Genomic DNA, 43000 nt, shown 5'->3' with positions numbered 1-43000 from the left:
GCCTCGATCGCCACGTCCACCTCCTCAGGCCACCCGGAGTCGTCGGGATCATCGGCCCGCACGACCGTGCCGGCCCCGGCGATCCGCGCGTACTCCAGCGCCTCGGGCAGCAGATCCGTGACAGTCACCCGCACCGCCCCCGCCGCCTTCGCCGCCGAGACCACGAGACACCCGATGGGCCCGGCCCCGGTCACCAGGACGTGACGCCCGGCCACCTCCCCGGCCCGCCGCACCGCGTGCAGAGCGACGGACAACGGCTCGGCGAGCGCGGCCCGCTGCAGCTCCAGACCCTCCGGCAACGCCCGCAACTGCTCGCAGGGCACCACCACTTGCGCCGCGAATCCCCCCTGCACATGCGGAAAGCGCGCGGCGCTTCCCAGATACCGCGTGTCCCGGCAGACGTTCCGCCGACCGCCCGAGCACTCCGGACACACCCCGCACGGCGTCGCCGGATGCACCGCGACAGCGGCACCCGGTGCCGGCCCCGACGCGCCGGCACCGTACCCGACCACCGTCCCGACGACCTCGTGCCCGAGCACCATCGGCTCCCGGAGCCGGAAGTCCCCCACCCCGCCGTGCCGCCAGTAGTGCAGATCGGACCCGCACACCCCGCCGTACCGCACGGCGACCAGCGCCTGCCCCGGCCCGGGCTCGGGAACCGGCAACTCCGCCACGCGCAGGTCACCCTGACCGTGGATCACACAACCCAGCATCACAGCCTCCCGGCAGGTGGTCACAACACGCTCGTCATACCGCCGTCGACATACAGCACCTGCCCGCTGACGAAGTCGGCCGCGGGAGAGGCGAGGAACAGCACCCCGCCCACCAGATCCTGGGTGCGGCCCCAGCGGCCGGCCGGGGTGCGCCGCCGCACCCAGGCACTGAACTCCTCGTCCTCGACCAGCGGCCGCGTCAGCTCCGTCTCGATGTAGCCCGGGCCGAGCCCGTTGACCTGCACCCCGCTCGGACCCCAGTCCGCGCACATGCCCTTGGTGAGCATCTTCAGCGCGCCCTTGGTGGCGGCGTACGGCGCGATCCCGGGCCGTACCACCTCGCTCTGCAACGAGCAGATGTTGATGATCTTGCCGTGGCCGCGTTCCGTCATCCGGCGCGCGGCCTCCCGGCCGACCAGGAAGGCACTGGTCAGGTTGGTGTTCAGGATCCGGTGCCAGTCGGAGTCGGTGAACTCCAGCAGCGGCGCGCGCAGTTGCATGCCCGCGTTGTTGACGAGGATGTCGAGCGGGCCCACCCGCTCCTCGACGTCCGCGATCCCGTCCGCCACGGACGATCCGTCGGTCACATCGAACGCCGCCGTGTGCACCCGGTCGCCGGGCAGCCCGGCCGCGGCCTCGGCGAGCCGGTCCTTGTCGCGCCCGTTCAGGACGACCGCGCAGCCGGCCTCCGCCAGACCACGGGCGAGCGCGAGTCCGATGCCCCGGCTGGAACCGGTCACCAGGGCCGCGCGGCCGCTGATGTCGAAGAGGGGGTGAGCCGTCATGGCCGTGGCACTCCTAGATCACGAGGGACAACAGCAGGACGATGCCGCCGGCGACCACCGAGATGATCGTCTCCATGACCGACCAGGTCTTGATGTTCTGGCCGACACTCAGCCCGAAGTACTCCTTCACCATCCAGAACCCGGCGTCGTTGACATGGCTGAAGAACAGCGAGCCGGCGCCGATGGCGAGGACCAGCAGGGCCGCGTGCGTGGTCGACATGTCGGCCGCGAGCGGGGCGACCAGACCGGCCGCCGAGACCGTCGCCACCGTCGCCGAACCGGTCGCCAGCCGGATCGCCACCGCGATCAGCCAGGCCAGCAGCAGCGCGGGAATCGACCAGTCCTTGGAGATGTCCAGGACCATCTGGCCCACCCCGGTGTCGATCAGCGTCTGCTTGAAGCCTCCGCCCGCGCCGACGATCAGCAGGATGCCCGCGATCGGGCCGAGGCTCTTCTCGACGAGCGGCGAGATCCGCTCCTTGGAGAACCCGGCGGGCCGCAGCAGCGTGAAGATGCCGACCAGCACCGAGGCGAGCAGGGCGATCATCGGGGCGCCGATGACGTCGAAGACGCGCTGGACCAGGTTCTCCGGGTCGTCGATGACGATGTCCACCAGCGCCTTGGCCAGCATCAGGATCACCGGCAGCAGCACCGTGAACAGCGTGGCGCCAAAACCGGGACGCTTCTCCAGGTCCTCCGAAGCACGCTGCGGAATCATGCGGTCCGGGGCGGGGACGTCCACCCAGCGGGCCGCGTACCGCGAGAACAGCGGGCCGGCGATGATCACCGTGGGTATGGCGACGAGGACACCGAGGGCCAGCGTCACGCCGAGGTCGGCCTTGACCGCGTCGATCGCGACCAGCGGACCGGGGTGCGGCGGCACGAGGCCGTGCATCACGGACAGGCCCGCGAGCGCCGGGATGCCGATCCGCATCAGCGAGTAGTTGCCGCGCTTGGCGACCATCAGCACCACCGGGATCAGCAGCACGATGCCGACCTCGAAGAACAGCGGCAGCCCGATCACCGAGGCGATGAGCACCATCGCCCACGGCATCGACCGCCCGCCGGCCTTCGCGAGGATGGTGTCGACGATCTGGTCGGCGCCCCCGGAGTCGGCGAGCATCTTGCCGAGGATCGCACCGAGGGCGATCAGCACGCCGACGCCGGCGACCGTGGTGCCGAGGCCGGTGCTGAAGCTGGTGAGGACCTTGTCCAGTGGTGCCCCGGCGATCGCGCCGAGCGCCAGCGACCCGATGGTCAGCGCCAGGAACGCGTGCAGCTTGGACTTGGTGATGAGCAGGACGATGACGGCGATGCCCGCCAGGACGGCGATGCCCAGCTGAGCGTGGCCGGCCGAGGTGATCGGCTCGGGTGCGTCCGCTGCCAGCATCTCGACGCTGAGTCTGGTCACGGGTGGGTTCCCTTGCGTTGGAGGGGACTGGGGGAGGGGGACCAGCAGGAGTTACCGGACGGGCTCGGGGAGGTCTTCCAGGGCGAGCGCCGCCCGCTCGGTGATCTCCTCCGGGCTGCCCGAGACGTTCACGTCGACCCCGGCCTCGTCCGCTTGGAGCGGCTGGAGTGTGGCGAACTGGGAGTCGAGCAGCGCCGTGGGCATGAAGTGCCCCTGCCGGTGCGACATCCGGTCCTCGATGAGCGCGCGGTCACCCGTGAGGTGCACGAAGACCACGCCGGGCGCGGCGGCCCGCAGCCGGTCGCGGTACGACCGCTTCAGCGCGGAGCAGCTGACCACTCCGCCGAGCCCGGCCCGCCCGTGCGCCCACGCGCCGATGGCGTCCAGCCAGGGCCGGCGGTCCTCGTCGGTGAGCGGGGTACCGGCCGACATCTTGGCGATGTTGGCCTGCGGGTGGAAGTCGTCGCCCTCGGCGTACGGAACGCCGAGCCGGGCCGCGAGCAGGGGACCGATGGTGGTCTTGCCGGTGCCGGCGACGCCCATGACCACGACGACATGGGGGGTGTTCATCGCTGCCTCACTGTCTGCTGTCTCCGTCGACACGTGATGTCGACGCAACTGAAACCCATTAGGTACGACGAATTCAAGGGTCCGTGACGAATAAGTCTGACTTTTTGTCTCCGTGATCTACCCCGTACGCTGAGTGCATGAGCACACCGGGCCGGGGGCTGCACGGCCACGTACTGGACACCCTCGGCCCCGAGATCACGGCCGGCGAGTACCCGCCGGGCAGTGTCCTGCGGACCGACGAGCTCGCCCAGCGCTTCGACGTGTCACGCTCGGTGATGCGCGAGGCGGTCCGCGTCCTGGAGTCCATGCACCTGGTCGAGTCCCGCCGCCGCGTGGGCGTGACCGTGCGCCCGATGTCGGAGTGGAACGTCTACGACCCGCAGGTCATCCGCTGGCGCCTGGCCGGCAAGGACCGCGCCCGGCAGCTGCGCTCCCTCACGGTCCTGCGCTCGGCGATCGAACCGGTCGCCGCGGGCCTCGCGGCCCGGCACGCCACGTCCCAGCAGTGCGCCGAACTCACCGAGTGCGCCCTCGGCATGGTCGCCAACTCACGCGGTCACAAGCTGGAGGAGTACCTCGTCCACGACATGGCCTTCCACCGCGTCATCCTGGACGCCTCCGGCAACGAGATGTTCGCCCGCCTCGGCGACGTCGTCGCCGAGGTCCTGGCCGGCCGCACGCACCACGACGTGATGTTCGAGGACCCCGACCCGGCCGCCGTCACCCTGCACGTCCAGGTCGCCGAGGCGGTCCGCGCGGGCGACGCGGTCCGCGCGGAGGAACTGACCCGCGAGATCACCGTCGGCGCCCTCCAGGAACTCGACATCCTGGCGCCGTAGCGGCGGCTACGGCAGAAACTCACCGTCGACGTACACCCAGGCCCCGTCGACCCGCTCGAACCGGCTCCGCTCGTGCAGCGAGCCGCCCCGGTACGACGCCCGGAACTCCACGGTCCCGCCGGAGTGGAACGCCGACCCGTCACTCGTGTCCAGGATCTCCAGCCCGGTCCACCGCGTCCGCGGATCCAGCTCCAGCGTCCCGGGCCGCGTCCGCGGATGCCACGTCCGCAGCAGATACCCGGCGTCCCCCTTCACGAAGGCGCAGTACCGCGACCGCATCAGCGCCTCGGCGGTCGGCGCGGCGGCGGAGCCGGAGTGGTAACGCCCACAGCAGTCGCCGTAGGCCACCAGGAGGCCGCACGGGCAGGAACGCGTACTCATACCGGTCATTGTCCTAGACAGCCGCACCCGTCCCGGACGAGGGCAGTGGCGGCAGTGCCGTCCCGTACACCCACGCGTCGAACAGCTCGTCCAGCGACTCGTCCGCGAACCGCGCCACGTGCGCGGTGAAGGCCGCCGTCGTCACCGCCCCGCCCCGGTGCAGCCCGGCCCACCCGCGCAGCATGCGGAAGAAGGCGTCGTCGCCCAGGGCGCACCGCACCGCGTGCAGGGTGAGCCCGCCGCGCTGGTAGAGGCGGTCGTCGAACATCGACTTCCGCCCCGGATCGGCGAGCCGGAGGTCCTGCGGCAGCGCGGACAGCGACCGGTGTGCGGCGGCGGCCAGTTGCCGGGCGCCGCGGCCTCCCGAGCGCTCCGACCACAGCCACTCGGCGTACTTCGCGAAACCCTCGTTCAGCCAGATCTGCCGCCAGTCGGCGATGGACACGCTGTTGCCGAACCACTGGTGCGCCAGCTCGTGCGCGACCAGCCGCTCCGAACCCCGCGCCCCGTCCACATGGTTGGACCCGAACAGCGACAACCCCTGCGCCTCGACGGGGACGTCGAGTTCCTCCTCGGTCACGACGACCGCGTACTCGTCGAACGGGTACGGCCCGAACAATTCCTGGAACAGCTCCATCATCGCGGGCTGCCGCGCGAAGTCCCGTGAGAACCGGGGGAGCAGGTGCGCCGGAATGTGCCCGTGCTGAGGCACCCCGCCCGGGCCCGGGTCGCCCAGCAGTACGGTCTGGTACTTCCCGATCGACAGCCCCACCAGGTAGCTGGAGGTCGGCGCCGCCTGCTCGTACACCCAGGTGGTCGTCGAGGCCTTCGTCGTGCGGGTGAGCAGGCGTCCCCCGGCCACCACCGCGTAGGCCGACGGCGTCGTGACCGAGATCTGGTACGAGGCCTTGTCGGCGGGCCGGTCGTTGCACGGGTACCACGACGGCGCCCCGACCGGCTGGCTCGCCACCAGCGCCCCGTCCTCCAACTCCTCCCAGCCGAGGCCGCCCCAGGGGCTGCTCACCGGCCGGGGGTTCCCCGACCACTGCACCTCGACGGTGAACGCGGCACCGGCGCGCAGCGGCTTCGCGGGGCGGACGCGCAACTTGCCGCCCCGGTGCGTGTAGTGCGCCGCACGGCCGTCGACCCTCACCCGGCCCACCCGGAAATCCGCGAGATTCAGCTGGAACTCGGTGAGCTGGCCACGGCCCGCGATGGCGTTGATCCGCGCCGTTCCCGACAGCCGGTTCGGCGCGGGGCGGTAGTCCAGCGTGAGCTCGTACCGATGCACCCGGTACCGGAAGTCACCGTTGCCCGGGAAGTACGGGTCCTGACCCACTGACTGCTGAACCGCCACTGTTGCGTCCGCTCCCTGCACTGCGCTCGTATGACGTCCATCGGCCCCCGGCCCCGCGGAGGTCCCGCCTAGCGACGCCATGCCTCGATCGGGTTGCCCAGCCAGCGCGTGTCGTCGGGCACGGACTCCGCGGCCATCACCAAAGACGCCGGACCCAACGTGGTGCGGGCCCCCACGGTGCTGCCGGGCAGGACGATTCCGCCCGGGCCCAGAGTGGCGCCCTCACGGAGGACCACAGTATCCGTCCGCAAGATCCGGTCGTGGAAGAGGTGGGTCTGGAGCACACAGCCCCGGTTCACGGTCGCCGCGTCCCCGAGCGTCACCAGGTCCGTCTCCGGCAGCCAGTAGCTGTCGACCCACACACCCCGGCCGATGTGCGCACCGAGCCCGCGCAGCCACGCCGACATCAGCGGTGTGCCCCGCACCGCACCGGCCAGCCACGGCACGGCCAGCACCTCGACGAAGGTGTCCGCCAGCTCGTTGCGCCAYACGAAGGAGCTCCACAAGGGGTGCTCACCGGCGCGATGCCGTCCCACGAGCAGCCACTTCGCCGCGATCGAGACGAGCCCCGCCGCGCAGCCCGCGCCGAGCAGCACCAGACCGGACAGCAGGGGGGCCCACCCGCCCAGCGCGCACAGCGCCGCCGCCGTCCCCACCGCCAGCGCCGCCGAGCAGAACACCGGCAGGATCCGGCAGAGTTCCACCAGCCCGCGCGCCCACAGCAGCCGCGCCGGCGGGTCGTAGGTCCGGCTCTGGTCGCCGCCCGACGCGGCACGCGGCAGCCGCACCGGCGGCAGTCCCAGATACGAGCTGCCCTTCTTGGCCTTCTTCGGCGTCGCCGACAGCACACCCACCAGTCCACCGTCCGGCACGCTCCGCCCCGGCGCGGTCATCCCCGAGTTGCCGAGAAAGGCCCGCCGGCCGATCTCCGCGCGCCCGACCCGCAGCCAGCCACCGCCGAGCTCGTACGGCGCGGTCAGCGTGTCGTCCGCCAGGAACGCGCCCTCGCCGACCGTGGTCAGGCTGGGCAGGGCCAGCACGGTGGACACCTCGGCCCGCCGCCCGATCCGCATCCCGAGCAGCCGCAGCCACACCGGCGTGACCAGCCCCGCGTACAGCGGGAACAGCATGTCCCGCGACCGGTCCATCAGCTGTGTCACGGTCCAGGCCTGCCAGCCCACTCGGCTGTGCGTGGCGTGCGTGCCCTCCCGCAGCCCCAGGCTCAGCAGCCGTACGGCGGCCACGAGCAGCAGCGCGTACGCCAGCCCGAACGCGAGCGTCGCCGGCACCAGCGCGACGACGGCACTGCGCAGGGCCGCACCGAACCCGGCGTGCGGACCGACGAACAGCCCCGCCACCAGCAGCGCGGCAGCAGCCGAGACCACCGGCAACGCGGTCAGCGCGAAACCCGTCACGCCGTACATCACCCGCCAGTACGCGCCCCGCCCGGGCAGCTCCTTGGGCCAGTTGCGCTTGGCCCGGCCCAGCTTGACCGCGGGCGCGCCCGCCCACCGCTGCCCGGTGGGAATCTGCCCGGTGACCGCCGAACCGGGTGCCACCTCGGCCCGCTTGCCCACCCGCGCGCCCGGGAAGAGCATGCTGCGCGTGCCGACGACGGCGTGCGCGCCCACCTTCACCGGCCCGATCTCCAGCCGGTCGCCGTCCAGCCAGTATCCGGACAGGTCCACCTCGGACTCGACGGCCGCGCCCCGGCCCAGCTTGAGCATGCCGGTGACCGGCGGCAGCGAGTGCAGGTCCACGTCCTGCCCCACCTTGGCGCCCAGCGCTCGCGCGTACCGTTCGAGCCAGGACCCGGTCAGCGAGGTCGCCCCGCTGAACTCGGCCAGCCGCTCGGCCGTCCACAGCCGCAGATGGACGTTCCCGCCGCGCGGGTACCGGCCCGGCCGCACCCCCCGCAGCAGCCAGCGTGCCCCGCCCGCGGCGAGCGCGAGGCGCCCGGGCGGGCTGAACAGCAGCACGGCACCGGCCGCGACGAGCCACCAGGGCGCCGTCGGCAGCCAGGAGTAGGCGGGCAGCACGTTCCCGAGCGCGGCGAGCACCACGGTCCAGCGCAGCCCGAGCAGCGTGAAAAGTGGAACCAGCACCAGGAGCTGGACGAGCTGGGCACGCCTGGGCACCGGCGCCACGACCCGCCGGACCCCGTCGTCCTGCGCCGACTCCTCCAGATGCCGGGCCAGTTTCCGCAGGACGGGCCGCTGGTAGACGTCGAGGACGGCGGCGCTCGGATAGCGCGTGCGCAGCCTCGTCGTCAGCTGGGCGGCGGCCAGACTGCCCCCACCGATCACGAAGAAGTCGTCGGAGGCCGACGTGACCGGAATGCCGAGGACGTCCGTCCACTGCTCGGCGAGCCAGGCCTCGGTGCCGTACAGGCGCTCGGCCGGGCCGCCCGTCTCCAGTCCGTCCAGCGGCCAGGGCAGCGCGTCCCGGTCCACCTTGCCCGACGTACGGGTCGGCAGCTCGTCGACCGGCGCGAGCAACGGCACCAGAGCCGCGGGCAGTTCGGCGCGCAGCCGCTCGACGGCCGCCGCGTGGTCCCAGCCGTCCTGGGTGACGACGTAGCCGACGAGGAGCTGGTTGCCGCTGCGGGCCGTCCGCACCGCGGCGGCGGCGCCGGCCGTCCCGGGCAGCGCCTGAAGCGCCGCGTCCACCTCACCGAGCTCGATACGGCGCCCACCGAGCTTGATCTGCTCGTCGGCCCGCCCGAGGAAGACCAGCCCCTCCGGCTCGGCCCGCACCAGGTCACCGCTGCGGTACGCCCGCTCCCAGCCCAGCGACCGAAGCGGCGCGTACTTCTCCGCGTCCTTCTCGGCGTCGAGATACCGGGCGAGTCCGACCCCGCCGATCACCAGCTGTCCACTGCCGCCCATCGGCACGGGCTCCCCGGCCTCGTCCACGACGGCCAGGTCCCAGCCGTCCAGCGGCAGTCCGATCCGGATCGGCTCCTCGCCGCTCATCAGCGACGCGCACGCCACGACGGTCGCCTCGGTCGGCCCGTAGGTGTTCCACACCTCGCGGCCCTCGGTCACCAGACGCTGCGCCAGCTCGGGAGGGCACGCCTCCCCGCCGAAGATCAGCAGGCGTACGTCGTTGAGCGTCTCCGGCTCCCACAACGCCGCCAGCGTCGGCACGGTGGACACGACGGTGATCTCCTGCTCGACCAGCCAGAGCCCGAGGTCGGCACCGCTCCTGACCTGCGAGCGCGGCACCGGCACCAGACAGGCGCCGTACCGCCACGCCAGCCACATCTCCTCACAGGACGCGTCGAACGCGACGGACAACCCCGCCATGACCCGGTCACCGGGCCCGATCGGCTCGTCGGTCAGGAACAGGGCGGCCTCCGCGTCCACGAAGGCCGCGGCGCTGCGGTGGCTGACGGCCACGCCCTTGGGCTTCCCGGTGGAACCGGAGGTGAAGATGATCCACGCGTCGTGCCCGGCACCGGGCCGGGCGGCGGCATGACCGGCGGCACCGCCGGCAGTCAGCTCGTGACCGGCCCCGATGACCACCCGCACCCCGGCCTCGCCGAACACCAGATCGGCCCGCTCGTCGGGGTCCTCGGCGTCCACGGGCACGTACGCGGCACCGGCGGCCAGCACCGCGAGGATCGCCACGTACAGGTCGTTGGTGCCCGACGGGACCCGGACACCGACGCGATCCCCGAGCCCGACGTCCGCGGCGGCCAACCGCTGCCGCAGGTGCTCCACCTCGACCGCCAGCGCGCGGTAGGTGAGCAGCCGGTGGCCGTCGTCGAGCGCGGGCTCGTCGGGGTACGAACGTACGGACGCCTCGAAGATGTCGACCAGGGTGCGGGGGGAGGCCGCGGGACCGGCGGAGAAACGGGCCACGTCGCTCGGAGCTGTGCTCAACTCCCGGTCCAGCACGGTGAGGTCAGGGCTTTCGTGCAGGGCGGCCATCGGATCCTCGAGTCTCGAACCCGGTCATCCGGGGCGCCGGTGGGCCCGCAGGTCTGCCTGGGGATGTTCCGTTCCGGTGCGAACAAGCCCAATACTCTAGTGGTCGGGTGACTTCGCCCTGTCATGTCCGCCACTGGGAGGCAAACGGGAGACGCCCCGGAGCCCGGCGCCCCGGCTCCCACCTGTGCTTCTCCCGGCCTGGCGAGATGTCGCCCACATTTCCCCCGGCCGCCCCCGAAGAGCGTCGAAGGCACCGGACTTGAGGGGAGACCTCCCTCCCCGGTAACGACGAAAAGCCCCTCGACGAGAGGGGCTTTTCGATCTGTGTCCGAGGGGGGACTTGAACCCCCACGCCCGATAAAGGGCACTAGCACCTCAAGCTAGCGCGTCTGCCATTCCGCCACCCGGACAAGGTGTCTGTCGCGCGGGTTCTCCCCGTGGCGACGACGTAAACATTACCAGGCTCTCCGGGGTGACCGATCACCCCCCGCCCGCACCCCGCCGGGCGTGAACGGCGTGTGACGGGCCGGGACCGGTCTTGGGGTGCGGGCCGGGGAGAGGGAGGATGAGGGGGACCCACCAGCAGTGACACCGGGAGGAAGCACGTGAGCGAGACGGACACGGCCAGGAACGTCACCGGCGAGGACGAGGTCGTGGACCTCTGCCGCGAGCTGATCCAGATCGACACCAGCAACTACGGCGACCACTCGGGTCCGGGCGAGCGCAAGGCGGCGGAGTACGTCGCCGAGAAGCTCGCCGAGGTGGGGCTCGAACCGCAGATCTTCGAGTCGCACCCGGGCCGCGCCTCCACGGTGGCCCGGATCGAGGGCGAGGACCGCTCCCGGCCCGCGCTCCTCATCCACGGCCACACCGACGTCGTACCCGCCAACGCGGACGACTGGACCCACCACCCCTTCGCCGGCGAGATCGCCGACGGCTGCGTGTGGGGCCGCGGTGCCGTCGACATGAAGGACATGGACGCGATGACCCTCGCGGTCGTCCGGGACCGGATGCGCAGCGGGCGCAAGCCCCCGCGCGACATCGTCCTCGCGTTCCTCGCGGACGAGGAGGCGGGCGGCACGTACGGGGCCCGCTACCTCGTCGACCACCACCGGGACCTCTTCGAGGGCGTCACCGAGGCGATCAGTGAGGTGGGCGGATTCTCGTTCACCGTGAGCGAGGAGCGGCGGCTGTACCTGATCCAGACGGCCGAGAAGGGCATGCACTGGATGAAGCTCACCGTGGCCGGCACGGCCGGGCACGGGTCGATGATCCACCGGGACAACGCGATCACCGAGCTGTCGGAGGCCGTCGCGCGGCTGGGGCGGCACAAGTTCCCCGTGCGGGTCACCAAGACCACCCGCGCCTTCCTCGACGAGCTCGGTGACGCGTTCGGCACCGAACTCGACCCGGAGGATATGGAGTCGACCCTCGCGAAGCTGGGTGGCATCGCCAAGCTCATCGGCGCGACCCTGAGCAACACGGCCAATCCCACGCAGCTCGGTGCCGGCTACAAGGTCAACGTCATCCCGGGCGAGGCGACCGCCCACGTCGACGGCCGCTTCCTGCCCGGGTTCGAGGAGGAGTTCCTCGCCGACCTCGACCGCATCCTCGGCCCCAAGGTGCGGCGCGAGGACGTCCACGCCGACAAGGCCGTCGAGACCACCTTCGACGGGGCGCTCGTGGAGGCGATGCAGTCCTCGCTGCTGGCCGAGGACCCGACCGCCAAGGCGATCCCCTACATGCTCTCCGGCGGGACGGACGCGAAGTCCTTCGACGACCTGGGCATCCGGGGCTTCGGCTTCGCGCCGCTGAAGCTGCCGCCCGAGCTGGACTTCGCCGGCATGTTCCACGGCGTGGACGAGCGGGTGCCGGTGGAGGGGCTGCAGTTCGGCGTGCGGGTGCTCGACCGTTTCATCGACGCGTCCTGAAACCGCCGCTGCGAAACACCGCTATTCGGCCGGGTGTGCGAGATCGACTGGGAAGGGTGAATGCGACCATAAGCTCGTAGCCTCATTACTCCCTCTTCGTTACAGGTAATGCGATCGCAAGATAGGTCGCTTTGCCAACTAGGAGGAATAATGATCAAGAAGGTCGTCGCTGCTGCGGCTGCCACCGGTGGGCTGGTTCTCGCGGGCGCGGGCCTCGCCGTCGCCGACTCGGGTGCGCAGGGTGCCGCCGTGCACTCCCCGGGTGTCGTGTCCGGCAACGTCATTCAGGTGCCCGTTCACGTCCCGGTGAACGTCTGCGGCAACACGGTCTCCGTGATCGGGCTGCTGAACCCCGCCTTCGGCAACACCTGCGTCAACAAGTGACGCTTCCCCTTTGCTGAGGGGAGTCCAAAGCCATCGGTCCCGGAGCGCGTGCCATGCGCTCCGGGACCGAACGCTTCTTTCGAGGAATTCGAGAAGAATTCGAGCCAGGTCGAAGGCAGGTATTCAGGAATGCGACAGGTCACCCGCAAGGGTCTGATGACCGTGGCGGCCGCGACCGGCGTGATCGCCGCCGCGGGCGGCTCCGCTCACGCCGACTCGGGCGCACAGGGCTCCAGTTCCGGCTCTCCCGGCGTGCTGTCCGGGAACTCGGTGCAGGCGCCGGTGCACGCGCCGGTCAACGTGTGCGGGAACACGGTCAACGTGATCGGTGTCCTCAACCCGTCGGTGGGCAACTCGTGCGCCAACCAGGGCGGTGGATCGTCGTCGGGGGGATACGGCGATTCAGGCGGCAACGGCGGTTCGCACGCCGGCGGCCATGCCAGTGACTCGCCCGGCGTCGGCTCGGGCAACCACGTCCAGGCGCCGATCCACGCGCCGGTGAACGTCTGCGGCAACACCGTCGACGTCGTCGGCGTGGGCAACTCCAGCACGGGCAATGACTGCGCGAACGGCGGCTCCGGCGGGCACCACGGCAACCCGCCCGGAGGCGGCAACGAGAACCCGGGACAGCCGGGTGATCCCGGCAACCCTGGCAACCCGGGTAATCCAGGCAACCCGGGTGACCCCGGAAACCCGGGCAACCCCGGGAACCCGGGTGACCCCGGGAACCCGGGTGACCCCGGGAACCCGGGCAACCCCGGGAACCCGGGTGACCCCGGAAACCCGGGCAACCCCGGGAACCCGGGTGACCCCGGAAACCCGGGCAACCCCGGCGATCCGGGCGATCCCGGGAACCCGGGCGGCCCGGGCAGCCCCGGCAACCCGGGTGACCCGGGCGACGCCGGAACCCCGGGCACGCCGCCCGGCGCGTACACCGAGACGCCGGGCGGCTCCTCGCACGGCAACAACCCGGGCAGCCAGTTCGTCACCCAGCCCAAGGGCGACGCCCAGCTCGCCAGCACCGGCAGCGACCTGCCGCTCGGCCTCGCCCTGTCGGCCGGCGCGGGCGCACTGCTCGCGGGCTCGATCCTCTACCGCAAGGCGCGCACCTCGGCCTGACAGCCCCGGAAAGGCCTGACAGCCCCGATAGGCCTGACAGCCCCGGAAAACGGAGCGGGCCCCGCCGATGCGGGGCCCGCTCCCGTGTGTGCCTTCTCCCAGTGCCCCGTCTCAGCTCACCACGTGGCCCGCACCTGACGGATGATCCGCCGGCGCAACCGCACCTTGCGGCTGCCGTCGCGCAGCAGGCTCAGACGGTGCAACTCCCAGTGTCCGTACTCGGCATGGTCCGTCAGCAGACGTGCCGTCTCCTTGCGGGAGACCCCGCGCGGTACGTACACGTCGACAAATTCGTATTCCGGCATCGCATCTATTGTGCGGGCTGGGGCCTGGTACGGATAGCGTCTGCACTATGTCTGATGCTGCGCAGCCCACCGCTGCCGAGGTACGCGCCGCCGCCGAGGCGGTCAAGACCGCGCTCGACCGCCACCTGGCCGCGGTCGAACGCAGGTCGGGGGAGGACGACCCGGCCGTCTACGAGGCGTTCAACCAGCTGGCCGCGGCCGCAGAGGTGTACGACGAACTGCTCTACGACCGTTACGACGAGGTCACACCCTTCGAGATCCCCGGTACGGAGGACGCGCTGCCCCCGTACACCGGGCCCGAGGAACCGAACGCGCTGAGCGTACTGATCCGCCGCGACTACGCGGTGGCGGAGCCGCAGCGGCTGCTCGCGCAGGCGCAGCGGATCGAGTCCGCGGAGGGCGAGGACGGCCCGGCCGCCTCCGGGACGATCCATGGTGCGCTCGGCCTCCTCTTCGGCGAGTTCGAACCCGACGAGATCGCCTCCCGGCACAAGGAGTTCGGTCTGGAGGAGGGCGACTCCACACTCTGGGTGACGGCTGCCGAGGAACCGGCCGACCCCGGCGAGTGGCTGGAGGCGCCGTTCGAGCAGGTCGATCCGCAGAGCGTGGTCTGCCGCTTCGACGTCAGTGCCGTGTTCGACGACGAGATCGGCGTCGACGACGACGATGACGCGGAAGAGCTGGAGGAGGACCTCGACACCGATCTGGACGAGGACGAGGACCTGGAGCCGCTGGACGCGGACCGCCGCTGAGCGCACGCGTCAGCCACCCGACGGCGGTGGTCACGGGGCCGGCCCGTGACCACCGCCGTCGTCGTCAGCTGCTGATCTGCGGAGCGAGCAGCACCGGAAGCCGGGTCGTGCGGGGCTTCGCCGGAACCTCGGCCACGGCCCTGGCCAATGCCTGGTCCACACCGTGCACGACGGACAGATGGCGGTCGGCCCGCCCGAACGCCGTGTAGACCCACGGCCGGCTGAGGGCCCGCGCGGCATCGCCGGGCAGCACCACGACCACCGCGGGCCACCGGCTCCCCACCGCCTGGTGCGCGGTGAGCGCCCAGCCGTGCCGCACGGACTGCTCCACGCGCTCCTTCGGTACGACGACGTCCTCGCCCTCGCAGGACAGGTGCAGCCCCTCGGCGTCCGCCTTCACCACGCGGCCCGGCAGCGCACGGCCCGGCACGGGGGAGTAGACGATCCGGTCACCGGGGTCGAAGCCGCCGAAGCGGCCCGGGCCCGGATTGAGCCGCTCCTTCAACGCCGCGTTGAGCGCACGCGTGCCGACGGCACCGCCGTGCCCCGGTGTGATCACCTGCGTCTCCTCGGCCGGTACGCCGATCGCCCGCGGCACCGAGTCCACGACGAGCTGCACCGTCCGGTGGACGGCCTCGCCCGCGTCCCGCACCGGCACGATCACGACCTCCTTGCCGGGGGCCTCGACCTGGTTCAGCTCGCCGATGCCGATACCGGAGACCAGCTCGCCCAGCGGCCCGGGATCCGGCTGCCGGGAAGCGACCTGCGGGCAGATCCGCGCCGCGAGCAGATCCGCGAACACCCTGCCCGGACCCACGGACCACAGCACCCCCGGGTCCCCGGCCAGCACCAGCCGCGCCCCGTCCGGCAGTGACTCCGTCAGCAGCGCGGCCGTCTCGACGTCGAGCTGCGGCGCGTCGAGCACGACCAGCAGATCGAGATCCAGCGCCCCGTCGGCGTCCCGGCCAGGTCCTTCGGCGCCGGAGAGCAGTCCGGCGACGGTGGCGACGGGAGAGTGGGCAGTGGGGGAGTGGGGGTCGGTGGACGGGGTGCCGGACGCGGTGCCGGACCGGCGCAGCAGGGCCGCGAAGCGGGTGCGGCCGATCGGGCCGTGGGTGGCGGCCCAGGCGCGCAGGCCGATGGTGTGCGCCGCGGTCAGCAGTGCCGCGGGCTCGGTCAGGGAGGCCTCGCCGCCGGTGTGCAGGACCAGGCCGTGGGCGGCGACCGCGCGGAGCAGCTCACCCGTCGAACCCTGGGCCGCGGCGGCGATCCGCTCCCAGTCCTCGGCCGAACCGTCCTGCTGGGGCACCGAGTTCACCAGCCGGGCCAGACCGTCGGCCAGGCTCTCCTCCGCGAGCGCGTACCGCTCAAGGCCGACCAGGACACGGACCGGACGCTCCTCGTCCTCCTCCGTGCCCTCTTCCCCGGCCGGTGCCGGAGCGGCACCGGTCTCCTCCAGCGCGTCCTGGAAGACCAGCGCCTCGCCCTCCGCGATCGCGTCCTGCACGGCGCTTTCGGGGTCCGGCACGCCCCGCTGGGCCAGGGCCGCCAGGAGCGCCGGCATCTCCAGGGCGGTGTGCCCGGCCAGCGCCGCCTGTTCCAGGAGCCAGACGGTGACGGCCCGGCCCCGCCGCTCGTCGTCCGGACGGCACTCGGTGCCGAGCAGGGCCCGCGCGAACCCGTCGGCCTGCTCGGACCGCACGCCGGCGACCCGCAGCAACTGCCAAGGGTCCGCGCGCAGCAGTTCGTCCGCGCCCTCGCCCAGCGCCGCGGCCACCTGCGGCGCGAGCGCCTCCGGGGCACCGCCCGCGCCGAGCACCTGTCGCACGGCCTGCACCGCCGACGGCGCGGGAGTTGACGCGGCGACGGCCTCGGCGGCCACCGGCTGCGACCGTCGTACCGGCTCCGGGGCGGAGCGCCGGGGGGCTGGCTCGGGCTCTTGGAACACGGTGGCGACCGGCTTCTCGCCGCTCTCCACGGCCCGCACGGCGGCGAGCAGATCGGCGGCCTTGCCGCTCAGCTTGGTGCCGGCCTCGATCCGCGCCTTCTTCTCGGCCTTGCGCTGCTCGATACGCTCCCGCTCGGCCCGCTGGGCCCGCAGCTCGGCCTCGGCGGCGGACACCTCACCGGAAGCGGCTGCGTCCCCTTCGGTCCCCTCGGCTGCGGGCACCTCACCGGAAGCAGCGGCTGCCTCACCTTCGGTCCCCTCGGCTGCGGGCACCTCACCGGAAGCGGCTGCGTCCCCTTCGGTCCCCTCGGCTGCGGGCACCTCACCGGAAGCAGCGGCTGCCTCACCTTCGGTCCCCTCGGCCTCGGGCATCTCGCCGGAACCGGCCGTGTCCTCCTCGGTCCCCCCGGGCTCCGCACCACCGGTCGGCGTCCCCGGCTCGGCGTCCTCCGTGGTCTCCGGCTCCGTGCTCACAGCGTGCTCCAGTCGTGATCGGGATAGCGGTGCACGGGCGCCGACACGTCGTCGAGCGCCCGGCAGATCTCGTCAGGAAGACTAAGGGTCTCCACTGACAATGCCGCCGTGAGCTGCTGCGCGTTGCGCGCGCCGACGATGGGCGCGGCCACCCCCGGCCGGTCGCGGACCCAGGCGAGCGCCACTTGGAGCGGCGTCACCGCGAGACCGTCGGCCGCGGTCGTCACGGCGTCCACGATGCGCCTCGCCGTGTCGTCCAGATAGGGCGCGACGAACGGCGCGAGGTGCTCCGAGGCACCGCGCGAGTCCGGCGGCGTCGTGTCGCCCCGGTACTTGCCCGTCAGCACCCCACGTCCGAGCGGCGAGGACGGCAGCAGCCCGATGCCCAGGTCCAGCGCCGCCGGCAGCACCTCGCGCTCGACGCCCCGCTGGAGCAGCGAGTACTCCAGCTGCGTGGCCGCCAGCCGGGTCCGGGTGCCGGGGGCCGCCAGCTGCCAGGTCGCGGCCTTGGCCAGCTGCCAGCCGCAGAAGTTGGAGACGGCGGCGTAGCGGGCCCGGCCGCTCGCGACCGCCAGGTCGAGGGCCTGGAGAGTCTCCTCCAGCGGGGTGTCCGGGTCGAAGGCGTGCACGTGCCACAGGTCGACGTAGTCGGTGCCGAGCCGGGAGAGCGAGGCGTCGAGCGCGGAGAGCAGATGGCCGCGGGAGGTGTCGAAGCGGCGGTCGGGGTCCGGCACGCTGCCGGCCTTGGTCGAGATGACCAGGTCCCGGCGGGACACCAGGCCGTCCATGAGCCTGCCGAGCAGGTACTCGGCCTCTCCGTCGCCGTACACGTCCGCGGTGTCGACGAGGGTCCCGCCCGCTTCCCAGAACGTCTTCATCAGGTCCGCGGCGTCGTGCTCGTCGGTGTCCCGTCCCCAGGTCAGTGTGCCGAGCCCGATCCGGGACACACGCAGGCCGGTGCGGCCGAGATGCCTCTGCTCCATGAACGCCGAGATTACTGGCCAGAACCTTCCGTGTGGGGGGCTGTGGACAGCCGATTTCCGGGGGGCCGACCGCGAGTTGCCCGGCACGACAGCCCACGGCTGAGTCCCGGCACAGCCGCACGCTAAGGTCTCCGCACGTGCACGTTACTGATCGGTAAGGGGATTCGGCATGCAGCTCGGTATCAACCTCGGCTACTGGGGTGCCGGAATGGACGCGGACAATCTGGCCGTCGCCCAGGAGGCCGACCGGCTCGGATACGCCGTCTGCTGGGCCGCCGAGGCCTACGGCTCCGACGCCGCCACCGTACTGACCTGGGTCGCCGCCCAGACCGAACGTATCGACGTCGGCTCCGCCATCTTCCAGATCCCGGCCCGCCAGCCCGCGATGACCGCCATGACGGCAGCCACCCTCGACTCCCTCTCCGGCGGCCGCTTCCGCCTCGGCCTCGGCGTCTCCGGCCCGCAGGTCTCCGAAGGCTGGTACGGCGTCAAGTTCGACAAGCCGCTGGCCCGCACGCGTGAGTACGTCGAGATCGTCCGCAAGGCCATGACGCGCGAGCGCCTGTCCTACGAGGGGCAGCACTGGACGCTCCCCCTGCCCGGCGGCCCGGGCAAGCCCATCAAGCTGACCGTGCACCCGCAGCGCGAGCACATCCCGCTGTACATCGCCGCGATCGGCCCGAAGAACCTGGAGCAGACCGGCGAGATCGCCGACGGGGCGCTGCTCATCTTCCCCTCGGCCGACCACCTCGAAGAGACCACGATCAAGTACCTCCGCGCCGGGCGCGAGAAGGCCGGCAAGACGCTCGAAGGGTTCGACGTCTGCCCGACCGTCCCGCTCGCCGTCGGTGACGACAAGGACGTCGCCGCGCTCGCCGACACCTTCCGCCCCTACACCGCGCTGTACGTCGGCGGCATGGGCAGCCCCAAGCAGAACTTCTACAACCAGCTCGCCCAGCGCATGGGCTACGAGAAGGAGGCCGCCGAGATCCAGGGCAAGTACCTGTCCGGCGACAAGCAGGGCGCCGCGGTCGCCGTACCGCACGAGCTGATCGACAAGACCACGCTGCTCGGTTCCGTCGACCGGATCGCGGACCGGATGAAGGCCTACGCGGAGGCCGGCGTCACCACCCTGAGCCTCGCCCCGGCGGGTTTCACGCTCGACGAGCGGCTCGCGTCCCTCCGCGCCGGCACTCAGGCCCTGGAGCGCGCCGGGCTCGCCTGACCCGGCGGAGTTGTCTGCGGCCGTGGTGGGGGCTCGGGGGTCTTCCCCGCCACGGCCGTCACGCGGAACAACGCCGTGCGCCCCCCGGCGGTTACGCCGGGATCTGCCTCGCTCCGGTGGCACGACCGCCCGCGGCGATGCCGGTCTCCCGTGTCCTCCATTCGGCGGAGTTGCCCGACGTACCTGTTGCACCACCTGCCGCCCCGCACTTGACTCGTTCTCTGCGGAATCCTGCGGAGTCACGCAGCACGCGCCCGAGCGCGGGAGAGGTGCTCACGATGCTTTCGGCCAAGAGTGTGTTCCAGGAGATCCTCGCCAACGACGAGTCCTTCGCCCTGTTCTGCTCCATCGCCGCGAGCGGTGAGTCCCAGGGCGGCTGGGAGAACGCCCGGATCGCCGCGCTCGTCCCCGACAGCGAGCGGGAACTCGCCCCCAAGATCACCCGGCACGGCGCCGACGAGGACAAGCACGGCCGGATCTTCAACGCCCTGATGAAGAAGCGCGGCCTCGACCCCGTCCCGGTCCCGCCGGAGACCGACTACACCATGCTCCTGGAGAAGAACGGCATCGGCCTCGCGCACGAGAAGCTCAAGCGCGACGAGCGGCTCACGGTCCAGGACATCGTCACGTACCTCTCGCACAGCAGGGTCACCGAGCAGCGCGCCTCCGAGCAGATGGAACTGCTCCGCAAGCACTTCGCCGACGCCGCCGACATCGGCCGCGCGGTCAGGCAGATCTCCAACGACGAGGACAACCACCTCTCCTACTGCCACGAGGAACTGCTGCGCTTCGCCCACGCGGGCCACGGCCGGGCCATCCAGCGGACCCTGCGCGCGTGCGCGCTCGCCGAGATCCGGATCCACCGGGACGTCAGCCTCGCGGTCATGGCGCACATGGGCCGCATCCTCGGCTGGTCCAGGGCCAGGTCGGCGGTGCTCGCGGCGGGCATCCACGCGCTGTACGCGTACGAACGGCTGGGCGGCTGGCGCCGGATGGTGTCGCTGAAGATGCCCGAGCGCCGCGACGCCCTCGGCGGACCCGCGTCCGCGGCACCCGAGTTCGCCTGAGACGGCCCCGGCTACAACCAGCCCCGGCGCTTGAACAGCCGGAACACCAGTACCTCGAGAACGGCCATCACCGCGATCAGCACCGGGTAGGACCACTCCCAGCGCAGCTCGGGCATGTGCTCGAAGTTCATGCCGTAGATCCCCGCGATCATCGTGGGGATCGCGGCCATGGCCGCCCACGCGGAGATCTTCCGCATGTCGTCGTTCTGCCGGACGCTCATCTGCGCCAGATGCGCGGAGAGGATGTCCGACACCAGCCGGTCCAGGTTCTCCACGGACTCGTTCACGCGCGTGAGGTGGTCGCTCACGTCCCGGAAGAACGGCCGCGCCCGGTCGTCCACGAACGGCACCGCCACGGCGGACGGCGCCGTGCCCGCCAGCCGGCTCATCGGCAGGGCCAGCGGCCCGGTCGCCCGGCGGAACTCCAGGACCTGCCGTTTGAAGTTGTAGATCCGGGACGCGGTGTGCCGCGAGCCCCCGTCGTCCGGGGAGAAGACCTCCGCCTCCAGCCCCTCCAGGTCAGCCTGCAACTCCATCGCGACGTCCAGGTAGTGGTCGACGGCGGCGTCGGCGACCGCGTAGAGCACGGAGGTGGGGCCGTTGCCCAGCAGGTCCGGCTCGTGCTCCAGCCGGTGCCGTACGGCCTTGAGCGGGCCGCCCTCGCCGTGCCGGACGGTCACGACGAACGAGTCGCCCAGGAAGATCATGATCTCGCCGGCCGAGACGGTGTCGGTCTCCGGCTCGTACGTCACCGGCTTGAGCACCACGAAGAGCGAGTCGTCGTACACCTCCAGCTTGGGCCGCTGGTGGGCCTTGAGGGCGTCCTCGACGGCCAGTGGATGCAGCCCGAACTCCTGGGTCACATGGTCGAATTCGCGCTCCGTCGGCTCGTGCAGCCCGATCCAGACGAAACCGCCCGCCGCACGGGCCTCACCCAGGGCGTCGGAGAAGTCCTCCGGCCCTTCCGACCGGTGTCCGTCGCGGTAGATGGCACAGTCGACGATCACGAAGAGACTCTCCCGTCATTCGAAGGACACCGTACGCGCGCGTGCGCCTACGCTGGACCGCATGCCCACGTTGATCCTGGTCCGGCACGGACGTTCCACCGCCAACACCGAGGGACTGCTCGCCGGCTGGACGCCCGGTGTCGCCCTCGACGAACGCGGCGCGGCGCAGGCCGCCGCGCTGCCCGGGCGGCTCGCCGAGCTGCCCCTCGCCGAGATCGTCACCAGCCCGCTCCAGCGTTGCCAGGAAACGATCCGGCCCCTTCTCCAGGCCCGGCCGGAACTCACCCCGCACACCGACGAGCGCATCGGCGAGTGCCACTACGGCGACTGGTCGGGACGCAAGCTCGACGAGCTGAAGGACCAGCCCCTGATGGAGGTCGTGCAGGCGCACCCCTCCGCGGCGGCGTTCCCCGGCGGGGAGTCCATGCGGGCCATGCAGACCCGCGCCGCCGAGGCCGTACGCGAGTGGAACGCGCGCGTGGAGCGCGACCACGGCGCCGACGCCGTCTACCTCATGTGCTCGCACGGCGACATCATCAAGTCGCTCGTCGCGGACGCACTCGGACTTCATCTGGACCTCTTCCAGCGGATTTCCGTTGAACCGTGTTCCATCACGGCGATCCGCTACACACGACTGCGACCGTTTCTCGTCCGCCTCGGCGACACGGGCGACTTCACGTCCCTGGTGCCGCGCGAGGAACCCCCGGGCGAGGAGGCCCCCGTCGGGGGTGGTGCGGGCGCACCGTGATCGTCGGCCGCAGTAGGGTGAAGCGGTCGCAGCAGTGCCGTGGTCACACGGTTCCCACGATTCCAATGGAGACAGGACGTGTCCCGTCAGGTGTTCCTCTACGACCATCCGGAGCGTTTCGTGGCCGGCACGGTCGGACTGCCCGGGCGCCGTTCGTTCTTCCTCCAGGCCTCCGCAGGCTCCCGGGTGACCAGCGTGGCCCTGGAGAAGACCCAGGTCGCCGCGCTCGCCGAACGCATGGACGAACTGCTCGACGAGGTCGTACGCCGTAGCGGAGGCAGTGCCGCCGTCCCCGCCGTCGCACCGTCCGAGATCACCGACACCGCTCCGCTGGACACCCCCATCGAGGAGGAGTTCCGGGTCGGCACCATGGCGCTCGCCTGGGACGGCGAGGAGCAGCTGATGATCGTCGAGGCGCAGGCGCTCGTCGAGCTTGACGCCGACACCGAGGAGGACCTCGCCGAGGCCGAGGAACGGCTGCTCCAGGACGAGGAGAACGGGCCCCCGATGCTGCGGGTCCGGCTCACCGGCGCGCAGGCCAGGGCCTTCGCCAAGCGTGCCCTCGACATCGTCAACGCCGGGCGGCCGCCGTGCCCGCTGTGCAGCCTCCCGCTCGACCCGGAAGGACACGTATGTCCGCGCCAGAACGGATACCGCCGCGGAGCGTGACACCTCCTCCGGACGCCGCCGAACTGCTCGCCCGGGGCGAACTCACCGTGCGCGGACGCATCCGTGAGGCGTCCAACGCGGCCCTGTACTGCACGGTGTCCCACGACGGCCGGGAAGCGGCCTGCATCTACAAGCCGGTCGCCGGGGAGAGGCCCCTGTGGGACTTCCCCGACGGGACGCTCGCTCAGCGCGAGGTCGCCGCGTACGAGGTCTCCGAGGCGACCGGCTGGGGCCTGGTCCCGCCCACGGTGCTGCGGGACGGCCCCTACGGCGAGGGCATGTGCCAGCTGTGGGTCGAGGCGGCGCCGGAGGCGGAGCTGCTCGCGCTGGTCGACGGGGAGGAACCGGAGCCGGGCTGGAAGGCGATCGGCTTCGCCGAGGTCGGCGAGGGCCGCACCGCGCTCCTCGTGCACGCGGACGACGAGCGGCTGCGGCGGCTCGCGGTGCTGGACGCCGTCGTCAACAACGCCGACCGCAAGGGCGGGCACCTGCTGCCGACCGGCGAGGGACGGCTGTACGGGATCGACCACGGGGTCACCTTCAACGTCGAGAACAAGCTGCGGACCCTGCTGTGGGGGTGGGCGGGGGAGCCCCTCACGCGGGAGGCCGTCGACGTCCTCGAACGCCTCAGGAAGGACCTGGCGGAGGGCGGCCCCCTCACCGCCCGGCTCCAGCCGCTGATCACCGGCGCGGAGATCGACGCCACACGCGCGCGCGTCGCCGCGCTGCTCGCCTCGGGGAAGCATCCGGAGCCGAGCGGGGAGTGGCCGGCGATTCCCTGGCCACCCGTGTAGCAGCACAGACGCCGAGCACACGCAAGAGCGCCTTCTCGGCCGTCCGGCCCGCTCCCATTCGTATATGGAACTTCAGTCCGGTTAGGCTCAAGGCATGCATGCCTGGCCCGCTTCCGAGGTCCCCGCCCTGCCTGGTCAGGGCCGCGACCTGAGGATCCACGACACCGCGACCGGCGGTCTGGTCACCCTCGACCCCGGTCCCGTCGCCCGTATCTACGTATGTGGCATCACCCCGTACGACGCCACCCACATAGGACACGCGGCGACCTACAACGCGTTCGACCTCGTGCAGCGCGTGTGGCTCGACACCAAGCGCCAGGTTCACTACGTCCAGAACGTCACCGACGTCGACGACCCGCTCCTTGAGCGGGCGCAGCGCGACGGCATCGACTGGGCCGCGCTCGCCGAGCAGGAGACGGCCCTCTTCCGCGAGGACATGACGGCCCTGCGGATGCTGCCGCCGCGGCAGTACATAGGCGCCGTCGAGGCGATACCCGGGATCGTCCCGCTCGTCGAGCGGCTGCGCGACATGGGCGCGGCGTACGAACTCGAAGGCGACGTGTACTTCTCCGTCGAGTCCGACCCGCACTTCGGCAAGGTCTCCGGGCTGGACGCCGCGGCGATGCGGCTGCTGTCCGCCGAGCGCGGCGGCGACCCGGACCGGCCGGGCAAGAAGAACCCGCTCGACCCGATGCTGTGGATGGCGGCCCGGGAAGGCGAGCCCAGCTGGGACGGCGGTTCGCTCGGGCGTGGACGGCCCGGCTGGCACATCGAGTGCGTGGCCATCGCCCTCGACCACCTCGGCATGGGCTTCGACATCCAGGGCGGCGGCTCCGACCTGGCCTTCCCGCACCACGAGATGGGCGCCTCGCACGCCCAGGCCCTCACCGGCGAGTTCCCCATGGCCAAGGCGTACGTGCACGCCGGCATGGTCGCCCTCGACGGCGAGAAGATGTCCAAGTCCAAGGGCAACCTGGTCTTCGTCTCCAAGCTCCGGCGCGACGGCGTCGACCCGGTCGCCATCCGGCTCGCCCTGCTCTCCCACCACTACCGCGCGGACTGGGAGTGGACCGACCAGGTCCTCCAGGACGCCGTCGCCCGGCTCGCCCGCTGGCGGGCCGCCGTCTCCCGGCCCGACGGGCCCTCGGCCGAGGCGCTCGTGGAGCAGATCCGCGAGGCCCTCGCGAACGACCTGGACGCCCCGGCCGCACTCACCGCGGTCGACCGCTGGACCGCCCAGCAGGAGCAGCACGGCGGCACGGACGAGGGCGCCCCCGGGGTGGTCTCCCGCGCGGTGGACGCGCTGCTCGGCGTCGCGCTGTAACCGACAACAGACCGAGGGGGCGCCTCCCGAGCGGGAGACGCCCCCTTTGGCGTGCACGGGTGTTGTGGTGTGGCGCCGGCGGGTCGGCTGGGCTCTGCGTGCGCCTGCTGTCCGCTCGTCGCCGTCGACGGCATGGGCAGCACGACCCGGCTACCGGCCACCGCCGCGCCGCGCGCCGCATGCTCGTCGCCGACGGCATGGGTGGCGAGGTGTTGTGACGGGGCCGCGGCAGGCGGCGAGGGCTGCGTGCGCGTCCCCTGGTCCCAGGCGCCCGCTCGCGGTCACCGTTTCGCTAGTGGTGAGGTGCGGCAGCGGAACCCCTGCAGGCTGTGCGGGCTCCCGGCGCATCCCGCCGGCTCGTCGTTGTCGGCGGCCTGGCGGCCTGGCGGCCTGGCGGCGAGGTGCTGGGTTGGGCCCTGGTGTGCTGTGCCGGCTTCGGTGGCGTCTCCGGCCTGCTCGGCGTCGACGGCGGCATGGCGGCGAGGTGCCGCGGTGGCGCCCCGGCAGGCTGCGAGGGCTGCGAGCGCGTTCCCGCCGCGCCCCCAACTCCTCCAGGTCGCCGCGCGCCCGCTCGCCGTCGTCCGGCGCGGGCGGCCCCGCCGTGGGCGAGGGTCAGGAACGCGGTCGCCGCGACGCGCCCCTCCTCGTCGTGCCCGACGGGCGCCCCTCAGTCCTCCGACGACTCCTCGTCGTCCGTGCCCGGCTTGGGCGGCTTCGGTGGGCGTGTGCGGCCGCTGGGGTTGTCCCGCAGGTACGACGTGCTGTCGCTGCCGTCCGCCGTGGCGTGTCCGCCGGAGGCGGTCGGTCCGCCGCCGTCGCGGCGGCGGAGATAGCGCTCGAACTCGCGGGCGATCGCCTCGCCCGACGCTTCGGGGAGCTCGGCGGTGTCCCGGGCTTCCTCCAGCGACTGGACGTACTCGGCGACCTCGCTGTCCTCGGCGGCCAGCTGGTCCACGCCGACCTGCCAGGCGCGCGCGTCCTCGGGCAGTTCGCCCAGTGGGATGCGCACGTCGATCAGGTCCTCCAGCCGGTTCAGCAGGGCCAGCGTGGCCTTCGGGTTGGGTGGCTGCGAGACGTAGTGCGGTACGGCTGCCCACAGGGAGACGGCCGGCACCCCCGCGTGGGTGCACGCCTCCTGAAGGACGCCGACGATGCCCGTGGGCCCCTCGTACTTGGTCTCCTCCAGGTCCATGCGGCGGGCCAGGTCCGGGTCGGACGTCGTCCCGCTGATCGGAACCGGACGGGTGTGTGGGGTGTCACCGAGCAGGGCGCCCAAGACGACCACCAGTTCCACGCCGAGTTCGTGCGCGAAGCCGAGCAGTTCGTTGCAGAACGACCGCCATCGCATGGACGGCTCGATACCCCGGACGAGGACCAGGTCGCGTGGCTTGTCCCCGCCGACCCGGACCACCGACAACCTTGTCGTCGGCCACGTGATCTTGCGGACGCCGGCCTCCATGAACACCGTGGGGCGGTTGACCTGGAAGTCGTAGTAGTCCTCGGCGTCCAGCGCCGCGAAGACCTCGCCCTTCCACTCCCTGTCCAGATGCGCGACCGCGGTGGAGGCGGCGTCGCCGGCATCGTTCCAGCCTTCGAACGCGGCCACCATGACCGGGTCGATCAGCTCGGGAACCCCCTCGAGCTCGATCACCCAGCGCCTCCTTCCGACGTGCCCTCGCGTACCCCCCAACCTTACGGCGTGCCAAGGGGGCGCCCGCAGCCCCCTTGCAGGGGGAGTGACCCCATCACTGCCCCGCGATCCACCCCTGAACACCCCGGATTCATCCGAGCTGTCCGTGAGGCCCTGGTCACAGCGTGGAGCGCAGCCACTGCTCCACGCTCGCGATGTGCACCGTCGCCCAGGAACGCGCGGCCTCGGCGTCCCGGTCCCGCAGGGCCGCGAGGATCGCCCGGTGCTCGCGCAGGGTGCGGCCGACGGCGTCCTCCTGGGTCAGGCCGCGCCAGATCCGGGCCCGGGTGGTCGGGCCCGACAGCCCGTCGAGCAGCGAGCACAGGACCGAGTTGCCCGAGCTCTGCACGATGCCCCGGTGGAACTCCAGGTCGCAGGCGACGAGGTCCTCCACGGACGGGTCGTCGCCGAGCTTGTCCAGCTGGGCCGTCAGCGCGTCCAGTTGCTGCTCGCTGATCCGCAGGGCCGCCATGGCCGTCGCGGCCGGCTCCAGGATGCGGCGTACGGCCAGGAACTCCAGGACCGTGTCGTCGCGGTGGAAGTCCACGACGAAGCTCAGCGCCTCCAGCAGGAGTTGCGGATCGAGGCTGGTGACGTACGTGCCGTCGCCCTGCCGTACGTCCAGGATCCGGATGAGGGACAGCGCGCGCACGGCCTCCCGCAGGGAGTTGCGGGACAGGCCGAGGTCGGCGGCGAGTTCGCTCTCCTTGGGCAGCCGGTCGCCCGGCCGCAGCGCGCCGGAGACGATCATGTCCTTGATCTTCTCGATCGCCTCGTCGGTGACTGCCATGGCCGGCCTCCCTGTCGCTCAAGACCTCCGACGTATCAGGTCATTATGGGGCCCGGGAACGGCGTCGGGAACGCGGAAGGGGCGGCTCCGTCGGCGTGGAACCGCCCCTCCCGGCAACCGGGCCCCGGGCAACGGGATCCCCCGGGCCGTGCCTACTTCTTGTCGAGCAGGTCCTGGACCTTGGCGCGGACGTCGTCCGTGGCCAGACCGCGGATCGTCAGCGTCGTGCGGCGGCGCAGCACGTCGTCCTGCGTCTCGGCCCACTCGTGGTCCCGGGCCCACACGACCTGCGCCCAGATCTCCGGGGCGTCGGGGTGGACGCGCTCGGCGAGTTCGGGGCTCTCGTTGGCCAGGCGGGCGATGTCGAAGGCGAGGGAGCCGTAGTGCGTGGCCAGGTGCCTGGCGGTGTCGGCCGCCATGCGCGGGCCGGGCGCCGGGCGGTCGGTCAGCAGCCGGTGGGCGACCGCGCGAGGGTTGGCGATGCCGGGCAGCGGCAGCCTCTTCGGCAGCGAGCTGATGGGCTCGAAGTCGTCGCCCAGGGGGTGGCCCGGCAGCGACTCCAGCTTCTTCATGACCGTGCGGCCGATGTGGCGGAAGGTGGTCCACTTGCCGCCCGCCACGGACAGCATGCCGCCCCTGCCCTCGGTCACCACCGTCTCGCGCTTGGCCTTCGCGGTGTCGCCGGGTCCGCCCGGCAGCACGCGCAGGCCCGCGAAGGAGTAGGTGATCAGGTCGCGGTTCAGCTGCTGGTCGCGGACCGAGAAAGCGGCCTCGTCGAGGATCTGGGATATGTCCTTCTCGGTGACCGTGACGTCCGCCGGGTCGCCCTCGAACGCCTCGTCGGTGGTGCCCAGCAGCAGCATGTCCTCCCAGGGGAGGGCGAAGGTGATGCGGTACTTGTCGATCGGGGTGGCGAGCGCGGCCTTCCAGGGGGAGGTGCGCTTCAGGACCAGGTGGGCGCCCTTGGACAGGCGGATGGACGGCGCGGCGTTCGCGTCCTCCATGCGGCGCAGGTGGTCGACCCAGGGGCCGGTCGCGTTCAGCACCAGCCGGGCGTTGACGCCGAACTCGTCGCCGGAGAGCCGGTCCTTCAGTTCGGCGCCCGTGACGCGGCCCTTGGTGAAGCGCAGGCCCGTCACCTCGGCGTGGTTGAGGACGACCGCGCCCGCCTCGACGGCCCCGCGGACCGTCATCAGCGCCATGCGCGCGTCGTTCATCTGGTCGTCGCCGTACACGGCCACGGCCTTGAGGTTCTCGGTGCGCAGCTCGGGCACGTCCTGAGCGGCCTTGGCCGGCGAGAGCAGGTGCCCGACGCCGTCACCGAAGGCCGACAGCGCGGAGTAGGCGAAGACGCCCGCCCCGAGCTTCGCCGCGCCGTGCGGCCCGCCCTTGTAGACGGGGAGGTAGAACGTGAGCGGGTTCGCCAGGTGGGGGGCCACCTGGCGGGAGACCGCACGGCGCTCGAAGTGGTTCTCCGCCACCAGCTTCACCGCGCCGGTCTGCAGGTAGCGCAGACCGCCGTGGAGCAGCTTGGAGGAGGCGGAGGACGTGGCGCCGGCGAAGTCGCCGGCGTCGACCAGAGCCACCCTGAGGCCGGACTGCGCGGCGTGCCAGGCGGTGGAGATGCCCAGGATGCCGCCGCCGATCACGAGAAGGTCGTACGACGCCTTGGAGAGCTGCTCCCTGGTCTCGGCTCGGCTCGGGTTCGAGCCGAAGGCCGGGTGCGTCCCCAGGGCAGGCACGGACTGCAGGGTGGACTTGGTGGTCATGCTGTTTCTTACTCCTCGTCCTCGAGCCAGCCCATGGTCCGCTCGACGGCCTTGAGCCAGCTCTTGTACTCACGGGCGCGGGTGTCCGCGTCCATGCGGGGGGTCCACTCGGCGGCCCGGCGCCAGTTGGCGCGCAGGTCGTCGGTGCTGTTCCAGAAGCCGACGGCGAGACCGGCGGCGTAGGCGGCGCCGAGGCAGGTGGTCTCGGCGACCATCGGGCGCACCACGGGGGCGTCCACGAAGTCGGCGAGGGTCTGCATCAGCAGGTTGTTGGAGGTCATGCCGCCGTCGACCTTGAGGGCGGCCAGCTCGACGCCGGAGTCCTTCGTCATGGCGTCGGCGATCTCGCGGGTCTGCCAGGCGGTGGCCTCCAGGACGGCACGCGCGAGGTGCGCCTTGGTGACGTACCGGGTCAGGCCGGCGATCACACCGCGGGCGTCGGAGCGCCAGTACGGGGCGAACAGGCCGGAGAAGGCCGGGACGAAGTAGGCACCGCCGTTGTCCTCCACCGACAGCGCGAGCGTCTCGATCTCGGCGGCCGTGGAGATCAGGCCCATCTGGTCGCGCATCCACTGCACCAGTGAGCCGGTGACGGCGATCGAGCCCTCCAGGGCGTAGACCGTGTCCTGGTCGCCGATCTTGTAGCCGACGGTGGTCAGCAGGCCGCTGTAGGAGTTGATGATCTTGTCGCCGGTGTTCATCACCATGAAGGTGCCGGTGCCGTACGTCGACTTGGTCTCGCCCTCGGCGAAACAGGTCTGGCCGAACAGGGCCGCCTGCTGGTCGCCGAGCGCGGAGGCGACGGGGATGCCGCCGAGCAGGTCGCCCAGCTTGCCGCCGGTGATCTCGCCGTAGACCTCGGCGGAGGAGCGGATCTCGGGCAGGATCTGCTTCGGGACGCCGATCGATTCGCAGATCTTGTCGTCCCACTGCATGGTGTGCAGGTTCATGAGCATCGTGCGGGAGGCGTTGGTGACGTCCGTGACGTGCTTGCCGCCGTCGGTACCGCCGGTCAGGTTCCAGATGACCCAGCTGTCCATGGTGCCGAAGAGGATGTCGCCCGCCTCGGCGCGCTCCTTCAGCCCGTCGACGTTGTCGAGCAGCCAGCGGGCCTTCGGGCCGGCGAAGTAGGAGGCGAGGGGGAGGCCCGTCTCGCGGCGGAAGCGGTCCTGGCCGACGTTGCGGCCGAGCTCGCGGCACAGGGCGTCGGTGCGGGTGTCCTGCCAGACGATGGCGTTGTGGACGGGCTCACCGGTGTTCCTGTCCCACAGCACGGTCGTCTCGCGCTGGTTGGTGATGCCGATGGCCTTGATGTCGTCACGGGTGATGCCGGCCTTCTCGATGGCTCCGGCGACGACCTCCTGGACGTTGGTCCAGATCTCCGTGGCGTCGTGCTCGACCCAGCCCGGCTTGGGGAAGATCTGCTCGTGTTCCTTCTGGTCGACGGAGACGATCCGGCCGTCGCGGTCGAAGACGATGCAGCGGGAAGAGGTGGTGCCCTGGTCGATGGCGGCGATGAAGGGGCCGGCGGTGTGCGCGTCGGTCACTGTGTGCTCCTGGAAGTTCCGGGTTTATGGGGCTTTACGTACGGCGCGTGCTGGAAGTTTCGCAACGGGCGCGAGGATTGCTTCTAGGCGAATGCGACGTTGTAGATGCCTGCCGCGATGGCGCCGCCGATCAGCGGACCCACCACGGGGACCCAGGCGTAGCCCCAGTCGGAGCCGCCCTTGTTGGGCAGGGGCAGCAGGGCGTGCACGATGCGCGGACCGAGGTCACGGGCGGGGTTGATCGCGTAGCCCGTCGGGCCGCCGAGGGACAGGCCGATGGACACCACCACGAGCGCGGTGATCAGGGCGCCCAGCGTGCCGAGGCCGTTGCCCTTGTCGTTCAGGCCCTGGGTGAGCACGGCAAGCACCAGCACCACGGTGCCGATGATCTCCGTGGCGACGTTCTGCCAGGCGACCCGGACCTCGGGCCCGGTGGAGAAGACGCCCAGCACGGGGCCGGCGCCTTTCTCCTGGGCCTCGACGGCCTTGGCCGTGGTGGCCTGCGCGCCCGGACCGCCGACGATCTCGCGGTCGGTGAGGTGGGCGTGGAACTGGCCGTAGTAGGCGATCCAGACCAGGGCGGCACCGATCATGGCGCCGAGGATCTGTCCGGCCCAGTAGACCGGGACGTTCTTCCAGTCGCCGTCCTTGATCGCGATCGCCAGGGTCACGGCCGGGTTCAGGTGGGCGCCGGAGAGCGGCGCCGTGGTGTAGACCGCCGTGAGCACCGCGAAGCCCCACCCGAAGGTGATGGCGAGCCAGCCGGCGTTGCGGGCCTTGGATGCCTTCAGCGTGACGGCGGCGCAGACTCCGCCGCCGAGGAGGATGAGTATGGCGGTACCGATGGTCTCGCCGATGAAGATGTCGGAGCTGGACACCCGCGACTCCTTTGTCCTTCGTCCAGGGGGTGAAGTTCTCTACCGGCCTGGCGTTGTCACACTCTAGCGCGTATTGCCGGTAGCTGTTCGACAATGTCGACCGATGGACGGGAGTCTTGCTTCGGCGTTACGAGCACGTCAAGGGCTGTGTTGTCGAAAACACGATCGTTACTGATCGCCGCGGCCTCGTGGATCTCCGACGGCCGGGAGCGCGGGCATGCCGAGGACCGGAACGTCCCGCGGCGCCCCGGTCTCGTCTTGTCCCGTCAGAACCGCCCGGCGCCCAGGTCCCGCGACACCGCACGGGCGCAGTCCCGGACCGCCGCGATCAGCTCGGGGCGCAGCGCTCCCTCTTCGTCGGACCGGCACAGCCGCTCCACGGCGCCGGTGATGCCGACCGCGCCGACCGGCATGCGCCGCCGGTCGTGGATGGGCGCGGCGAGGGAGGCGACGCCCTCCCAGGTCTCCTCGACGTCCGCCGCGTAACCACGCGCGCGTGTGACGTCGAGGATGTGCTCGAAGGCCTCCGGCTCGCACACGGTCCGGTCGGTGAACGCCTTGCGATCGGCCTCCAGGGCCTCGCTGTGCGCCACCGGGTCGTATGCGGAGAGCACCTTGCCCAGCGCCGTGGAGTGCAGCGGCTGCATGGCCCCGATCTCCAGGACCTGCCGGCTGTCGTCGGGCCGGAAGACGTGGTGCACGATCAGCACGCCCTGCTGGTGCAGGACGCCCAGGTAGACGCTCTCGCCGCTGGAGCGGGCCAGGTCGTCGGCCCACACCAGGGCGCGCGCCCGCAGCTCGTGCACATCGAGGTAGGTGGTGCCCAGGCGCAGCAGCTCCGCGCCGAGCTGGTAGCGCCCGGAGGCGTCGTCCTGCTCCACGAAGCCCTCCTGCTGGAGGGTGCGCAGTATGCCGTGGGCGGTGCCTTTGGCCAGGCCCAGCGACGAGGCGATGTCCGACAGGCCGAGCCGCCGCTCGCCGCCCGCGAGCAGCCGCAGCATCGCGGCCGCCCGTTCGAGCGACTGGATGTTCCGTGCCATCGCCGTACTGCCTCCGTCCCCTTCGACCGCCGGCCAGCGGCGCCCGCAGCCTTTGTTCGGCAATGCCGAACACTACCGGTCGTTGTCGACCTCTCGCTAATGGCGGGTCACCATTTGTTGCGCCGGCGGGTCGCCACTGTGGTGCAGCGGCGGCGCGCCGGGGTGCGTCACGGGTGCTCATCAGTGCCCACAACGGCCGTCCGGGACGCCAAGCGCGTCCGTCCCGTGGACGCCCTGCCCATCCCGGCCCGCTCCCGGTTACGCTGGCGCCGTGCGCCTTTTCCCGGATGCCCTCCGCGTGTCCGGGCAGCCGCATAGCCGACAGCCGTCGCACTTGAGGGAGCCCCTTACATGGCCTCGTTGCCACCGACCCCTTCCGCTGACAACCGGACCCGCGTGTCCGCCCTCCGAGAGGCCCTGGCCACCCGTGTGGTCGTGGCCGACGGGGCCATGGGCACCATGCTCCAGGCGCAGGACCCGACGCTGGAGGACTTCGAGAATCTCGAGGGCTGTAACGAGATCCTCAACGTGACCCGGCCGGACATCGTCCGTTCGGTCCACGACGCGTACTTCTCGGTCGGCGTCGACTGCGTCGAGACCAACACCTTCGGCGCCAACCACACGGCCGCGGCGGAGTACGAGATCTCCGACCGGGTGCACGAGCTGTCCGAGGCGGGTGCCAGGATCGCCCGCGAGGTGGCCGACGAGTACGCCGCCGGAGACGGCCGGCCGCGCTGGGTGCTCGGCTCGATCGGCCCCGGCACCAAGCTGCCCACGCTCGGCCACGTCACCTACGCCACCATCCGCGACGGCTACCAGGCCAACGCCGAGGGCCTGCTCGCCGGCGGCGCGGACGCGCTGCTCGTGGAGACCACCCAGGACCTGCTCCAGACGAAGGCCTCCGTCCTCGGCGCCCGCCGGGCCATGGAGGCCACCGGCGTCGAGGTGCCCCTGCTGTGCTCGATGGCCTTCGAGACCACCGGCACCATGCTGCTCGGCTCCGAGATCGGCGCGGCGCTGACCGCCCTGGAGCCGCTCGGCATCGACATGATCGGTCTGAACTGCTCCACCGGTCCGGCCGAGATGAGCGAGCACCTGCGCTACCTGACGCGCCACTCGCGCATCCCCCTGCTGTGCATGCCGAACGCCGGCCTGCCGATCCTCACCAAGGACGGCGCCCACTTCCCGCTCGACCCCGAGGGCCTGGCCGACGCCCAGCAGAACTTCGTCCGGGACTACGGCCTGTCCCTGGTCGGCGGCTGCTGCGGCACCACCCCCGAGCACCTGCGCCAGCTCGTCGAGCGCGTCCGGGAGGTCACGCCGACCGAGCGGAACCCGCAGCCCGAGCCGGGTGCGGCGTCGCTGTACCAGAGTGTGCCGTTCCGGCAGGACACCTCCTACCTGGCGATCGGCGAGCGGACGAACGCCAACGGTTCGAAGAAGTTCCGCGAGGCCATGCTGGACGGCCGCTGGGACGACTGCGTGGAGATGGCCCGCGAGCAGATCCGCGAGGGCGCGCACATGCTCGACCTGTGCGTGGACTACGTCGGCCGTGACGGTGTCGCCGACATGGAGGAGCTGGCCGGCCGCTTCGCCACCGCCTCCACGCTGCCGATCGTGCTGGACTCCACCGAGGTCGAGGTCATCCGCGCCGGTCTGGAGAAGCTCGGCGGCCGCGCGGTGATCAACTCGGTCAACTACGAGGACGGTGACGGCCCCGAGTCCCGCTTCGCCAAGGTCACCCAGCTCGCCAGGGAGCACGGCGCCGCCCTCATCGCGCTGACCATCGACGAGGAGGGCCAGGCCCGCACCGCCGAGAAGAAGGTCGAGATCGCCGAACGGCTGATCGACGACCTGACCGGCAACTGGGGCATCCACGAGGAGGACATCCTCGTGGACTGCCTGACCTTCACCATCTGCACCGGCCAGGAGGAGTCCCGCAAGGACGGCATCGCCACCATCGAGGGCATCCGCGAGCTGAAGCGGCGCCACCCGAAGGTGCAGACCACGCTGGGCCTGTCGAACATCTCCTTCGGTCTCAACCCGGCCGCCCGTATCCTGCTGAACTCCGTCTTCCTCGACGAGTGCGTCAAGGCGGGCCTGGACTCGGCGATCGTGCACGCGAGCAAGATCCTGCCGATCGCCCGCTTCAGCGAGGAGGAGGTCCAGACGGCTCTGGACCTCATCTACGACCGGCGCGCCGAGGGCTACGACCCGCTGCAGAAGCTCATGCAGCTGTTCGAGGGCGCCACCGCCAAGTCCCTCAAGGCCGGCAGGGCCGAGGAGCTGGCCGCTCTGCCGCTGGACGAGCGCCTGAAGCGCCGCATCATCGACGGCGAGAAGAACGGCCTGGAGGCCGACCTCGACGAGGCCCTGCAGTCCCGCCCGGCCCTGGACATCGTCAACGACACACTGCTGGACGGCATGAAGGTCGTCGGCGAGCTGTTCGGCTCCGGCCAGATGCAGTTGCCGTTCGTGCTGCAGTCGGCCGAGGTGATGAAGACGGCCGTCGCCCACCTCGAACCGCACATGGAGAAGGTCGAGGGCGACGAGGCCGGCAAGGGCACCATCGTGCTGGCCACCGTGCGCGGCGACGTGCACGACATCGGCAAGAACCTCGTCGACATCATCCTGACCAACAACGGCTACAACGTCGTCAACCTGGGCATCAAGCAGCCGGTCTCCGCGATCCTGGACGCCGCCGAGGAGCACAAGGCCGATGTCATCGGCATGTCCGGTCTCCTGGTCAAGTCCACCGTGATCATGAAGGAGAACCTGGAGGAGCTGAACAGCCGCGGCCTCGCCGCCCGCTTCCCGGTGATCCTGGGCGGAGCCGCGCTGACCCGCGCCTACGTCGAGCAGGACCTGCACGAGATCTACGAGGGCGAGGTCCGCTACGCCCGCGACGCCTTCGAGGGTCTGCGCCTGATGGACGCCCTGATCGGCGTCAAGCGGGGCGTGCCCGGCGCGAAGCTGCCCGAGCTGAAGCAGCGCCGGGTCCGGGCGACGGCCCCGGCCGCCGTGGAGGAACGCCCCGAGGAGGGGCACGTCCGCTCCGACGTCGCCACCGACAACCCCGTGCCCGAGCCGCCCTTCCGCGGCACCCGCGTGATCAAGGGCATCCAGCTCAAGGAGTACGCGAGCTGGCTCGACGAGGGCGCCCTGTTCAAGGGCCAGTGGGGCCTCAAGCAGGCCCGCACCGGCGAGGGCCCGACATACGAGGAACTGGTCGAGACCGAGGGCCGGCCCCGGCTGCGCGGGCTGCTGGACAAGCTCCAGACGGAGAACCTGCTGGAGGCGGCCGTGGTCTACGGCTACTTCCCGTGCGTCTCCAAGGACGACGACCTGATCATCCTGGACGACCAGGGCAACGAGCGCACCCGCTTCACCTTCCCGCGCCAGCGCCGCGGCCGGCGCCTGTGCCTGGCCGACTTCTTCCGCCCGGAGGAGTCCGGCGAGACGGATGTCGTGGGCCTCCAGGTCGTCACCGTCGGCTCGCGCATCGGCGAGGAGACCGCCCGCCTCTTCGAGGCCAACGCCTACCGCGACTACCTCGAACTGCACGGCCTGTCCGTGCAGTTGGCCGAGGCGCTCGCCGAGTACTGGCACGCGCGCGTGCGCTCCGAACTCGGCTTCGCCGGTGAGGACCCGGACGAGATGCAGGGCATGTTCGAACTGAAGTACCGGGGCGCCCGTTTCTCCCTCGGCTACGGCGCCTGCCCCAACCTGGAGGACCGCGCCAAGATCGCCGACCTGCTCCAGCCGGAGCGCATCGGCGTCCACCTGTCCGAGGAGTTCCAGCTGCACCCCGAGCAGTCCACGGACGCCATCGTGATCCACCACCCGGAGGCGAAGTACTTCAACGCCCGCTGAGCCCCCCACCGGACGCACGGCACAGCGGCCCCCGGCGTACACACGGTGTGCCCGGGGGCACAGCGGTTAAACGAGGCACTTCGTCCGCACACGACGTAGACTGGTCGGTCCACTGCAGGCCGGTTCCCACGTGGGAACCGGCCTGATCGTCCCTCAAGGAGGTAGGTGGATGACCAGTACGGTCCCCGCGCTCGGTACACGTACGGCCGAAGGCTCGGCCCTACAGGCCGTGCTCGTCGACATGGACGGCACCCTGGTGGACACCGAGGGCTTCTGGTGGGACGTCGAGGTCGAGGTCTTCGCCTCCCTCGGCCACGTGCTCGACGAGTCATGGCGCCACGTCGTGGTCGGCGGCCCCATGACCCGCAGCGCCGGGTTCCTGATCGAGGCCACCGGCGCGGACGTCACCCTCGACGAGCTCACGGTGCTCCTGAACGACGGCTTCGAGAAGCGCATCGGCCGCTCCCTGCCGCTGATGCCGGGCGCCGGACGGCTGCTGGCCGAGCTGTACGAGTACGAGATCCCCACGGCCCTCGTCTCCGCCTCGCACCGGCGCATCATCGACCGGGTGCTGACCTCCCTGGGCGCGCACCACTTCGCCCTGACGGTGGCCGGAGACGAGGTCCCGCGCACCAAGCCCCACCCCGACCCGTACCTGGCGGCCGCCGCCGGACTCGGCGCCGACCCCGTCCGGTGCGCCGTCATCGAGGACACCGCGACCGGAGTCGCCGCCGCCGAGGCCGCGGGCTGCCAGGTCGTGGCGGTGCCTTCCGTGGCCCCCATCGCCCCGGCCCTGAGGCGTACGGTCGTCACCTCTCTCGAAGAGGTCGACCTGACATTTCTGCACGGCCTGATGACGGAAATGCGCTAGGTGTTCACCCAGCGTGCAGCGGTGTTAGGACGGTAATTCCGAAGGTGAATTCGAACTCCCAGGAGGGTCGAATTCCCGTACCTTCGAACCCGTTTACTGGTGTGACGTTCCCCACGTAATCCGGGGTCGACACCAAGTCCGGCGTGTGCTGCGCACCCTCTCCGGAGGGTCGTGGGCGTGCCCTTGTGTCCCGATTGGTGGAACGCTGCACCAAAGCTTCCGCTGTCAGGTTTTCGGTGCGTCCACGCCCGGTTCCGCAGCGTGATGGGTACTCAACTCCGGTGGCGGCGAACCCTCCTGCCGGCCGCGACTAATCTCGTCGCGAGAACATCGCCCCACCCCCGTGATCCGCTGCGCCACCCCTGCATGCCGGGTACACGGAGTCGACAGCTCTGGAGAAACTCGAGCATGAACCGCAAGACTTTGGTGCTGCCGGCCGTGATCGGCCTGCTCGCGCCGGTGCTCGCCGCCTGTGGCGGGTCCGACAGCGGGAGCGACAACGGCGGCGCGATCGTCGTCGGCACCACGGACCGGTTCACCGCCTCGAAGGACGCCCCCGCGCCCCTCGACCCGGCGTACGCCTACGACGTCGGCACCTGGAACATCCTGCGTCAGACCGTGCAGACCCTGATGATCCAGCCGCGCGGTGAGGGCGAGCCGGTACCGGAGGCCGCCGAGCGATGCGGCTTCACCGACACCGGCAACGAGCGCTACGCCTGCACCCTGCGGGACGGCCTGAAGTTCGCGAACGGCGACCCCGTCACCGCGGCCGACGTCAAGTACTCGATCGACCGGGCCCGTTCCCTCAAGGCCGACAGCGGCGTGTTCGCGCTGCTGTCCACCATCGACACTGTCGAGACGCAGGGCGACCGCGAGGTCATCTTCCACCTCAAGACCGCCGACGCGACCTTCCCGTACAAGCTGTCGACACCGGTCGCCGGCATCGTCGACCCCGACGAGTACCCGAAGAACAAGCTGCGCGACGGCTTCGACCTCCAGGGCTCCGGCCCGTACACCCTCAAGGCCGACGTCGAGAACGGCGAGCTGGTCAAGGCCGAGTTCACCCGGAACCCCGACTACAAGGGGAGCCTGGAGGTGAACAACGACAAGGTCGACATGGTCTCCTTCAAGGACGCCGACGCCATGGGTGAGGCGCTGAAGAAGGGCGACATCGACCTGATGACCCGCGCCATGTCGCCCGACCAGATCCGCAAGCTCTCGGGCGACTCGGGCACCGGCGTCGACCTCGTCGAGATGCCCGGCCTGGAGATCCGCTACCTGGGCTTCAACACCGACGCCCCGACCGTGAAGTCCAAGGCCGTGCGCCAGGCGATGGCCCAGGTCGTCAACCGCAGCGAGCTGGTCTCCAAGGTCTACGGCTCCCAGGCCGAGCCGCTGTACTCGCTGGTCCCGGCCAGCATCACGGGCCACTCCAACTCGTTCTTCAACAAGTACGGCGACCCGAACGTCACCAAGGCCCGCTCCCTGCTGAACCAGGCGAACGTCACCACCCCGGTGAAGCTGACGCTGCACTACACCACCGACCACTACGGCCCGGCCACCAAGAAGGAGTTCGAGGTCCTGCGCGACCAGCTCAACTCCAGCGGCCTGTTCGAGGTCGGCATCAAGGGCACGCCGTGGAACACGTTCCGCCCGGCCGAGAAGAAGGGCGAGTACGACGTCTACGGCATGGGCTGGTTCCCGGACTTCCCGGACGCCGACAACTTCCTCGCTCCGTTCCTGGACAAGGACAACACCCTCGGCTCGCCGTACGACAACAGCCAGATCCGCAACACCCTGATCCCGGAGTCCCGCCGTGAGGCGGACCGGCTGTCCGCCTCCGCCAGCCTGACGGACATTCAGGACATCGTCGCCTCCGACGTGCCGGTGCTGCCGCTGTGGCAGGGCAAGCAGTACGTCGCCGCGCGCGACGACATCACGGGTACCGCGTACGCGCTCAACTCCTCGTCGACGCTCCAGTTGTGGGAGCTCGGCCGGGGCGTGAGTGGCTGACGGACCCGCTGGGACCCCGGGGCCGGTGACCGCGGCCCCCGGGGAACCGTGCCCCGGAGCCAGGGACGTGCTCCGGGTGTTCTCGAGAACCGACGACAAGGCACACACGTGAACATACGCAACCAGTGGCCGGTCCTGCCCATCGTGGCGGGGCTCGCCTCCGGCCTGCTGACCGGCTGTGGCACGGAGACCGGAGACTCCGCGGGGGACGGCTCCAACGTGGTGGTGGGGATGTCCGACGACGTCCTGGCCACCGACCCGGCCTCCGGCTACGACCCCGGCTCCTGGCTGTTGTTCAACAACGTCTTCCAGTCGCTGCTCAGCTTCCCCAAGGGCGCAACGGAACCCCAGCCGGAGGCCGCCGAGAGCTGCTCCTTCACCGACACGCAGACCACGGTCTACAAGTGCACGCTGAAGGACGGCCTCAAGTTCAGCAACGGTGACGCGCTCACCTCCGAGGACGTCAAGTTCTCCTTCGACCGCATGCTGAAGATCAAGGACCCGGACGGGCCCGCGGTCATGTTCCCCACGCTGGAGAAGGTCGAGACGCCGGACGAGAAGACGGTCGTCTTCCGGCTCAACACGGCCGACGCCACCTTCCCGAGCAAGATCGCCTCGGGTGCCGGCTCCATCGTCGACCACCGCGAGTACGACGCGGACGGGCTGCGCAAGGACGGCAAGGCCGTCGGCTCCGGCCCCTACCAGCTCGACTCGATCGACGACGAGCAGGCCGTCTTCTCCGTCAACGAGAACTACAAGGGCACCGCCGAGGTGAAGAACACCGGTGTGACGCTCAAGTTCTTCGACGGCGACCAGACCGCCCTGAAGCAGGCCATCCAGAACGAGGAAGTCGACATCGCCTACCGCGGCCTGACCGCCGGCGACATCGCCGACATGGAGAAGGCCGATGACGGCACCGGCGTCGAGGTCGTCGAGGGCAGCAGCGCCGAGGTCCAGCACCTGGTGTTCAACATGGACGACCCGGTCGCCGGAAAGCTCGGCGTCCGCAAGGCCATCGCCCACCTGCTCGACCGCGAAGCCCTCATCAGGGATGTCTACCAGGGCACCGCGACCCCGCTGTACTCGATCATCCCGGCGGGTATCGCCGGCCACAACACGGCGTTCTTCGACACCTACGGAGCCCGCCCCTCCAAGGCCAAGGCCCAGGCCGCGCTGCGCGAGGACGGCATCACCGGCAAGGTGAAGCTGACCCTGTGGTCGACGCCGTCCCGCTACGGCCCCGCCACGGACCAGGAGTTGACGGCCATCGCCGGCCAGCTCAACGCCAGCGGCCTGTTCGACGCCGACGTCAAGTCCGTCCCCTTCGGCCAGTACGAGAAGGACATCGCGGCCGGCAAGTACGGCGTCTACGTGAAGGGCTGGGTGCCGGACTACCCGGACGCCGACAACTTCACGGCCCCCTTCTTCGGCAAGGGCAACGTGCTGGGCAACAACTACGACAACAGCAGCATCACCGGCACGCTCATCCCGCGCACCGCCGCCCTGACCAACCGGGCCGCCACCGACAAGGAGTTCGGGGAGCTGCAGGACATCGTCGCCGACGAACTGCCCGTCCTGCCGGTGTGGCAGGCCAAGCAGTACGCGGTCGTCCGCGACGGCGTCTACGGACTGGAGTACTGCCTCGACGCGTCCACCGTGTTCCGCTTCTGGGAGCTGAGCAAGGACGCCTGACGCACCCGCGCGAAAGAGGGCGCCCCCTGCTCGGCAGGGGGCGCCCTCTTCGTGTTCCGGGCGGGCAGGCCTACTGCGCGCCGGGGCGCACCAGCCCGCTCTCGTAGGCGTACACCGCGGCCTGCACGCGGTCGCGCAGACCCAGCTTGGTGAGCACATGCCCGACGTGCGTCTTGACGGTGGTCTCGCTGACGAACAGGTCGGCGGCGATCTCGGCGTTGGACAGCCCGCGCGCCACCAGCTTCAGCACCTCGACCTCGCGGTCGGTGAGCGTGTGCAGCGTGTCCGGCACCGGCTCCTCGCCCGACGGCAGATGCGTGGCGTACTTGTCGAGCAGCCGCCTGGTGATGCTCGGCGCGAGCATCGCCTCACCCGCTGCCACGACCCGGATCGCCTGCACCAGCTCGTTGGCCGGGGCGTCCTTCAGCAGGAAGCCGCTGGCACCGGCCCGCAGGGCCTCGACCACGTACTCGTCGAGGTCGAAGGTGGTCAGCACCAGGACCTTCGCCGGACCGTCCCGCCCGGGGCCGGTGATCTGCCGGGTCGCCTCCACACCGTCCATCCGCGGCATGCGAATGTCCATCAGGACCACGTCGGGCTGCAGCGCCCGCACCTGGTCGAGCGCCTGGAGGCCGTCTCCGGCCTCGCCGACGACCGCGAGGTCCTGCTCGGCCTCCAGGATCATCCGGAAGCCCGTACGGAGCAGGGGCTGGTCGTCGACCAGTAGGACGCGGATGGCCACGTAAGTCTCCTTCGCTAGTCCGGCCCCATTCTGCCCTGCGCGAGGCCGCCGGACTCAGCCGCCCTGGCCGGTCGCCCGCAACGGCAGCGGGTACGGCGGGGGAGTGCCGCCGAACTCCGGGCAGTGGGCCTGGTGGTCGCACCAGCCGCACAGCTTCGTGGGGCGCGGCCGCCAGTCGCCCGTCTCGGTCGCCAGCCGGATCGCCTCCCACAGCGCCAGCAGCTTGCGCTCGACCCGCTCCAGGTCGGCGAGGACGGGGTCGTACGTCAGCACCTGACCACTGCCGAGGTAGACCAGCTGGAGCCGCCGCGGGACCACGTTCTTCAGCCGCCAGACGACGAGGGCGTAGAACTTCATCTGGAACAGGGCGCCCTCGGAGTACTCGGGCCGGGGGGCCTTCCCCGTCTTGTAGTCGACGATCCGCACCTCGCCCGTGGGCGCCACGTCGACCCGGTCGATGATGCCGCGCAGCCGCAGCCCGGACTCCAGCTCGGCCTCGACGAACAGCTCCCGCTCGGCCGGCTCCAGCCGGCTGGGGTCCTCCAGGCTGAACCAGCGCTCGACGAGCTGCTCGGCCTCGCCCAGCCAGCGCGCCAGCCGCTCGCCCTGCGGATCGTCGGCGAACAGCTCCACGACCTCCGGCCGCGTCTCCCGCAGCCGGTCCCACTGGCCCGGGATGAGCGACTTCGCCCGGGGTGCCGTGCGCTCGGCCGCCGGGGCGTCGAAGAGCCGCTCCAGGACCGCGTGCACCAGCGTGCCCCTGGTCGCCGCCTCGCTCGGCTTCTCCGGCAGCCGGTCGATGACCCGGAAGCGGTAGAGCAGCGGGCACTGCATGAAGTCACTGGCACGTGAGGGGGACAGCGAGGCGGGCGCTATGGCGGTGGGCGCCGTCTCGGTCGCCGTCTCCACCGCCGTCTCGATGACCGCCTCCACGGATCCGGCCGGGGCCGGCGGATCCACCGCCGCGGCAGGACTGCTGTCGGGCTGCGCGGCGCCCTCGGTGCTCGTCTCCATGTCCCAGACCATACGGCCCGCCACTGACAGTGACCCAGCCGCGGTCACGCGGCGGGCGGGAGCGAGGAGGCGGGGTGGAGGGAAACTCAGGGGTGCCGGGGCGGAACGCGCCTCGACGGACGCATACCATCGACTCGAGACCCTCCCGTCCGGCAGGCGCGGGAGACGCGGCGAACGAGGGGACACCGGTGGACGAGAGCGGCGGGCGCGGGCAGCCGCGGTCCGGCAACGAGGAGTCGGCCGAGCGCCACGCAGGGCCTCCGGCCCGGGCCACCGACCCCACCTCCACCGACGAACAGTCCACGGACGTACGGCGGTTCACCTCCACGAGCGACGACGCCGCCCCTCCCGCGACGCCGC

Annotated in this window: 33 protein-coding genes, 1 tRNA gene and 1 pseudogene; 15 read left to right on the top strand and 20 right to left on the bottom strand. The window is 71.2% G+C overall.

All coding sequences use genetic code 11. The annotated features are described in order from the left end of the window. The 4 genes from CA983_RS07670 to CA983_RS07655 all read right to left on the bottom strand — a co-directional run. Positions 1-713, bottom strand: a 713-nt coding sequence (locus CA983_RS07670) for an alcohol dehydrogenase catalytic domain-containing protein (RefSeq protein WP_086600112.1), incomplete at its 3' end; no start/stop codon positions are given. Between the two features lie 20 nt (positions 714-733). Beyond that, positions 734-1498 (bottom strand): SDR family oxidoreductase, encoded by a 765-nt coding sequence (locus tag CA983_RS07665; RefSeq protein ID WP_086600110.1) that lies wholly within the window; start codon positions 1496-1498, stop codon positions 734-736. Between the two features lie 13 nt (positions 1499-1511). Beyond that, complete coding sequence (locus CA983_RS07660) at positions 1512-2909, bottom strand: GntP family permease (RefSeq protein ID WP_086600109.1); 1398 nt, start codon at positions 2907-2909, stop codon at positions 1512-1514. Positions 2910-2960: 51 nt separating this feature from the next. Beyond that, positions 2961-3479 (bottom strand): gluconokinase, encoded by a 519-nt coding sequence (locus CA983_RS07655; RefSeq protein ID WP_086600108.1) that lies wholly within the window; start codon positions 3477-3479, stop codon positions 2961-2963. Positions 3480-3616: 137 nt separating this feature from the next. On the opposite strand from CA983_RS07655, the gene CA983_RS07650 reads away from it, so the two are divergent. Continuing rightward, positions 3617-4318, top strand: coding sequence for a FadR/GntR family transcriptional regulator (locus tag CA983_RS07650; RefSeq protein ID WP_086600107.1), 702 nt, complete (start codon positions 3617-3619; stop codon positions 4316-4318). Positions 4319-4324: 6 nt separating this feature from the next. On the opposite strand, the gene CA983_RS07645 is transcribed toward CA983_RS07650, so the two are convergent. From CA983_RS07645 to CA983_RS07630, 4 genes are all read right to left on the bottom strand, one after another. Next, entirely contained in the window at positions 4325-4699 is a 375-nt protein-coding gene (locus CA983_RS07645; protein WP_086600106.1) for a YchJ family protein, read from the bottom strand. 13 nt (positions 4700-4712) lie between these two features. After that, positions 4713-6056, bottom strand: coding sequence for a M1 family metallopeptidase (locus CA983_RS07640; protein ID WP_086600105.1), 1344 nt, complete (start codon positions 6054-6056; stop codon positions 4713-4715). 68 nt (positions 6057-6124) lie between these two features. Beyond that, positions 6125-9991 (bottom strand): Pls/PosA family non-ribosomal peptide synthetase, encoded by a 3867-nt coding sequence (locus CA983_RS07635; RefSeq protein ID WP_086600104.1) that lies wholly within the window; start codon positions 9989-9991, stop codon positions 6125-6127. A 325-nt stretch (positions 9992-10316) separates the two neighbouring features. After that, positions 10317-10401, bottom strand: a tRNA-Leu gene (locus CA983_RS07630). Between the two features lie 195 nt (positions 10402-10596). On the opposite strand from CA983_RS07630, the gene CA983_RS07625 reads away from it, so the two are divergent. The 3 genes from CA983_RS07625 to CA983_RS47115 all read left to right on the top strand — a co-directional run bounded on the left by CA983_RS07625 (position 10597) and on the right by CA983_RS47115 (position 13425). Further along, the gene (locus CA983_RS07625) at positions 10597-11922 is read left to right on the top strand and encodes a M20/M25/M40 family metallo-hydrolase (protein ID WP_086600103.1); all 1326 of its coding nucleotides are present in this window, start codon (positions 10597-10599) and stop codon (positions 11920-11922) included. A 150-nt stretch (positions 11923-12072) separates the two neighbouring features. Further along, positions 12073-12306 (top strand): chaplin ChpH, encoded by a 234-nt coding sequence (gene chpH / locus CA983_RS07620; RefSeq protein WP_086563975.1) that lies wholly within the window; start codon positions 12073-12075, stop codon positions 12304-12306. Between the two features lie 129 nt (positions 12307-12435). Continuing rightward, positions 12436-13425, top strand: a complete 990-nt coding sequence (locus tag CA983_RS47115) for a chaplin (RefSeq protein ID WP_086600102.1) — start codon at positions 12436-12438, stop codon at positions 13423-13425. A gap of 116 nt (positions 13426-13541) precedes the next feature. On the opposite strand, the gene CA983_RS07610 is transcribed toward CA983_RS47115, so the two are convergent. Further along, positions 13542-13730, bottom strand: a complete 189-nt coding sequence (locus tag CA983_RS07610; protein WP_010045410.1) for a DUF5703 family protein — start codon at positions 13728-13730, stop codon at positions 13542-13544. Between the two features lie 47 nt (positions 13731-13777). Between CA983_RS07610 and CA983_RS07605 the strand changes: the two genes are divergently transcribed. Continuing rightward, positions 13778-14482: a hypothetical protein gene (locus CA983_RS07605; RefSeq protein WP_086600101.1), complete on the top strand. Its 705-nt coding sequence runs from the start codon at positions 13778-13780 to the stop codon at positions 14480-14482. Between the two features lie 64 nt (positions 14483-14546). On the opposite strand, the gene CA983_RS07600 is transcribed toward CA983_RS07605, so the two are convergent. Beyond that, on the bottom strand, positions 14547-16904 hold the full coding sequence (locus CA983_RS07600; protein WP_086600100.1) for an ATP-dependent DNA helicase: 2358 nt from the start codon (positions 16902-16904) through the stop codon (positions 14547-14549). After that, complete coding sequence (locus tag CA983_RS07595; protein ID WP_086600099.1) at positions 16901-17887, bottom strand: aldo/keto reductase; 987 nt, start codon at positions 17885-17887, stop codon at positions 16901-16903. Before CA983_RS07595 ends, CA983_RS07600 begins: the two co-directional genes overlap by 4 nt. Positions 17888-18056: 169 nt before the next feature. On the opposite strand from CA983_RS07595, the gene CA983_RS07590 reads away from it, so the two are divergent. Both CA983_RS07590 and CA983_RS07585 read left to right on the top strand, forming a co-directional pair. Then, positions 18057-19112 (top strand): LLM class F420-dependent oxidoreductase, encoded by a 1056-nt coding sequence (locus CA983_RS07590; protein ID WP_086600098.1) that lies wholly within the window; start codon positions 18057-18059, stop codon positions 19110-19112. Positions 19113-19390: 278 nt separating this feature from the next. Further along, the gene (locus CA983_RS07585) at positions 19391-20179 is read left to right on the top strand and encodes a hypothetical protein (RefSeq protein ID WP_086600111.1); all 789 of its coding nucleotides are present in this window, start codon (positions 19391-19393) and stop codon (positions 20177-20179) included. A gap of 11 nt (positions 20180-20190) precedes the next feature. Here the strand turns inward: CA983_RS07585 and corA are convergent, their stop codons facing one another. Further along, a complete protein-coding gene (gene corA, locus CA983_RS07580; RefSeq protein ID WP_086600097.1) occupies positions 20191-21186 on the bottom strand; it encodes a magnesium/cobalt transporter CorA in 996 nt (331 codons plus the stop codon). 61 nt (positions 21187-21247) lie between these two features. Here corA and CA983_RS07575 point away from each other — a divergent pair, with 61 nt between their 5' ends. From CA983_RS07575 to mshC, 4 genes are all read left to right on the top strand, one after another. Further along, the gene (locus CA983_RS07575) at positions 21248-21934 is read left to right on the top strand and encodes a histidine phosphatase family protein (RefSeq protein WP_059419380.1); all 687 of its coding nucleotides are present in this window, start codon (positions 21248-21250) and stop codon (positions 21932-21934) included. A gap of 78 nt (positions 21935-22012) precedes the next feature. Further along, positions 22013-22603: a DUF3090 domain-containing protein gene (locus CA983_RS07570; RefSeq protein ID WP_086600096.1), complete on the top strand. Its 591-nt coding sequence runs from the start codon at positions 22013-22015 to the stop codon at positions 22601-22603. Beyond that, on the top strand, positions 22567-23397 hold the full coding sequence (locus tag CA983_RS07565; RefSeq protein WP_208636914.1) for an SCO1664 family protein: 831 nt from the start codon (positions 22567-22569) through the stop codon (positions 23395-23397). Before CA983_RS07570 ends, CA983_RS07565 begins: the two co-directional genes overlap by 37 nt. 94 nt (positions 23398-23491) lie before the next feature. Further along, complete coding sequence (mshC, locus tag CA983_RS07560) at positions 23492-24721, top strand: cysteine--1-D-myo-inosityl 2-amino-2-deoxy-alpha-D-glucopyranoside ligase (RefSeq protein WP_086600094.1); 1230 nt, start codon at positions 23492-23494, stop codon at positions 24719-24721. Positions 24722-25388: 667 nt separating this feature from the next. On the opposite strand, the gene CA983_RS07555 is transcribed toward mshC, so the two are convergent. The 6 genes from CA983_RS07555 to CA983_RS07530 all read right to left on the bottom strand — a co-directional run bounded on the left by CA983_RS07555 (position 25389) and on the right by CA983_RS07530 (position 32435). Then, positions 25389-26372, bottom strand: coding sequence for a PAC2 family protein (locus CA983_RS07555; RefSeq protein ID WP_020276825.1), 984 nt, complete (start codon positions 26370-26372; stop codon positions 25389-25391). A 157-nt stretch (positions 26373-26529) separates the two neighbouring features. Continuing rightward, entirely contained in the window at positions 26530-27201 is a 672-nt protein-coding gene (locus CA983_RS07550; RefSeq protein WP_086600093.1) for a FadR/GntR family transcriptional regulator, read from the bottom strand. 152 nt (positions 27202-27353) lie between these two features. Beyond that, positions 27354-28970: a glycerol-3-phosphate dehydrogenase/oxidase gene (locus CA983_RS07545; RefSeq protein ID WP_086600092.1), complete on the bottom strand. Its 1617-nt coding sequence runs from the start codon at positions 28968-28970 to the stop codon at positions 27354-27356. 8 nt (positions 28971-28978) lie between these two features. Further along, complete coding sequence (gene glpK / locus CA983_RS07540; RefSeq protein ID WP_086600091.1) at positions 28979-30517, bottom strand: glycerol kinase GlpK; 1539 nt, start codon at positions 30515-30517, stop codon at positions 28979-28981. 83 nt (positions 30518-30600) lie between these two features. Further along, a complete protein-coding gene (locus CA983_RS07535) occupies positions 30601-31395 on the bottom strand; it encodes an MIP/aquaporin family protein (RefSeq protein ID WP_086600090.1) in 795 nt (264 codons plus the stop codon). A gap of 266 nt (positions 31396-31661) precedes the next feature. Further along, positions 31662-32435: an IclR family transcriptional regulator gene (locus CA983_RS07530; RefSeq protein WP_086600089.1), complete on the bottom strand. Its 774-nt coding sequence runs from the start codon at positions 32433-32435 to the stop codon at positions 31662-31664. Positions 32436-32786: 351 nt separating this feature from the next. Here CA983_RS07530 and metH point away from each other — a divergent pair, with 351 nt between their 5' ends. From metH to CA983_RS07510, 4 genes are all read left to right on the top strand, one after another. After that, positions 32787-36308 carry a methionine synthase gene (gene metH / locus CA983_RS07525; RefSeq protein WP_086600088.1) on the top strand — a complete coding sequence of 1174 codons (3522 nt, stop codon included), beginning with the start codon at positions 32787-32789 and terminating at the stop codon, positions 36306-36308. Between the two features lie 169 nt (positions 36309-36477). Further along, entirely contained in the window at positions 36478-37179 is a 702-nt protein-coding gene (locus CA983_RS07520) for an HAD family hydrolase (RefSeq protein ID WP_086600087.1), read from the top strand. 408 nt (positions 37180-37587) lie between these two features. After that, positions 37588-39192 carry an ABC transporter substrate-binding protein gene (locus CA983_RS07515; RefSeq protein ID WP_086600086.1) on the top strand — a complete coding sequence of 535 codons (1605 nt, stop codon included), beginning with the start codon at positions 37588-37590 and terminating at the stop codon, positions 39190-39192. 108 nt (positions 39193-39300) lie between these two features. Next, positions 39301-40884, top strand: coding sequence for an ABC transporter substrate-binding protein (locus tag CA983_RS07510; protein WP_086600085.1), 1584 nt, complete (start codon positions 39301-39303; stop codon positions 40882-40884). 70 nt (positions 40885-40954) lie between these two features. Here the strand turns inward: CA983_RS07510 and CA983_RS07505 are convergent, their stop codons facing one another. Together CA983_RS07505 and CA983_RS07500 are read right to left on the bottom strand one after the other, a co-directional pair. Beyond that, positions 40955-41626, bottom strand: coding sequence for a response regulator (locus tag CA983_RS07505; RefSeq protein ID WP_010045368.1), 672 nt, complete (start codon positions 41624-41626; stop codon positions 40955-40957). A 14-nt stretch (positions 41627-41640) separates the two neighbouring features. Next, positions 41641-42640 (bottom strand): annotated as a pseudogene (locus CA983_RS07500) (RecB family exonuclease). Between the last annotated feature and the right edge of the window lie 360 nt (positions 42641-43000).

It is taken from the genome of Streptomyces swartbergensis (assembly GCF_002148965.1).
GTDB lineage: Bacteria > Actinomycetota > Actinomycetes > Streptomycetales > Streptomycetaceae > Streptomyces > Streptomyces swartbergensis.
Note: the sequence above shows the minus strand (reverse complement) of the source record. Positions and strands in the feature narration are given on the sequence as shown.

What these genes read in the sequence shown, in the direction of transcription:
- CA983_RS07585 (WP_086600111.1), top strand. Translation starts at nt 19,391, where the DNA reads ATGCTTTCGGCCAAGAGTGTGTTCCAGGAGATCCTCGCCAACGACGAG.
- metH (WP_086600088.1), top strand. Translation starts at nt 32,787, where the DNA reads ATGGCCTCGTTGCCACCGACCCCTTCCGCTGACAACCGGACCCGCGTG.
- CA983_RS47115 (WP_086600102.1), top strand. Translation starts at nt 12,436, where the DNA reads ATGCGACAGGTCACCCGCAAGGGTCTGATGACCGTGGCGGCCGCGACC.
- CA983_RS07650 (WP_086600107.1), top strand. Translation starts at nt 3,617, where the DNA reads ATGAGCACACCGGGCCGGGGGCTGCACGGCCACGTACTGGACACCCTC.
- CA983_RS07545 (WP_086600092.1), bottom strand. Translation starts at nt 28,970, where the DNA reads ATGACCACCAAGTCCACCCTGCAGTCCGTGCCTGCCCTGGGGACGCAC.
- CA983_RS07550 (WP_086600093.1), bottom strand. Translation starts at nt 27,201, where the DNA reads ATGGCAGTCACCGACGAGGCGATCGAGAAGATCAAGGACATGATCGTC.
- CA983_RS07515 (WP_086600086.1), top strand. Translation starts at nt 37,588, where the DNA reads ATGAACCGCAAGACTTTGGTGCTGCCGGCCGTGATCGGCCTGCTCGCG.
- mshC (WP_086600094.1), top strand. Translation starts at nt 23,492, where the DNA reads ATGCATGCCTGGCCCGCTTCCGAGGTCCCCGCCCTGCCTGGTCAGGGC.
- CA983_RS07575 (WP_059419380.1), top strand. Translation starts at nt 21,248, where the DNA reads ATGCCCACGTTGATCCTGGTCCGGCACGGACGTTCCACCGCCAACACC.
- CA983_RS07605 (WP_086600101.1), top strand. Translation starts at nt 13,778, where the DNA reads ATGTCTGATGCTGCGCAGCCCACCGCTGCCGAGGTACGCGCCGCCGCC.
- CA983_RS07520 (WP_086600087.1), top strand. Translation starts at nt 36,478, where the DNA reads ATGACCAGTACGGTCCCCGCGCTCGGTACACGTACGGCCGAAGGCTCG.
- CA983_RS07595 (WP_086600099.1), bottom strand. Translation starts at nt 17,887, where the DNA reads ATGGAGCAGAGGCATCTCGGCCGCACCGGCCTGCGTGTGTCCCGGATC.
- CA983_RS07590 (WP_086600098.1), top strand. Translation starts at nt 18,057, where the DNA reads ATGCAGCTCGGTATCAACCTCGGCTACTGGGGTGCCGGAATGGACGCG.
- chpH (WP_086563975.1), top strand. Translation starts at nt 12,073, where the DNA reads ATGATCAAGAAGGTCGTCGCTGCTGCGGCTGCCACCGGTGGGCTGGTT.
- CA983_RS07530 (WP_086600089.1), bottom strand. Translation starts at nt 32,435, where the DNA reads ATGGCACGGAACATCCAGTCGCTCGAACGGGCGGCCGCGATGCTGCGG.
- CA983_RS07610 (WP_010045410.1), bottom strand. Translation starts at nt 13,730, where the DNA reads ATGCCGGAATACGAATTTGTCGACGTGTACGTACCGCGCGGGGTCTCC.
- CA983_RS07565 (WP_208636914.1), top strand. Translation starts at nt 22,567, where the DNA reads ATGTCCGCGCCAGAACGGATACCGCCGCGGAGCGTGACACCTCCTCCG.
- CA983_RS07665 (WP_086600110.1), bottom strand. Translation starts at nt 1,498, where the DNA reads ATGACGGCTCACCCCCTCTTCGACATCAGCGGCCGCGCGGCCCTGGTG.
- CA983_RS07645 (WP_086600106.1), bottom strand. Translation starts at nt 4,699, where the DNA reads ATGAGTACGCGTTCCTGCCCGTGCGGCCTCCTGGTGGCCTACGGCGAC.
- CA983_RS07655 (WP_086600108.1), bottom strand. Translation starts at nt 3,479, where the DNA reads ATGAACACCCCCCATGTCGTCGTGGTCATGGGCGTCGCCGGCACCGGC.